Source organism: Niallia sp. 01092 (assembly GCF_052318935.1).
Taxonomy (GTDB): domain Bacteria; phylum Bacillota; class Bacilli; order Bacillales; family Cytobacillaceae; genus Niallia.
Genome location: NZ_JBQRKO010000007.1, coordinates 1 through 57,671 on the forward strand (window position 1 = coordinate 1; position 57,671 = coordinate 57,671).

General features: G+C 35.8%; 42 protein-coding genes, 1 pseudogene and 1 other annotated feature (1 of these 44 running past the window's edge). Of the genes and pseudogenes, 7 read left to right on the forward strand and 36 right to left on the reverse strand.

The window, feature by feature from the left end:
• Position 1: 1 nt before the first annotated feature.
• From ACTXGU_RS08070 to ACTXGU_RS08090, 5 genes are all read right to left on the reverse strand, one after another.
• On the reverse strand, positions 2–916 hold the full coding sequence (locus tag ACTXGU_RS08070) for a glycosyltransferase (protein WP_443480998.1): 915 nt from the start codon (positions 914–916) through the stop codon (positions 2–4).
• A 29-nt stretch (positions 917–945) separates the two neighbouring features.
• Positions 946–2,085 (reverse strand): glycosyltransferase family 61 protein, encoded by a 1,140-nt coding sequence (locus ACTXGU_RS08075; RefSeq protein WP_443480999.1) that lies wholly within the window; start codon positions 2,083–2,085, stop codon positions 946–948.
• A 13-nt stretch (positions 2,086–2,098) separates the two neighbouring features.
• Entirely contained in the window at positions 2,099–3,049 is a 951-nt protein-coding gene (locus ACTXGU_RS08080) for a putative nucleotide-diphospho-sugar transferase (protein ID WP_443481000.1), read from the reverse strand.
• Positions 3,034–3,798 (reverse strand): glucose-1-phosphate cytidylyltransferase, encoded by a 765-nt coding sequence (locus tag ACTXGU_RS08085; protein ID WP_443481001.1) that lies wholly within the window; start codon positions 3,796–3,798, stop codon positions 3,034–3,036. Before ACTXGU_RS08085 ends, ACTXGU_RS08080 begins: the two co-directional genes overlap by 16 nt.
• A gap of 270 nt (positions 3,799–4,068) precedes the next feature.
• Entirely contained in the window at positions 4,069–5,223 is a 1,155-nt protein-coding gene (locus tag ACTXGU_RS08090) for a glycosyltransferase family 4 protein (RefSeq protein ID WP_443481002.1), read from the reverse strand.
• A gap of 314 nt (positions 5,224–5,537) precedes the next feature.
• Between ACTXGU_RS08090 and ACTXGU_RS08095 the strand changes: the two genes are divergently transcribed.
• Positions 5,538–6,317 carry a glycosyltransferase family 8 protein gene (locus ACTXGU_RS08095; protein WP_443481003.1) on the forward strand — a complete coding sequence of 260 codons (780 nt, stop codon included), beginning with the start codon at positions 5,538–5,540 and terminating at the stop codon, positions 6,315–6,317.
• Positions 6,318–6,686: 369 nt separating this feature from the next.
• Here the strand turns inward: ACTXGU_RS08095 and ACTXGU_RS08100 are convergent, their stop codons facing one another.
• From ACTXGU_RS08100 to ACTXGU_RS08125, 6 genes are all read right to left on the reverse strand, one after another.
• A complete protein-coding gene (locus ACTXGU_RS08100) occupies positions 6,687–8,579 on the reverse strand; it encodes a metallophosphoesterase (RefSeq protein ID WP_443481004.1) in 1,893 nt (630 codons plus the stop codon).
• A gap of 9 nt (positions 8,580–8,588) precedes the next feature.
• Positions 8,589–9,668: a CDP-glucose 4,6-dehydratase gene (gene rfbG, locus ACTXGU_RS08105; RefSeq protein WP_443481005.1), complete on the reverse strand. Its 1,080-nt coding sequence runs from the start codon at positions 9,666–9,668 to the stop codon at positions 8,589–8,591.
• A gap of 73 nt (positions 9,669–9,741) precedes the next feature.
• Entirely contained in the window at positions 9,742–10,551 is an 810-nt protein-coding gene (locus ACTXGU_RS08110) for an alpha-1,2-fucosyltransferase (protein WP_443481006.1), read from the reverse strand.
• 400 nt (positions 10,552–10,951) lie between these two features.
• Positions 10,952–11,410, reverse strand: coding sequence for a CotY/CotZ family spore coat protein (locus ACTXGU_RS08115; protein ID WP_443481007.1), 459 nt, complete (start codon positions 11,408–11,410; stop codon positions 10,952–10,954).
• Between the two features lie 300 nt (positions 11,411–11,710).
• Complete coding sequence (locus ACTXGU_RS08120; protein WP_443481008.1) at positions 11,711–12,721, reverse strand: YheC/YheD family endospore coat-associated protein; 1,011 nt, start codon at positions 12,719–12,721, stop codon at positions 11,711–11,713.
• 105 nt (positions 12,722–12,826) lie between these two features.
• On the reverse strand, positions 12,827–14,047 hold the full coding sequence (locus tag ACTXGU_RS08125; RefSeq protein WP_443481009.1) for an ATP-grasp domain-containing protein: 1,221 nt from the start codon (positions 14,045–14,047) through the stop codon (positions 12,827–12,829).
• 473 nt (positions 14,048–14,520) lie between these two features.
• Here ACTXGU_RS08125 and ACTXGU_RS08130 point away from each other — a divergent pair, with 473 nt between their 5' ends.
• Positions 14,521–15,597, forward strand: a complete 1,077-nt coding sequence (locus ACTXGU_RS08130) for a YheC/YheD family endospore coat-associated protein (protein WP_443481010.1) — start codon at positions 14,521–14,523, stop codon at positions 15,595–15,597.
• 300 nt (positions 15,598–15,897) lie between these two features.
• On the opposite strand, the gene ACTXGU_RS08135 is transcribed toward ACTXGU_RS08130, so the two are convergent.
• Positions 15,898–16,704, reverse strand: coding sequence for an RQC-minor-1 family DNA-binding protein (locus ACTXGU_RS08135; RefSeq protein WP_443481011.1), 807 nt, complete (start codon positions 16,702–16,704; stop codon positions 15,898–15,900).
• 212 nt (positions 16,705–16,916) lie between these two features.
• On the opposite strand from ACTXGU_RS08135, the gene ACTXGU_RS08140 reads away from it, so the two are divergent.
• The gene (locus tag ACTXGU_RS08140) at positions 16,917–17,267 is read left to right on the forward strand and encodes a hypothetical protein (protein WP_443481012.1); all 351 of its coding nucleotides are present in this window, start codon (positions 16,917–16,919) and stop codon (positions 17,265–17,267) included.
• A 640-nt stretch (positions 17,268–17,907) separates the two neighbouring features.
• Here the strand turns inward: ACTXGU_RS08140 and ACTXGU_RS08145 are convergent.
• The 3 genes from ACTXGU_RS08145 to ACTXGU_RS08155 form a co-directional block, all read right to left on the reverse strand.
• Positions 17,908–18,660 carry an NAD-dependent epimerase/dehydratase family protein gene (locus ACTXGU_RS08145; RefSeq protein ID WP_443481013.1) on the reverse strand — a complete coding sequence of 251 codons (753 nt, stop codon included), beginning with the start codon at positions 18,658–18,660 and terminating at the stop codon, positions 17,908–17,910.
• 58 nt (positions 18,661–18,718) lie between these two features.
• Positions 18,719–19,375 carry a glycosyltransferase gene (locus ACTXGU_RS08150; protein ID WP_443481014.1) on the reverse strand — a complete coding sequence of 219 codons (657 nt, stop codon included), beginning with the start codon at positions 19,373–19,375 and terminating at the stop codon, positions 18,719–18,721.
• A gap of 746 nt (positions 19,376–20,121) precedes the next feature.
• Positions 20,122–21,360: a benzoate/H(+) symporter BenE family transporter gene (locus ACTXGU_RS08155; RefSeq protein ID WP_443481015.1), complete on the reverse strand. Its 1,239-nt coding sequence runs from the start codon at positions 21,358–21,360 to the stop codon at positions 20,122–20,124.
• Positions 21,361–21,410: 50 nt separating this feature from the next.
• Positions 21,411–21,686 (reverse strand) — a binding site (T-box leader).
• Between the two features lie 917 nt (positions 21,687–22,603).
• Between ACTXGU_RS08155 and ACTXGU_RS08160 the strand changes: the two genes are divergently transcribed.
• A complete protein-coding gene (locus tag ACTXGU_RS08160) occupies positions 22,604–23,434 on the forward strand; it encodes a metallophosphoesterase family protein (RefSeq protein WP_443481016.1) in 831 nt (276 codons plus the stop codon).
• Between the two features lie 65 nt (positions 23,435–23,499).
• On the opposite strand, the gene ACTXGU_RS08165 is transcribed toward ACTXGU_RS08160, so the two are convergent.
• The 13 genes and pseudogenes from ACTXGU_RS08165 to ACTXGU_RS08225 all read right to left on the reverse strand — a co-directional run bounded on the left by ACTXGU_RS08165 (position 23,500) and on the right by ACTXGU_RS08225 (position 42,330).
• The gene (locus ACTXGU_RS08165; protein ID WP_443481017.1) at positions 23,500–26,112 is read right to left on the reverse strand and encodes a YfhO family protein; all 2,613 of its coding nucleotides are present in this window, start codon (positions 26,110–26,112) and stop codon (positions 23,500–23,502) included.
• Complete coding sequence (locus ACTXGU_RS08170) at positions 26,087–27,052, reverse strand: glycosyltransferase family 2 protein (RefSeq protein ID WP_443481018.1); 966 nt, start codon at positions 27,050–27,052, stop codon at positions 26,087–26,089. Before ACTXGU_RS08170 ends, ACTXGU_RS08165 begins: the two co-directional genes overlap by 26 nt.
• A 30-nt stretch (positions 27,053–27,082) precedes the next feature.
• A pseudogene (locus ACTXGU_RS08175) lies at positions 27,083–27,820 on the reverse strand (glycerophosphodiester phosphodiesterase).
• A 501-nt stretch (positions 27,821–28,321) separates the two neighbouring features.
• Entirely contained in the window at positions 28,322–29,647 is a 1,326-nt protein-coding gene (locus ACTXGU_RS08180) for a gluconate:H+ symporter (RefSeq protein ID WP_443481019.1), read from the reverse strand.
• A gap of 150 nt (positions 29,648–29,797) precedes the next feature.
• The gene (locus ACTXGU_RS08185) at positions 29,798–30,688 is read right to left on the reverse strand and encodes a cation diffusion facilitator family transporter (RefSeq protein WP_443481157.1); all 891 of its coding nucleotides are present in this window, start codon (positions 30,686–30,688) and stop codon (positions 29,798–29,800) included.
• 857 nt (positions 30,689–31,545) lie between these two features.
• Positions 31,546–32,658, reverse strand: a complete 1,113-nt coding sequence (locus ACTXGU_RS08190) for an ABC transporter ATP-binding protein (RefSeq protein WP_443481020.1) — start codon at positions 32,656–32,658, stop codon at positions 31,546–31,548.
• The gene (locus tag ACTXGU_RS08195; RefSeq protein WP_443481021.1) at positions 32,655–34,379 is read right to left on the reverse strand and encodes an ABC transporter permease; all 1,725 of its coding nucleotides are present in this window, start codon (positions 34,377–34,379) and stop codon (positions 32,655–32,657) included. Before ACTXGU_RS08195 ends, ACTXGU_RS08190 begins: the two co-directional genes overlap by 4 nt.
• Positions 34,380–34,488: 109 nt before the next feature.
• The gene (locus ACTXGU_RS08200; RefSeq protein WP_443481022.1) at positions 34,489–35,532 is read right to left on the reverse strand and encodes an ABC transporter substrate-binding protein; all 1,044 of its coding nucleotides are present in this window, start codon (positions 35,530–35,532) and stop codon (positions 34,489–34,491) included.
• Between the two features lie 522 nt (positions 35,533–36,054).
• The gene (locus ACTXGU_RS08205; protein ID WP_443481023.1) at positions 36,055–37,038 is read right to left on the reverse strand and encodes an aromatic ring-hydroxylating dioxygenase subunit alpha; all 984 of its coding nucleotides are present in this window, start codon (positions 37,036–37,038) and stop codon (positions 36,055–36,057) included.
• A 15-nt stretch (positions 37,039–37,053) separates the two neighbouring features.
• Entirely contained in the window at positions 37,054–38,175 is a 1,122-nt protein-coding gene (locus ACTXGU_RS08210) for a BMP family ABC transporter substrate-binding protein (protein ID WP_443481024.1), read from the reverse strand.
• Positions 38,176–38,489: 314 nt separating this feature from the next.
• Entirely contained in the window at positions 38,490–39,419 is a 930-nt protein-coding gene (locus tag ACTXGU_RS08215; RefSeq protein WP_443481025.1) for an ABC transporter permease, read from the reverse strand.
• A 251-nt stretch (positions 39,420–39,670) separates the two neighbouring features.
• On the reverse strand, positions 39,671–40,795 hold the full coding sequence (locus tag ACTXGU_RS08220; protein WP_443481026.1) for an ABC transporter permease: 1,125 nt from the start codon (positions 40,793–40,795) through the stop codon (positions 39,671–39,673).
• Complete coding sequence (locus tag ACTXGU_RS08225) at positions 40,792–42,330, reverse strand: ABC transporter ATP-binding protein (protein WP_443481027.1); 1,539 nt, start codon at positions 42,328–42,330, stop codon at positions 40,792–40,794. Before ACTXGU_RS08225 ends, ACTXGU_RS08220 begins: the two co-directional genes overlap by 4 nt.
• Positions 42,331–43,122: 792 nt before the next feature.
• Between ACTXGU_RS08225 and ACTXGU_RS08230 the strand changes: the two genes are divergently transcribed.
• Complete coding sequence (locus ACTXGU_RS08230; RefSeq protein WP_443481028.1) at positions 43,123–44,361, forward strand: MFS transporter; 1,239 nt, start codon at positions 43,123–43,125, stop codon at positions 44,359–44,361.
• A 198-nt stretch (positions 44,362–44,559) separates the two neighbouring features.
• Positions 44,560–45,828: a M20 family metallo-hydrolase gene (locus tag ACTXGU_RS08235; RefSeq protein WP_443481029.1), complete on the forward strand. Its 1,269-nt coding sequence runs from the start codon at positions 44,560–44,562 to the stop codon at positions 45,826–45,828.
• 184 nt (positions 45,829–46,012) lie between these two features.
• On the opposite strand, the gene ACTXGU_RS08240 is transcribed toward ACTXGU_RS08235, so the two are convergent.
• The 8 genes from ACTXGU_RS08240 to ACTXGU_RS08275 form a co-directional block, all read right to left on the reverse strand.
• Positions 46,013–47,491 carry an Lsa family ABC-F type ribosomal protection protein gene (locus ACTXGU_RS08240; RefSeq protein WP_443481030.1) on the reverse strand — a complete coding sequence of 493 codons (1,479 nt, stop codon included), beginning with the start codon at positions 47,489–47,491 and terminating at the stop codon, positions 46,013–46,015.
• Between the two features lie 487 nt (positions 47,492–47,978).
• Positions 47,979–49,034 (reverse strand): Cfr family 23S rRNA (adenine(2503)-C(8))-methyltransferase, encoded by a 1,056-nt coding sequence (locus ACTXGU_RS08245; protein ID WP_443481031.1) that lies wholly within the window; start codon positions 49,032–49,034, stop codon positions 47,979–47,981.
• A 166-nt stretch (positions 49,035–49,200) separates the two neighbouring features.
• Positions 49,201–49,335 carry a hypothetical protein gene (locus tag ACTXGU_RS08250; RefSeq protein WP_443481032.1) on the reverse strand — a complete coding sequence of 45 codons (135 nt, stop codon included), beginning with the start codon at positions 49,333–49,335 and terminating at the stop codon, positions 49,201–49,203.
• Positions 49,336–49,664: 329 nt separating this feature from the next.
• Positions 49,665–50,465 (reverse strand): formate/nitrite transporter family protein, encoded by an 801-nt coding sequence (locus tag ACTXGU_RS08255; RefSeq protein ID WP_443481033.1) that lies wholly within the window; start codon positions 50,463–50,465, stop codon positions 49,665–49,667.
• A gap of 39 nt (positions 50,466–50,504) precedes the next feature.
• Positions 50,505–51,230: a sirohydrochlorin chelatase gene (locus ACTXGU_RS08260; RefSeq protein ID WP_443481034.1), complete on the reverse strand. Its 726-nt coding sequence runs from the start codon at positions 51,228–51,230 to the stop codon at positions 50,505–50,507.
• A 97-nt stretch (positions 51,231–51,327) separates the two neighbouring features.
• The gene (gene nirD, locus ACTXGU_RS08265; RefSeq protein WP_443481035.1) at positions 51,328–51,645 is read right to left on the reverse strand and encodes a nitrite reductase small subunit NirD; all 318 of its coding nucleotides are present in this window, start codon (positions 51,643–51,645) and stop codon (positions 51,328–51,330) included.
• Between the two features lie 42 nt (positions 51,646–51,687).
• A complete protein-coding gene (gene nirB, locus ACTXGU_RS08270; protein ID WP_443481036.1) occupies positions 51,688–54,093 on the reverse strand; it encodes a nitrite reductase large subunit NirB in 2,406 nt (801 codons plus the stop codon).
• A 729-nt stretch (positions 54,094–54,822) separates the two neighbouring features.
• Positions 54,823–56,496, reverse strand: a complete 1,674-nt coding sequence (locus tag ACTXGU_RS08275; protein ID WP_443481037.1) for an IS200/IS605 family accessory protein TnpB-related protein — start codon at positions 56,494–56,496, stop codon at positions 54,823–54,825.
• Positions 56,497–57,109: 613 nt separating this feature from the next.
• On the opposite strand from ACTXGU_RS08275, the gene rpiA reads away from it, so the two are divergent.
• Positions 57,110–57,671 carry the 5' portion of a ribose 5-phosphate isomerase A gene (gene rpiA / locus ACTXGU_RS08280; protein WP_443481038.1) on the forward strand. Its footprint extends 134 nt past the window's final position, so only the first 562 of its 696 coding nucleotides appear in the window; its start codon is at positions 57,110–57,112; the stop codon falls past the right edge of the window.

The following is a 57,671-nucleotide window of genomic DNA, read 5'->3' on the forward strand; positions in this document are numbered from 1 at the left end:
ACTACCAATAGCTTTTTAAGTCCTCTTCTGTTGCATAGCCGTCAAATTCAGAATCAATCATGCTAACCATTTTCACAACATCTTTCAGTACTTTTTTATACATTTTATAAATAAATGGTAAGTTGCTTTCACTGTTATGAACCAGCTTTACTTCGTTGTTTTCAAGTATTCTGACACCACTGAAATGATAGAAAATAAGCGGCGTTTTATCCAGCAGCACGATATCCTTTTGTTGAGAAAAGGAATATTTCAAATAATTCCATGGGCCTATATTAATTCCTGGGGTTGTAATATTACAAATGCCAGAAAAAAGTATCGGCATGTCATCCAAATATTTTTGGTCTCCAAATACCTGTTTCTTAAAAAGAATCGTACAACTTTCAATTGATTTCTCTTTCCACCATTTTAAACAAGCAAGACTATTTTGATCACGCTTAAAACTTATAAATCCTGAATTGTATTTCCCTGTGATTTTTGTAAGTGTTTTAATAAAACTTTTTTTCCATGCTGGATTATACTTTTCTTCTTTCGTCAGCAGCACAGAGCACGCTGGTTGTTTTTCAAAAATAACCTCTGGATTTCCCCAAAAGTAAAGATCAGAATCCATATATGTGACACGATTTATATCCCCGTGTTTTAAAAGCAATGTTTCTAGAAAAATAGATTTTAATGTCCAACAATATTCATGAATTTTCCGTTCTTTTTTTAACAATAGTATATGTTCCTCTAACTCTTCTTCAGGATATAAATGGACATTTTCCCAATTTATTTTTTTTAATAGATTGTAACTCTCTTCATCCACACAAAGAACATAAAAACGAAAATTGCCCTTTGTAACATTATTTAAGGAAATGATTAAGGCAAGAAATTGAAACAACCTTGTTTTAGACAAAATAGTACAGTAAGCACTATCCATTAAATAAACACCTCACTCATTACAAATTTTCAGGTTATATCGGCTAATTGCAGGGTTCTTTCTAATTTATCTAAATTAATATAAATGGGATCACTATGAAAACTACGATTATCATCAGCCTCTACTTGTTCTCCAATCAAGTAGTAATAATCAAGATTCATATAGTTGCTAATGATATAAAAACAAGGCAATAAATAAGTTGGTGTAAATAATTCAATGATTTTAGTGCCCGAGTTGCAAAAAACAATATTAGTTAGCGCTGCACCGTGCGAAGAGACAACTACTTCTGCTGACGTAAAAAGCTTGATTTTATCTGCTAAAGATAATTCTGTTAGTTTAACCAATTCAAAACCGTATTTCTCCAATACGCGGAATACTTTATCTTCGTTCAATAATTTTCGATGCATTGCGTCTTCACGACTAATAAAAATTCGTTTATTTCCTTTAGATTTACTTAAATTCAGCTTATTCAAAAATTCATATCTTATATATTGACAAACTTCTTTCGGTACATGAGCCGTATAACCTGCCAACGAGGTAACAATTAATTTTTTTGCTTGGATATATGTGTTATGATCGCATTCTATTATTTTTTCTTTCGGGATTCCCAAAATATCAAAACTTTCATCCTGATATTTACAGAATTCCGGCGTAAAGTATATCCCTCTGTTTATTACATACTTATCTATTTCTAAGGAAGCATCATTTAACATTCGCAATCGAGGCAATACGTCAAACATCCAGTGATAGTAGTTAAAACTGACCTGTGATGTAAGAACTGCCAATGTTTCAGATGTAAAGGAAATAGGAGGCAGCTCTTTTTCTTTAAAGATTCGATGTTTTTTTGGACTTTTATTGTACTCAAAAGAAACATCCCATAAAAGCTTATTATCTGGGGTAATGACACTGCCGTTATCCCCTAAAACTTTCCCCCAAGGAATCGTAGCTCTAAATTGCTTACAAGGCTGTGGCATAAAAGACCAGGAGATTTTTTCTATCCCCTTTGGCAACTGTGTAAACTCCGCTGTCGTTGAAGGAAAACTTTTATATAGTTTTGGTGCAGATTTGAATTTTTTTATCCAATCCTTTGTTGTATTGTGGTATCCTCTCGATGATTTTCCTTTATTAGATGCTTTATCCAATGATAGCACCTCGCAATCTTTTTTCATTCCTTCAAACACTTCATTTCCAGTACCTCTGTAAATCTTCTGTTGTAGCAAAGATGTTGAAATTTGGATCTGCTTTTTGAGCTAATTTTATGGCATTATTTAAAGCGTGTTTATACATCATATAGATAAAAGGGAGTTTTTTTGTTTTAACAGGATAAAGAATGGTAAATTTATTTTTCCCCTCTACTCTTAAACTGCTAAAATGATAAAAAATCAATTTATCCTCATCGATGAAAATAGAGCTATCTACTAGTGAAAAATGATATTTTAAGTAATTCCATGGCCCGATATTTACTCCGGGCGTTGTTATCATACAAACATTTGAAAACAAACGAGGAAGGTCATCTAAATATTTTTGATCACCAAATGTTCCTTCTTCAGGACTAATTTTACAACTGCTCACACATTGTTCTTTCCACCATTTAACAGCTAGCAGTGCATTTGCATTCTGTTTAAAACTAATGAAGCCTGAATTATAGAGCCCCGTTATTTGAATAAGCTTCCATTTTTTTGATTTTTTCCATGATGGCTTATACTTTTCTTCAATAGAAAGTAAAACCGAACAATCCGGCTGTTTTGCAAAAATGATCGTTGGATTTTGCCAAAAATATAAATCTGAATCGAGATAAGTAACTCGTTTCGTTAAAGGATACCGCATCATCAAATGCTCAATCAGAACTGGTTTTAATGTCCAGCAGTATTCATGAATCTTTCTATGTTTCTTTAAAGCGACGATTTCCTGCTCGAGTTCCTTTTCTTGGATTAAATAAAGATGTTTATTATTTATTTTTTTAAGAAGACTAAACGATTCTTCATCCGCACAAAGAACATATAAATAAAATGTATTCGGAATAACCTTTGTTAATGATTCTAGCAATGCTAAACCTTGATAGACTCTGCCTTTTGTTAATATCGTACAAAAAATATTTTCTGCTTCTAAGCTCATGTTCATTTTGGAATCCATAAATTCTTACCTTGATCCCAAAGCTCATTTATTTCTAAGACATTCTTATACGTATCAATCGCTTTCCAAAATCCTTCATGAATAAAGACAGATAATTGGCGATTCTGAGCTAAGTCTCTTAAAGGTTTTTCCTCCAAAATACAACCTGATTCTTCTTCTAAATATTGAAATATTTCAGGATTCAGTACAAAAAAGCCACCGTTTACTATGTTTCCTGTCTCTGTTTTTTCTGCAAATGATTCAGCTATTCCTTGATTAACCGTTAATGTGCCAAATTGACTTTTATTTCTAATACCAGTTAAAGTGGCAATTTTCCCTTTTTCTTGATGAAATTTTAGCAGTTCATGGATGTTTACATCCGATAATCCATCACCATATGTGAGCATAAAACTTTCATTGCCAATATATTTTTGTGCTCTTTTTATTCTGCTGCCAGTCATTGTATCTAATCCTGTATCAACAAACGTAATTTTCCACTTTTCCTGCTGGCCGATAATGTCAACTTCTCCTGTAGCAGCATTCATTGTAAAGCTATTATTCTTCCATTCATAATCCATAAAATATTCTTTGATTTTTTCTCCTTTATAGCCAAGCAATAAGATAAAATCATTAAAACCGTACTGTTGATATATTTTCATGATATGCCATACGATTGGTTTATCCCCAATTCTCGCAAGAGGTTTGGGAATATCATTTGTAACTTCACTCATTCTTGATCCTTTTCCTCCACATAATATAACGACTTTCACGATACCCCTCCATATTCATATTCTCTTTATCCTATTTTCTTTACTGCCATTCTCTTCTTACATGGTTTTTCTTTTTCGCTCTTTTCGTATAGATTGTTGTTATTTAACCCGCAACCTGAATACACTTCGTCCGTTTAACGAGCGTCGAGCCTCCTCGTCGCATACGCTCTTGTGGGGTCTCGTCTTTCTCGCATTCCCACAGGAGTCTACGTGTATTCAGTCTGCTGAGGACTTCTTCTCCCATTTTTTTACGTAAAAAACAAAAAACTTTTAGAAAACAGCCTTCTTTTTCAATTGATTAAATACGTGTAAATATCTTTCGGCTGTTTTCGACCACGAGAACTCTTTTGCACGGCGAAATGCATTTGCGGAAAGTGTTTCTCTTACCGCTGGAGAATCTAATAGAAAACGTAAATATAGCGGCAATTCTTTTTTATAATTTTCAACAGAAAAGATAATTCCTGTTTCCCCATGTTTAACTACCTCTGGAATTCCCCCTTTATTCGTGCTAATAACAGGCTTCTTTGCTGCCATTGCCTCTAAATTAACGAGCAGAAATGGTTCGTTCCATATGGATGGTGTCACAATAATATCAGCTAGCTGATAAATAGAAGGCATGAGTTCTGGTTTAATAAAATCTGTAAATACGACATGTTCCTTTAACTCTTCCGTTATCCACCTTATTTTATCCATGTATTTTGTGCTTACATTTTTTCCATACTTTGGACTTCCTGTAATAATCAACTTTATAGTAGGATACTTTTCTATCAATTGAGGCAATATTTCAAGAAGCAAATGAACGCCTTTTTTTTTCAATATTCTTCCTGCGAAAAGAATGACAGGATCTTCATTCTTTAACCCAAACTTTTTTCTTAATTCAGAAATTAATGCTTGATTCTGAAGAGCATTTTCATAGGGAAGCGTATCAATCCCTAAATGAATAGGAAAAGATTTTCCCTTAAATGCTGGATATTTAGCAATAAAGAATGTTTCAAGCGCTTTACTATTTGTTATTAATCCATCGACTATTTTAGATGCTTCTGTCATTTTCCCAGGCTTCATATAACGTCGGGAAGCAAAAACATCAGAGTGCATATTGAGTAGAACGGGTATTGTAGGGAATGCTTTTTTTATTTCAAAAACATAACTTGGGCGGTTTTCAATCACAATGACATCGGGCTGATGTTTATATAGGCTCCGAATGACTTTCTTTTGATAATTTCTAGCATGATTAAATTTAATACGTTTATAGATGAGATTTCCTTCCATTGAAGAATTTGGATATTCTTTACACTTCCTTGTATAAACAATTACTTTATTCCTCTCTTTTAACTGATTCGCTACTTGATTAATGACATGTTCCACTGATGTTCCTACAACTGGCGGAACAGAAAATCGTCCAGGACTAACAATGGCTATTTTCAAAGCAGAACACTCCTCTCTGTCGGAAAAGGGGACGGAGCTGCACGTACTTTAATAGAAAAAAAGTATAATAGTACTTTGTAGTTTATTTTTTACCTTATTAAGATTAGAGTGGCTTCGCTCGCGCCGCCTTTATGTCTATATCGCCCGTAACCAAGAATAAATTTCTGTCATATTAATGCCTATATATCAATCATTATATGTATGATTTATTTTGCCGTACTAGATAATTAACACATTTTCATGACTAGGATTAGACAATCGGTACAATCAACAAATCAGTTTTTTAGTATATATATTTTGGAGGTGTGATAAGAATGGAAGAGATTCATATTGTTACTTCAACAAGTAATAAATTTGCAAAGCATGCAGCTGTAATGATCTATTCTCTTTTAAAAAATATACGATTAGAAAATAAAATAAACATATATATCTTAACAAGTAATATGTCTCATAAAAAAAGACAAAAGCTCCATAGAGTTGCCGATTCCTTTAATGGGACATTACATTTCTTGAAAGTAGACAAAAAAAAATATGCTGAATGCAAAAAAGGCCGGAGAATAACGGATGAAGCCTATTTTAGACTTTCCATACCGGATTTATTAAATCAAACCATTGAAAAAGTTATCTATTTAGATAGTGACCTCATTGTTCAAGAGGACATCGCCAATCTCTGGAATACCCCGATAAATCATTATTTATTAGCTGCTGTTCAAGATCCTGGTGCCAAAAAATATGGACGTTATAAAGCACTTTCTATTCCCGTTCAAGCTGGATATTTTAACTCAGGTGTGATGGTGTTAAACGTAAAGAAATGGCGGGAATTAAATATTTCAGAAAAAGTGATAGCGTATATTAAAGATAACCCTGAAAAAATCCGTCTCCTCGACCAAGACGGCCTTAATGCCATTTTGTATAATAACTGGCTGCCATTGGATCCTAAATGGAATTATCAAACAGCACATATAGGAAAACTTCTCATTGAACCTTCTATCATCCACTACACAACTGGAAAAAAACCATGGAAGCATGAACATCCTTTAGGCCATTTCTATTATTACTATTCTTCTAAAACACAATGGGATGTTCCGATTTAATTTCACAGCCAACTACTGAAAAATTAATAAAGAATAACTCAAAAGTTTGTACAAAACTTTTGGGTCAGCTTTTTTCTTAGGCCTACCGGATGAAAGACGAAATCGGCCGGACAATCGGGCATTCTCGCCGAACAAGAGACGAAATCGGCCGGATAAGGAAAAGAAACTGTCTATTTCAAAATGAAGCAGCATTCATAAGAAAAACGGAACCTCTAAACATTGAAGGTTCCGTTTACTTTTGAGTCACTTTCTTTGTTATGCTACATGCCATGCTTTAACGGCGCTGCTCTTTCTAAAATGTCATTATAAAAATTAGCTGCTTCTTCTTTTCTTTTTTTATCAATTTTGCTCCGCCCACACCGCCTTATTTTATTTTCCCCATGCTATTAGCTCTAATTCAAAACTGACATCAGAGCTATACAACGATGCTTGATGGACTTCTACTGCGATGACGTTTTGGCCTTTTATTAAAAAAGTAGGACTAACCGTTTTTTTCATATTTTCGCCACTATTTTGAGCAATTGGTGAACTGGCAAAAGTAGTATAATTTATATTGCTATCGGGTAGATTTGTGCGGAAAACTTCTTTGCCATTTAAATACACAACGGCGCCATCATCATATAATAACTGAAGTATTAAACGATTAAATATGGAAGGATCGACTACTGTAAAAGATTTTCTAAAGTAATAAGTGATTGGTTTTTGCAAAGAGGCAGATCCAGCGTTTAAAACAGTTGCTTCATCCCCATTTCCATACCCTAATTTTGCTGGCCCTGATTTCCACGAGGAATCATTAAAAGAAAGGGACTTCCATCCTGTTCCTTGATCTGTAAACTCATCTTTGTACTTCCAAACAGATTTTAGTGGAATAAGCGGCTGTGTTTTTGGAGGATGCTTTTCGCCAATTAATTCAAGATTAAAAGAAAGGTCAGAACTAGTGGGATGTACTTGGTGAACTTCTACTGCAATTATATTCATGCCTTTTTGAAGCAGACTAGGACTAATTGGGGTTTCAGAAAGAATTAACTCATTATAATCATAGAGACCTGTTGATGCGAGTGTTTTGAAATCAATGGAACCATTAGGCATATTACTCCTTAAAACTTCTTTTCCATTAATATATACAATTGCTCCATCATCTTTCATCAATCTTAGTGTTAATTCTTGATAAGCTGCTGGATCTTCGACAGTAAAGGTCTTTCTGAAATAGGAAGTAATGTTTTTGGCATATGGGTCCTGACCGTAGCTAAGAATCGTTTGTACACTTCCAGCCCCATATCCTAATGTAGAAGGACCACTAAGCCAACTGGAATCATCATATAACAAGTTTCTCCAATCAACGCCCTGATCAGAACCATCATCTAAAAATTTCCAATCCGAATCCTTTTCAATTATATAATCAAGGAGAGTTGAAGGTGTCGGATAGGATCGATTAATAATAAAATAATCAATTACCTTATTATGAACATCATTTACAGTACATATTGCTGCATTATCAAAGACATCAACAATTAAATAACTTTGCTCCCCAATTGGACCTGCCACAACATTTCTTTTATCTATCACTTTCATATTATTGCTGGAACCACTTATGCCAACTAATAGTTGATAAATAGAGTTTTGATAGAGTCCATTATTATTACTATAGGAAGGATCAATGAGTCTGCGATTATAATTATGTTCATGTCCGACAATCGTTGCCGTTACATTGTATTTATCTAAAATGGACCAAAGAGCATCTCTTTCCTCTGGTTCTGCATCAAGCGACTCCTGGTAATGGTGTCCAATTGGATATGGTGGTACATGCACCATAACAAAATGATGTGTTTTATTGCTATTTTTTAATAATGTTTCCAGCCATTCTCTTTGCTTTGTATCTACAACGTAATGACCGTCTGAATTTTTCCGATTAGAGTTTAAAATAATGAAACGTGTATTATAAATATCAACATAATATGCTGTTCTTTGGTATCCAGCGAGCTGCTCATTCGGAAGATGCGGGAATGCTTTGCTAAATGCAGTTTCATCCTTATCATGGTTACCGAAAGCAGGAAGCACCTTTTCAAGTGGAAAATAATTCCCCACAATTCCTTTCCAAGTTTGAAGTTCAGCTTCAACGTTTTGTCCGTATATTAGATCCCCTGCAAATAAGATATAATTCGGCTGAACCGGAAGTTTTTTTATATTCGCTAATAGGGCATTAAATTCATTGACATTATTGCTAGAACGATCCCCCATTACAATAAATCGAAATGAACTCATTTTATCGCCTCACTCATTGATGTATTCTTTTATCTGTTTTAAACATACGGCTGATAAATCCTGATTCTTTTTGTAAGCTTCTGTCCATTCCACCACTTTTTCAAGTGCATGCCCAGCATCCCACTTCGGCAGCCAGCCTAATTGTTTTTTTGCTTTAGAGCAATCTAATCTTAGAAAATGTGCTTCATGAGGATGTTCGCCTTTTTCTACCTCATAATTCGCATCTGTCCCCCATTTTTTGCAAATGGTTTTAACGATCCATTCTACTTGTTTCCCATCATTGTCATCTGGTCCAAAATTCCAGCCTTCTGCATACATTGGACCATCCTTATATAGTTTTTCCGCTAAAGTTAAGTAGCCGCTTAAAGGATCTAACACATGCTGCCAAGGACGGATGGCATGAGGATTTCTAATTAATATCTTTTCTCCATTTAAAAGCGTTCTCACACAATCTGGAATTAAACGATCCTCGGCCCAATCACCACCGCCAATAACATTCCCAGCCCTGGCTGTTCCAATGGCAACACCATGGCTTTCATAGTTGCCGCTGTTAAAAAAGGAATTCCGGTAAGCATCTGTTACCAACTCTGAGCATGCTTTACTGTTCGAGTAAGGATCATAGCCTCCAAGTGTTTCATTTTCTCGATATGCCCAATGCCACTCCTTATTTTCATAACATTTATCTGTCGTTACATTCACAACGGCTTTTATTTTTATCCCGCGGTTTACCGCACTTCGTACCGCTTCCAGCAGGTTAACTGTTCCCATTACATTCGTTTCATACGTTTCAACTGGATTAAGATAGGATGCTCTTACAAGCGGCTGTGCTGCCATATGGATAATAATATCTGGTTTATCTGCAAATACTGTTTCCTCTACCTTTTTTTTATCTCTAATATCAGCAAAAGTAGTAGGAACCAGTTTGTTTATTTCGCAAAGTTCAAATAAGCTTGGTGATGTCGGCGGATGTAAGCTATATCCTGTAACTTTAGCACCTAATGAATGAAGCCATAAACTTAACCAGGAACCTTTAAAACCTGTGTTGCCAGTAATCAACACTTTTTTGTCTTTCCAGAAGTCAACATTCATAATTTTATCACCCTTTTCTAGCTCTTCTCTTTATTCATTCGAAAAAGTTTGAATTTTTTACTAATAGAAATCCTTAATAATAGGATCTTTTGAAGTGCAGGAGCGGATCACTTGACCAAGGATCAAAGGCTATTAGTTTTTCTTGTTTTATATCTGGACGCAAAAACATCTTTGCCCTTTTATTTAACATGCTTGCTGTAAATGAAAAAGTACTATTCGAAATAGCCAATATATCACTATTGCTTAACATATAATGATCTGGATAAAAAGGGGCCATTTGGATGTCTGTAAAAATATCCTTGCTAGTAATCGGATGATATTCTTGAAAATCATCTATTACACGATCTATTTCATCACTCGCGATAAATAAAACTGGATTGTCAAGCTGACTCCAAAATCTTTCCAGCCATTCCTTATACCATTTTGTGGGAGGACCATAAAATACTGGATTATTATATTGTAAATAATCCCCTCTTCGTAAATGCATTGCGACAATCGTCTTGCCTTTTGAACGTATTTTCGCTAATCCATTTTCAAGCATGTATTTATTCTTTCCAACCGGTTGAAATAAGGATTGAATATACTCTTTATAAGGAGCATAATGGGATGAATGAAATTGAAAGTATCCTCGAAAGTCTACATTCACATACTTTGGTTTTTGTTCTGTAAATATTTTTGATAAATTAGATTCGTTTTCCTCTAACAATAACGGAAATTTGCTGGAAACATATGAATCTTGAAAACCATATAAATACCTGCCAATCCAATACGGTGTTTCAACATGTAAATGATATTTTTTAGCATAAACTTTTAAAAAAGCATATTGAAATATTTGATTGCCAAAGCCGCCCCTAAACCTCGACATTGTGACATGCTCTTTCATCCCCGTCCTCCTTGCGGTTATTTTATAAATTTTCCATATATTATCATTCGATAAAAACCCGAACAACATTATCTTCCATTAGCTCTACACCAGCTTATAGTTTCTCTTATTTCTAGCTGATAACAGATTCATTGTTTCATGGAATCCTACTAATGATGAAAATCAATGCTTTTTTACCATTAATTATTCTATGTTGCAGTTAAACAGAGGGATTGGGCAAACAACTTATACTTTACATAATTGGCGTATTATTACTATGTAGTTGTACTTCATCAAAGCTCAAAAAACGAAGAGTGAACTATCTTTTAAGGCTTTAACGCGACCTCATTGACAGCTTTTTTTAAAGATAAAAAAGGAGGGATAGGAAGGGGAATAAAGCATCACAATAACCAAAGTATAATCACTTCGGCTCAATGATTATATCTCTTTTCATTAATTCAAAATCTAGCACTTGAATGGCACATATACAGGATAAATCAATAACGGCACATTGGTTTGTTCTTTTCAAGATAATTACATCTGATAAGGAATATTTTGATTCTCCTAATATATTTATAGGCAATAATAATGAAACGGTGGCACAGCAAGAGTGGACATCTGTCTCCTCTATCCGAAAAAAGCTTGTTTGAAAGCATTCTTCTTTTTGTAAACTTTTATTAAAATGAAAGCCACTCAAACTTAATGCTCCATTTTCAGTTAGAAGTATAAACGGTAATGTATCCACTTTTATTAGATTGGAAAGCAGCTTTCCAAAATATTTTGTTGAGGATCCCGTAATCATATCTTGAATTTCTTTTAATTCAGCCATTGCCTTACAAATACAATCTCTATGGCAAGATTCCTTATCATATCCATCCATATACGCTCTCCCCAATCCGCCTTTTTTCTTTATCTTATTGGAAAATAGGATAATTGTTCGGGCGAACCTTAATAATATGCGTTCAAAAAGGGATCAAATTAGAAGCAAGAAGGTCGAGGCGGCGTAGCTTTGAGCAACGGCATTCCACAGGATGTGGTGACTTCAACGTTGCTCACAGGGCGTGAGTGCTTTTAGTTGAAGATCCTCTCTGCCAGATACGTGAGTAGCGGAAAAGCAAGCCAACGAAGAGATTCGACGCTTATCATTTGGTGACTTTTTGAACATGCTCTAATTTAGAATTTAGTTATTTGCAAGATACATACAATAAGGTATAAGCAGCTTTGCTACAGCGAATTCACGATGCTTAGAACCTGGTCTCCAATTTACTTCATATATCCATAATGCCTTATTTTTATCCAAACCAACATCTATTCCAAGTTCGTCAAATGAATAGGGGTATAATAGATCAAAGTGTGAAGCAAATGACAAGGCAAAATGCTCGATTGTCTGTTTTATTTCTAAAAATCCTTCCTCATATTCTTCCATTAAAAAAGAAATGAAATCTCCTCGATAGCCGCCGCTGCTTACATTGCTTACAAGTTTTGCATTGCCGCTTATTCTTGGATAAATTAAATTGATTTCCCAGTCTCCTTCCCCATTTTTCTGGACATGAATCCGAAAATCATATGCTAATCCAGCTTTTGTTTTACTTTCAATGAATGGCTGCATTAAATATTTTTGTTCCTTTATAAGCTTTTGAAGGAGATATGTTAATTCCTCCTTTGTATAAAGATAATTTTTTTCCCCTTCTATTATTCTATGTGAATCTTCTGCTTCCTTTTGTATAAAATAAATGCCTTTCCCTTGATTGCCTGATAAAGGTTTCATTACTATTTTTATATATTTGCATAATAGGTCGAACACTTCTTCCTCATTACTCATTTCATAGGAGGGGATCAAGTTTTGTGTGTATTTCCCGTCTTCAAGAAGTTTCCTGTAAACCTTCATTTTGTTTCCAACCGGATAACTTGTAAAAATAGACATTTTTTTCAGACGTCTTTGAATCGTTTTTTGCGTCTTTGTTTTTGGTGAACTCGTATTAATAATTACTGCTGGAAATGGCAATTCCTTCTGTATCCACTTCCCACTCTCATAAATCCATCCGTTTATTTTGCCGTGTTCAAAATCAACCCCACTATAAGAAAAGTAAAAAAAATCAATTCCTTCCATTTTCGCCACTGCAGCAAAAGCATATGCTTTTGTTACTTGTTCAGGATGCTTCTGATAATGGAGCATTCCTATTAAACTCATTTAAAATCTCACACCCCTATATTAGGATGTTCAAAAAGTCACCAAACTAAAGCTGTGAATCTCTTCGGTTGCCTGCTTCTATTTTGTTCCCTTTTTGAACACGCATTACATTGGATTTATTAAAAACTTAATTTCATTTACAGCTGATTTAGCTATTCGTTTGACTTCCTCAGGATCTTCTGATACGGCAATCACATAAGCATACCGATCACCAAGGGATTGCGGCTTATTAATAACTGCTCCCTTTCGAGGTTTAACATATACTTCCTTTACTCCTGGATACTTCGAAGCTCTATTTCTCCCTGTAACTCTCAATAATGTTCCCCTCGTTTCTATAGTTGAAAATTGTGCAGAAACGTATAGTTTTTTCTTTTTTTCAAATGAAGGCTCTTTTCCTAAATATAACTTTATAATTTCATTGGTTAAATTAATTCCCGTAGCTTCTTTTATTATTCGATTCATCGCTCCTCCTGAAATCCTTGGATTAATCTCAATCAACTTCCATTTTCCATTTATGCTTCTCATTTCTAAATGACATGATCCATTTTGCAAGTTTAAATGACTTACAATCTTAGAAACACTTATTTGCAGGTTTTCATAATCCTCTTCATTCAGCAATGCTGGGAAGTTATATCCTGTAATAATAAATCTATCATGATGCGATATTTCCTGTTCTACAACTCCCACAATATGAACCGTACTTTCATAGCAAACTACTTCAATAATATACTGAGGTCCATTTATATATCCTTCCATTAATATGGGGGAATTAGAAAGTTTGTCTTTCAGAAACGTTAAACCATTTCGAAATTGATCAATGGTCTCTACAAGCAAAACATCTTTAGAACCATTAGAAACAGGAGGCTTTATTACGAGGGGTAGATGTTCCTTATAGTTCTCAACAAATTCATCAATTGATTCATTTTGATAAGAAATAAAAAAAGGATTTACATCGATGCTGCTTAACTCTTTTCTAACATCTATTTTATTTCCCATTAGTTTCAATGCTTCAACAGATAATGGCGCTAAATCAAGATCGGCTGTTATCTTTGCTGCAAGATAAACAAATGGGTCTATTAAACTGATACAAGCTTTTATTTCTTTACCTTGACTTTCTAAATAAGAGATCTTTTCCTTCACTTTATTTTCATCCAATAAGTCTTGCATTAAGATCATTAAGTCTACATCAGAAAATTCATCCCTTTGCTCGATAAACTTCTCTCTATCTGTTAGGAGTACAATAAAATAGCCTAAATTCGCTGCGGAAAATACAGCATCCCTGCTGCTGCCAGATTTATTGCTTCCTAGAAAAACAATTGTTTGCATACCTTCACGTCATCCCCTGTAAAATTCTAGATTTTAGGAAAACAAATAATTATATAGACTTTTAACCCTATATAACATATGAAATTTGCAAAGGGCTGACACTAACTAAATTCATCAGGGTAAAATACAGAGGAACTTCTTTCCAAAAACCTCATAATATTTATGGAAGAGCAATCCAATATAGAAAAGCGGAAGCGCCTTGCTCAGCCCCGAAGAAAAATGTTCATTTGACTCGAAAAGTGCTTTTTACTTTTAGAGGCAAAGGGTTATTTTTCACAGGGGCTAGGCGCTGGCCGGCTAAATACGCAAAAGAGGAAAATCGACTAACTACGCCACGTCCTGTGGCAACGTCGATTGACTCGCATCCTGCGAGCCTGTGGCAACGCCGGCACTAGTACATCCTATACGTCTGAGCTAGACAGTTATCTAACTTGAGACATATAAATTCTGATACTATAAGAAAGGATAAAATAATGGATGCAGATATTGGTGTGTTAATTAGTGAAACTCAACTTAAAAAAGCACTAAGAGGTAGGTTTGGATTTGAATTTCTGCCATTTTATACAGAAGCAGCACGCAATAAGGGAAAGACTGTTATTTTTTTCTCCGATCAGTTAATCATTTCTGAGAGTTCTGTTTATGGTTTTTATTGGAATCGTAAAAACTTTACTTTTTCAAAAGGTATTTTTAAACTACCTGCTGTTATTCATAATCGTCTCCGGTCAAAAAAGAAAATGAAAGAGGTACTCTCTAAAATTGATTCTACTAAGGTGATATTATTTAACAGCGCCACTAAATTTAATAAATGGAAAGTACACCGAAATCTTCTTCAACATAGCACTACAAAGGCATATCTTCCTGCAACAGAAAAATTAAAAACAAAAAAACAACTTTCCGAATGGTTAAACACCTACGGAACCATATATTTAAAACCCCGTTCTGGAAGTTTAGGAAAAGGGGTTATTAGGTTAAAAAAAGAGAAGGATTACATGGAATTGACTTCTACAAAAAACAGAAAACATGTAACCGAAAAAATAACCGTGAATTCTTTAACAGATGTTTTTCAAACTGTCTCAGCAAACTACTATATGATTCAGGAAGGCATCTCTATTATCTCCCTTGATGAAAGGCCTATTGACTTCAGAATTTCCGTTCAAAAAGGAGAAATGGGAACTTGGACGATTTCAGGAGTGGTAGCGAAAATGGGGAATAAAAAGTCACATGCAGCAAATTTAGCAGTTGGGGGGAAAGCTATTTCCGCGATGACTATTTTAAATACTATATTTGAACAAGATAATGCATTATCCATATACGAGGATTTAAAAAACACCGCACTGCAAATTGCGGCGAAAATAGAACAACTTGCTCCATTCACAGCAGATTTAGGGATGGATTTAGCAGTTACTACAGAAGGAAAAGTTAAATTTATTGAAGTAAATGGACGTGATCTTCGAATAGCATTTAAAAAAGCGAACGAACAACAAATGTGGAAGCAAACTTTTTATTCTCCAATCAACTATGGGGTTTTCTTACTCGGAAAGATTAAATAGTCCCTGGGATGGAGTGACTGGCAACTGCTTCAAGCAGGCAGCCCTCAGCTAGCAGAACAGCTGCCAGAAATAATAGTTGTATAAACGTCCACAACAGAAAAGAGGTCCAAATATGCCCTCAGAGTGTCGAAAAAGTAAGACTGCAAAATTTCAGGCTGAATGAAAACGTTTGTCTATCGAGGAACGACCCTTTTTGAGGAGCGGAGTTACCGTTTTTGGGTAATGAGCACCGCAAAAAACGGGGAGTGACGAAGAGAGCGAACGTTTTTCAACAGCCTGATGACCTCTTTACATCCAAAACTAGTCTATCACCCTTGCAACCTCATGACCGCAAATTTTACATTTACCTTGTAAAACGATGCCAAATTGTGCTTCTTTGACCATATATTTTTCAATTTGCACGACATCACCGCAAGTGGTGCACCATACATTTCGTTCCAATTCACTGCGAATATCCTTAGGAATGGAAAGCCATTTTTTATTAGCTGCAAAAGAGATCGCATCTTTATCCATATTCATTTGAATCTCTTCTTCCGCTTTCTCCAATACTTCGATGACTTCCTGGATTCTTGTTCTTACTTTGTTGTAATCGATCATTTTCCATGCTTTGAGGATGATGATTAACTCTTTGTTGTTTGATTCAGCTATCTTATCTAATAATAAAAGAATCATGCCGCGATTTCGATCTTTTAATGTTTCTACAAATTCGTATCGTTTGTTTTTCGCAGCTTCAATCAGTTTTTCCAGCAATTCTTCAGCATACGTATCCCGCTCAATTTCCCATCCTTTATCCGTAAAGACAAGCAAAGGAAGTCGAAAATCATATTCAATTTCTAAATAATGATTCAGAATCATCCAGTCGATTTTTGCAAGAATCTCTTTTTGGGTTGTCCCCTTAAAAGCTCCATAAACGGGGCAATGATTCAATTCAAGCTCCAATAATTTTTTATCTTTTGACCCAGCAAGAATTTTGGCGAGCATAGCACGGCCACCAGACAGGATTAATTCGTCTGCTCCGCGCAAAATGGTTTTAATTTCATCCATTGGCAAAGACTTTACTCCAGCAGAATCCAGCTCATATCGAACTCTATTGACCTTTTTCCCCATTTTTCTCCCCCGTTTATTATAAAATTAGGTATAGTACTGAAAGAATATAAATTAGTTTTCTTTCCATATACAAATCTCCGTTTATATATATCAATATTAACCCTAATTTCAAATTTTTATAACTATGAAAATCTTAAGTTACTTTAAAGATTTATTTTTGTGACATTTCAAAACTAGGTGAATATCATATGTATGGAAAGGAGAGGAACATTATGACGTATGGAAGAAATATGCAATATAGCGACTACGGTCAGTTCAGATCTTTATATGATCAATATAATCAACATACGGGATATCATGTTATGGTCACGTTGCAGGATGGGCAAACGGTCGATGGAATCATTGAAAATGTTGATAACAATGGAGTTTCTATGTTGGTTGGTGAAGATGTACATGAGGAAACGGATCAGCCGGATCGGCAATATGGTGGAGGAGCCCCTTACAGAAGAAGATTTCGCCGCTTTAGACGAAGATTTTTCCCACTTGCTGCGTTAACTGCTCTTGCCTTATTTCCTTATTATTATCCTCCATATCCATACCCTTATCCGTACTATCCATATTAATGTAATAACTTAACAAAGAGAAAAACGATGTGCAAACAATGGAATGATGACTTCCATTGTTTGTTTTTTTTATCGCTCATTTCGTATAAGTTGTTGTTATTTACCCCTCAGCCTGAATACACTTCGCTTTCTGCGGACGAGTGCCGAGCCTCCTCGCTCGTTCCTCAAGGTCACTGAAAAAGTGGATGCGTATGAAATATAGATAATGAAAATCCAAGCACTCAGAGGTGTTCGTTCGGTTTTCCGAGGCTTACCACACGCTTTCCGCCGAGCCTCCTCGTCGCTTTTTTCCTGTGGTCCTGTGGGGTCTCGCCTGTCTCGCTAATCCCGCAGGAGTCGTGCGGACGCCTCTCCTAACCAACATGATGGTCGTTTCCAAACTCTCTATACCATTTTTATCCTACTAAATATAAGAGTTTTACTTATAATTTATATAATAAAACACTTCTTCAGTGGCCTCCGTTCCTCCCTAGCTGGGTCTTGCCAGCCCGTTTTTCCGCAGGAGTCTCGAAGATTCCCTTCCTATAAACAACATGATCGTTTAACAAAGCCTTTCAAAAAAGTACTAGCTTTATGTGGATTTTGTCGTAATACCCTCAACAAAACCTAACAATCTTCGAGAGGTGCCAAGAAGCATCTTCTATATCATTTTATCTATTTCTAGCTGTTTCTTTTGCTCTATTAAGGTGGATTCAATACTTCGATAGACCATCCCTAATTCTTTTATGCTCTTATTGTTGTTAAGCTTAAAGTTATGCCCAACGTTTTTAGATACGAATTCTCTTGTTAGCCCTGGCATCGGGGCCATGATCCACATCAATGGTTTAGGCACCTCTCTCTTTGGAAGCGGATATTTATTTGGGAAATTTTTTTCAAAAATCTTTGCCATATCCAATAAGGTCGCTTCTTTGTTCGATATGATGTATCGTCCTGAAGCAGTTTCAGTAAAAGCTACAAGCAATTGCGCTTTCGCCACATCTCGTACATCAACAATTCCGAAAGTTAAATTTGGCACTCCCGTTTTATACGTACCTTTTAAGATGTCCAGTATTGTAGAAATACTAGTGGAATCTGTTCGTTTTGCTAAAGATGGTCCTAATACAAACCCTGGGTTAATCGTAACAAGGTCCCAGCTATTTTGTGCATTCGCTATTTTCCATGCTTCTTTTTCTGCGACTGTTTTCGAATAATTATAAGGCTGGTGCTTTAAGGAACTGGTCACATTCCAATCTGCTTCTGTTAAAAATTGCTTACCTTCCATATCACGATTATCACCGTTAACAGCTGCAACGCTGCTAGTTAATACAACCCGCTTTACTGAGCTGGCTTTATTAATTGAATGTAAGACATTTCTTGTTCCTTCTTGGGCAGGCTTTACTAACGTTGTAAGCATAAAAGTAAAAAGCTCTATTCATCTAAAAATAGAGCTTTTTAACTTTTTTATTCATTTTTTATTTAGTTGGAAATTTAGCTGGAAATTGTTTGATGATTCCATTAGCAAGTTCATCAGCCAACATAATAATATGATCTTCCCCTTTATCAAAAGCGATAATATCCGCATCCCAATCTTTTTGATTTCTTGCGACCACTTCATCTGTGACTAATTTTAAATGTTCATACATTAAATCCTTTATCACGGATAACTTCCAATTTGGATTAGCATCACTTAAAAATTTTGCAATATCATCAGCGTTTCGATGCCACTCTTTATTGTATTTTTTTATATCTGCTTCGTTATTTTGTTTTACCGCGTCTACTAATTTTCCTGCAAGCACAATATGTTCCTTTAATAGTTCTGTTAGTCTATCCCCTGCTTTATCCCCATAAAAAGGTTTAATAGCATTGCCAATATCCTCTTGATTTTTAAGCAGTCTTACCAATACCTTCTCTTGATCTTCCAACCCTGCTAAAGCACTGATAATATAATTTCTTGTCCATATCGTGTGGTCAATCCATAATCTTCTTAAATCTCCTTTTAAGGCTGCTGCTTGAGAAGAAACACAATGATTTGGTTCGTTCGAATTTCCTTGAGCTGCAATTCTCATTGGAGATGCAGTGATTACAAGTAAGCTAATAAATAGCAAAATCTTAAAAAATTGTTTACGCATCCTTATTCTCCTTTTATACAAATTTAATCGAATCGCTCCTTATTTTGATGTAAATCATCGTAATTTATTCAAAGGCTCTGTTAAATCTACCTGTTGATTGCCAGCGAAAGGCATTCGCTTTCCGAGGGCGGTCCGGGAGCATCCTCGGCACTGTGCGGAGGTCACTGAAAAAAAGTGGATGCTATGATATATAGATAGTGAAAATCCAAGCACTTAGAGGTTTTCGTTCGGTTTTCCGAGGCTTACCACACGCTTTCCGCGGGGCGAGCGCCGAGCCTCCTCGTCGCTTTGCTCCTGTGGGGTCTCGCCTGTCTCGCTAATCCCACAGGAGTCGTGCGGACGCCTCTCCTAACCAACATGATGGTCGTTTTCAAACTCTCTATATCATTTTTATCCTACTTAATATAAAGGTTTTACCTATAATTTATATAATAAATAAAACACTTCTTCAGTGGCCAGCTATCCGCCTGTGGGGTCTCCCTTTGACTCGTTTTTCCCGAAGCAGTCTCATGCCTTCCGCTTCAATCAATAAAGTATCAAAATCAACAATTAGCTTTAACACAGCCTATTCAAAAAAAACTCTCAAGTAAGATTTACTTGAGAACTTTTTTTGGAATAACTTAACCTGCACAAACTGAACTCGACATGCAAGCTTAATACCGTTGAATTCATTGAATGAAGTTGATTTTTTTCATTTAATAGTATTGCTGATAGCCTCTAGAGGCAAAAAATGTCCCGCCCTCTGTTTATCCTTTTATTTCTTCCTTTTGTTGTGTAAAACCAATAATCCGAAACCTTCCAAATAAAATCCAATCGACAAACAATCCTGCGATTAATCCCCAAAAGGCAGATCCTATTCCAAACATGGAAACTCCTGATGCTGTAACAAGAAAGGTAATTAAAGCAATTTCCTTTTTTTCACCTTGCATCGATACACTTAAACTGGAGCTTAGTGATCCAAAAAAAGCAATTCCGGCAATCCCTACAATTAGTTCTTGAGGAAAAGCATTAAATAGGGAAGCGATAGTGGCTCCAAACAAGCCAAAGATAAGATAAAACATTCCACAAGATATGCCAGCTATATAGCGTTTATCTGGATTAGCATGTGCTTCTTTTCCTGTACAGATCGCTGCTGTGATGGCTGCTAAGTTGATGCCATGAGAACCAAACGATGCAAAGAAAAGTGAGGATAAACCCGTTGCTGTAATGAGCGGACTTGCAGGCGTTTCATAACCGTCCGCCCTTAACACACTAATTCCAGGTGCATTTTGCGACGCCATTGTCACTATACATAATGGAATACCAATTCCAATTAAAGCATTTAAAGAAAAGGACGGTGCTGTAAAAATAGGACTCACCAACTGAAAATGAACGTGCTGAAAATGCAATTCATGTCCTAAATATGCAGTAAACAATCCTGCCATTAATGATACAATGACGGCATATCTAGGAATTAATCGTTTAGACAAGAGATAAAAAACGAGCATGGGAATAATGACAACAGGCAGTTTCCCTAAAGATGTAAATACACTAATACCAAAATGCAGTAATATCCCTGCCAACATAGCCGTTGTAATGGATGGCGGAATTTTTTTCATAATGGATGAGAAAAGACCCGTCATGCCTAAAATAGTCATTATAACAGCGGAAACGATAAACGCTCCAATTGCTTCAGAGTAGGAGTATGTACTCCAACTAGATACCAATAAAACAGCTCCCGGTGTAGAAAAAGCGGTAATAATCGGAGCTTTAAACCACAAGCTTAATAATATACATGTTAATCCACTTCCAAATGAAATAGCCCATATCCAAGAAGAAACTATATCTTCACTTAAGTGCGCTACTTTAGCTGCTTGAAAAACAATTAATAAAGGACCCGCATATGAAACTAAAGTTGCAATTAAACCGATTACGACTGCGGATGTAGAGTAATCTCTTTTAACATTTCTTAATGATGAAAATATAAAGCTATTTAATTTCCCCATCGAATCATCTCCTTTATATATAGAAAAAACCCCGCCCTTATCTAGTTATAGATAAGGACGAGGTTTGGATTCCCGTGGTACCACCTTTTTTTACTTTCGCACTCGCATGCAAAAGCCTCACTAAGTACAGAGTAAAGAACTCTTACTCTTATACTATGGTTTTGATAACAAGTACCAACTCTTGTCGCAGCCTACTAGTAAACCTAAATACGTTCAGTACGAAGCTTAGAGGCCATTGTTCAAAGGGAAATCTTTGCTTCTTTACAGCTACCGAAGCTCTCTGAAAAAGATAACACCCTTCTACTTTTCCTCTTCATTGCCTTTTCATTATTATTTAACCGAAATTATATCTAAAATTTGGTAAATTGTAAATAGTTATAACTCTAACTTCGCAGTTATAAATTCCTCTTCATGTATTGCTATAACTTGGTTTAGGGCAATTAAAAAAGGGTGATTGATTAGTCTTTTAGGGTGTTTTTTTGCAAACATTATTCCTTCCAAATAGGGGCTTGCTTTCCGTTTCAGGATGCTCGCTTTCCGTGGGGCGTGCGATGAGCCTCCTCGGCGCTTGCGCCTGCGGGGTCTCATCTAACCCGCTAATCCCACAGGAGTCTCGCACCTTCCACTCCAATCAAGCCGTTTGATGAATTAGTTGCTGTCGCTGAACTGGTGAAAACACCCACCTTTTAGAAATAGACTCAAGCGGCACATTTTGGTAGAACAACGTTGAATAATAACATGAAAAAAATCAACGCTACTATTGTTTAGCAATAATACCTTGTAATAAAATTCGAAAACAAGAACTTATTTTAAAACAACTTGCTTGTAACGGAGGGTGCGAAGACTCCTGCGGGAAATGTGGGAAGGCTGAGACCCCGCAAGGCAACGCCGAGGAGGCTCAGCTCCCACCCCGCGGAAAGCGAAGCAACCCGTAGTGGAAAGCAACCTCAACAATAAAAACAAGCCTTACTTTTTATTGTTCTAAACCAAGTCCTATCAAGATTTGCAAACGAATTTGAAGGTGCGAAGTTTGAGTTATAATATATAAACTTTACACATAATCTGAAATCCTAGTTCATAGAAAATTTTTTTCGATTAAGCGTATAAAGAACAATCACCCTACATATGGAAGACTTTACAAACTATTAATACGATTCCTAATAGCGATTAATAAACTTGCCTTAAAATGTATGTGTATGTAATCGTTCTGTATTCTAAAAAATGATGCAAAGGAGAATGTATAGTGAAGATTGTAGTAATGGGTGATTTGCATTATCCGGCAATCGATGAAAATATTTCAGGATTAATGGATGCACGAGCTAATTTTTATCGCGTATTTATTGAACGCTTTTTAGAGATTGACGCTGATTTACATGTTTCGCTTGGAGATTTAACGAATTTCGGTCTTTCCCTTGAGTTCGAAGGCATTTACAACCTTTTACGAAAAAAAGACAGAAACTTTTTCCATGTTTTAGGAAATCATGATGTGTACGGACAAACAAAAAAAGAAGTTCTTTCTATTACAGATCAGCCTCGTTATCATTCTATCACTACGGACTCTGCTGTTTTTGCTTTTTTAGATACGGCTAGAGAAATGGATTTTGAAGATTGGGGAGGCTGGATGGATGAGGAACAATTAGATTGGTTTCAGGAAGTTGTATGGACATCTGGAACTAAACCATTAATCGTTTTCGCCCACCACCCTGTATATAATACGACAAAAAATTCGGAGATTGACAAAGGCTCGATTCATCCAAGCATTGATATGTGGAATATATTAGAGCAAAAAGAAGGCATTGGGGTTTATGTAAATGGGCATACCCATGTTAACTCCATCGTGCAAAAGGAAAATTGGACGTTTGTGCAAACTTCAGCTTGTTTAGATGAACACGCATTTCGGATAATTGACATAAACAAAGACGAGATTCACATTTCTACTATTGATATTCTCGATAGCGAAGTAGTCGATAATGCTCCTACCATTTACAACCATATCAAATACTTTACTCATACCCCAGATGCCAGAGGCAATGATTCCGATCGCCAATGCCGTATTTCTTTTATCCCTGTTTAAAAAGAGCGGCACTGTGAATAATTGTAATTAAAAAAGGAGGTCATCCGCCTCCTTTTCCTTCTTCATTATTTCAACAAGCTTCTTCCTCTTCTCAAAAAAACGAAAACAATAAGCAGCGAACTAATCGTGATAAAAAGAGAACTTCTGAAGTATGGTGGATAATACACGAGCTTGATTTCATTTTTTCCTTTATTAAGCTCTATCCCAGTAAAAGCATAATTCGCTTGATGTACTTGCTGCTTTTTTCCATTTACATAGACATGCCAACCTTTTTCAAAAGGAACTGGTAATATCATATATTTTTGTTCAGTTATATTGTTATAGGAGATGTTTATATTATTTCCTGAAAAATTGACCGGTACATTCGGTTTCCTGTCTGTTTCTTTTTTGATTGATTCTAATAGGCGATAATCTTCTTCATATAACTCGAAGTTAGCCAATTTATACTTTCCTTTAGGAATACGGATGGAAATTTTGTTCGCTTTTTGTACTCGGATAGTGAGATCATTTACATTTGTTTTGTAAATGGAATGATTCGTTTTTCTTGTTGTCACATAGTCATTGACGGTTAATGTGAATTCATCCCTATCTTTGTCTTCCAAGCTTTTTAAGTAAAAAGAAATATAGTAATCTTTTGCAGTCGAGCTGCTGTTATTGATGATAAGATCTACTCCGCCTTTTTCATCCGTTACAGAAAGTACATCTCCTTGATAGGAAGCACCTGCAGCTTTTACTGTCACTTCGTTTATCTTATTGACACTCTCTGGAACATCCTTGTCCGTACCGTTCCCTTCCTTTAACATAATGCCTTCTAGCATGGCTCTTTCCTTTGCGACAGGGGACGCATGTACAAATTGATCCTCATAGAAGACTTTGTCAGTTGTCCGGACAAAAGGCAAACAATATTTATTTTTATAAGCAATATAGTTTCCACTCGTAAATATTTCTTCAAATCCGTATGGTATGCTTGTTTTTCCTTTTTTTTCTATATAATATTTACCTTCTAATATACTGTAAAGATTTGCTCGGTCTCCAAGTGATGCGTAACGGCTTACGCTCTCTCTTCCCATGTCTATCTCCAAATCGAATAAGTAAAAAAAAAGCAAGTGCTTGTTTAAAATACTGGAATATACACTAAAACCATTAAAATTTTGTACAATTGGTGTATTATTTCGTGTATCGAGCATCCAATCAATCCTGGCAAATGGATCACTTTCTTGTTCTTTTATCTTTTCAATTAACGCTCTTTGATCTTTACCATTGTATGCATCACTTAGCATAAGCGCTTTTGAAACTTCTTTTACATTCCCTTTGTTTGACAGCTTCTCTTCTTGGTATTGATTTGCGAGATAAATGCTAGAGATTAATATCCCTGCTGCCAGTCCAGCAAGCAGCTGTTTATTTTTTTTCCAGCTATAAAAACCAAACAGAATCACAATCGCAGCTGCCGCAAAAAGTTCAACTGATTTTTTTAGGAGTGCAAAAAAAGCACTAGTATCTAAATAAATCAAAAGAATATATAAGGAAACTGCTCCTATTATAGAAGCTCCCGCCTCTCGAATGTTGACTTTATCCATTTGCTGCAGTGCAGCAGCGACTGCTCCTCCCGCAACGAAAGATAATATATATTCCCAGCGATACTGTGGAGCTGAAAACCCATTAAAAGCACTTGCAACCATTGGGCTAAAATGCATAATAGATAATAAGATCGTTAAACAAGCAAATAACCGAAACAATCGTTCTTTATAAAAAGACAACACAAATAGACTTAGAACAACAAAAGCAGGCAAGATGATAATTTTTCCATTCCATAATAGATTGTCCGTAAACTCATAAAACGGGATCTTGTCTTCATACGGTGGACGAAAATTATGTAAATACCCGCTCACAACAGGAATAATCGCAACAGCACTTATGCTAAATGCAGCTAAGCCGCTTAAAATATACATTTTCACTTGTACGATTTTCCCTGCTTCATGATCGATTAATGGAATCAACCATCTAAAAACAATATAAAGGCCGATAAATAAAAAATTTATATAAGAAAAATAAAAATTATTAACTAAACTAATCGAAACGGCAAAGATGAACCATCCGACCTTTTTCTCTCTGATTATTTTTTCTACCCCAAACAATAACAGCGGCAGCCACAGCATCGCATCGACAAAAAATTCCCAAAACACAACATGGCGAAAATAAATTACACTAGTTCCATACAACGAAGCACCTATAAAAGCCGGAAGTACTCGAAAATGGATATATCGAAAAAATAATGAAGCAAACATAATAATCAACGTCATCCGGATGATACTGATAACAAGAATAATATCAGCCCAATAAAATAGATCAGGTTTATGGATGAGCTGCGCACTTTCCAAACAAAAGGTAATAAGAACGGTAAAAATAAACACCGTTGAAGTCGAAAAATAATAGCCTAATTGAGAATAAATTCCTCCACCTAAACCAAATGCAGTGGAATAAAAGAAATTTCCATTCGTATACTCCTCATAAAGCAACTGCTTAATAGGAAGTATTTGACCAATTCCATCACCTATCCCTGCCATATACCTTCCATGAAACCATTCTGATAAAAAAAATAAGTGACTAAAAAAAGCCACTACAAAACTAGCTGATAAAAGGTAGAAGAGCATACTAAAATCTTGATTTATAGACTTCATTTTCTTCACTCTTCTCTATATTTGTATGCTTAATTAAATAATGCGGACGTTTTTTTGTTTCATAATAGATGCGACCAATATATTCCCCGATAATCCCCATACAAACGAGTTGAATTCCTCCTAAAAAAAGAACGGCAGATATCGTCGTGAAATATCCTGGAACATCAATGCCATTTTGCAAAATTTGAAAAAAAGTAATGCCAATATAGATAAGTGATAACATTAAAATGATAGTTCCCATATAAAAACATAATCTTAATGGTTTATTATTAAAAGAAATAATTCCGTCAATTCCATAATTTAATAGTTTAGAAATAGACCACTTCGTTTCTCCCTTTTCTCTTGCAACGTTTTCATAACTAATAATTTTCTGGTCTAATCCAATCCATGAATACAACCCTTTTGAAAAACGATTGCCTTCACTTAAAGTTAATAATGCTTGAACGGCTTTCCTGCTCAATAATCGGAAATCTCCTTCTCCATCGGATAAACGAACATCCACCGCTTTGTTTACGATGCGATAATAAGCAGAAGAAATCGCTGAACGAAAACGAGAATCCCCTTTGCGATTCCGCTTGGCAATGACTTGATCATACCCTTCTTCAAACCCTTTAATAAAGTGGCCAACCATTGAAGCAGGATGCTGCAAATCAGCATCCATCATTATTACTGCTTCTCCCTTCGCGTGCTGCAGTCCAGCTAAAACAGCTGCTTCTTTTCCAAAATTCCTTGTAAAGGATAGATACTTTACAACCGGATAATCAAAAGCAAGCTGTTGAATCGTCTCCATTGTCCCATCGGTGCTTCCGTCATCTATAAATAGGATTTCAAATTGATAATGCTGCTGCTTCATTTCCTTAGTGATTGCGTTTAACACTCCTGCAATATTAGCTTCTTCATTATAGGAAGGAATAATAAAAGAAATCGTTAGTTGATTCATTATTTCACCCATTTTCCTTTTTGTCACTGATTAGACGTGTACTGATGTTTTTTTCTTTTCCATGATCAATTCTGGATGATTTGTTGTAATCAAAATATCTTTACTTATGCTTTTTATCCTTTCGGCTGATTTTAAATCATTAACGGTCCAAGTGCCGATTTGAACTCGATGATTTTTTAAGGATTCTACCAGTTCTTCTGTAATAAAACCGTGGTAAATAGACAAATGACTAGCACCAATATGGTCTATTTGCTCGGCTAGCATCATAGGACGACCATAAAATAGCAGACCTACTTCCACGCTCTTCTCGATTTCTTTCATTCTTTTAATAGATTGATGATCAAAAGATATAATGGTTACTTGATTCAGCATGCCATACTTGTTGATCAATTCTGCAACCTTTTCTTCCAATCCGCTATATAAGTTGCCCGTTTGCTTTAATTCAATCACAAGATGTTTTTTCCCCTTTGCTAAATGCAAGACTTCTTCTAATAAAGGGATTCTTTCCTCTTCAAATAGTGGACCTTACCATTTGCCTGCATCCAATACTTTCAACTGTTCGACTGTTCGTTCAATAACTGGACCTCTTCCATTAGTTGTACGATCCAATGAATGGTCATGAATCACAACAGGAACTCCATCTTTGGAAAGATGAACATCCAACTCCAATGCATAAATGTTTGGTTCTAATAAAGCAAGTTTAAACGCTGCAAGCGTATTTTCCGGTGCTCTCCCTGACCATCCACGATGTGCCACACATTTATTCATCTATCCATTCCCCATTTCATTTATTTTAATTACTCCCATATTCTGATACTTTTAAAGGTATAGCTTTCTATCCTTATTCTTTTTATGGTACAGATGAATTTTTAAGATAATGTTATCCTAAAGTAAATAAATATCTAGATTTAGCAAACTTTCTACTCTAAGAAAAGTTTGAATATGATAATTAGACGTGGAATTTGTAAAGTCTCTCAATCAAAAAAATCCAAGGTGAGATTTCTCCTTGGATTTTTTTGATTCTGTTTATTTTTTTATAAGACTGTTTTCTAAAAGTTTGTTGTTTTTGAATAAAACAATAAACATAGTTGAAGCACTGAGCAGCCTGAATACACGTAGACTCCTGCGGGAAAAGCGAGAAAGACGAGACCCCACAGGAGCATAGCGACGAGGAGGCTCGGCACTCGTCCGCGGAAAGCGAAGTGTATTCAGGCTACGGGTTAACTAACAACAATCTATAAGAAAAGAGCCTTTTATAAAATAGGAAGATCAATTAATAAAAAGACTTAACAATAGGATCATGCCAAGCGAAACTAATGAACTGATCAGTGTCATCATCGACCATGTTTTTATTGTTCGGCCAATAGATAAATTAAAGTATTCTTTAAAAATCCAAAAGCCTGGATCGTTGACGTGTGAAAAGGTCATACTGCCTGCGCCGATCGCCAATACCATCAACTCTGGACTAACATTAGAAGCAACGGTCAGTGGAAGCACAATGCCTGAAGCCGTGATTCCAGCTATCGTGGCAGCTCCTAAAGTAAGGCGCAATGCTGCTGCTATAAAGAAGCCAAGTAATAGAGGCGGAATGAAAACGTCTTTCATCAATGAAGCGATATAGTCACCCGTACCACTGTCGATGATTACTTGCTTCAGCGCACCGCCTCCACCATTTATTAATAAGATCATCGCAATCGATAGAACAGATGTCTCTAGACTTTTCATAATGGAACCAATGGAAAGCCCTCTTTTCAAACCTAATGTATAAATAGCAATAATCAAGGTAATTAATAACGCTACAGCAGGATCACCTACAAAATGAAAGAATACCAATACTTTCGAGTTTGTAATGGTCAACTCCAAAATAGAACGAATCCCCATAAGGACAACAGGCAGTAACGCCATCAGCAAACTGACTCCGAAGCCCGGCAATTGCTCATCTGGCAATATTTTTGCATGAAACAACTGCTTTGGCACTGTAACTTCCATTTCTTTTTGTTTAAGAAAAAAATTCGGATAGATGATTCCAGAAACGATAATGGATGGAATCACAACGATCATTCCAATTAATAAAATCATGCCAACTTGGGCATTAAAAATATCCGCTATCGCAGTTGGTCCTGGATGAGGAGGAAACAATCCGTGAACGGTTATTAATGCTGCTGAAACCGGCATTCCTATGTAAAGAACAGGCAATTTCGCTTGAAGAGCAATTGTAAAAACAAGCGGTATTAAAAGGATAAATCCTGTATCAAAAAACAGTGCAATACCGACAATAAACCCTGTTAAAAGACCTGCCCACTGAATGTTTTTACGTCCAAATCGATCAATTAATGTCGTTGCGATGCGTTGAGCTGCTCCAGAGTCTTCCATGAGCTTTCCAAGCATCGCTCCAAATCCTAATATTAAAGCAAGTGAACCTAACATGCCGCCGATGCCAGACTCAACAGATTTAATCGTTTCAACAGGATTCATGCCCATCAGCAAGCCGATAACAAGCGATACAATAATTAAAGAAACAAATGCATTACACTTCAAACGGATAATTAAGAGCAGCAATAAGATAATGCCTAATGCAATTATAATGAGTGGCATAATTCCCCTCCCTTCCTGTCACATTTTTGTCAAATGTTTATTATACCGATTTACCCTCAAAATTTCGAACGATTTGAATTGTGGTTCCTAGCCTCACCGATCTTAACTATCGTCAAAAAAAACAATCATCTTCGGGCGGTGCCAGTGCACCTAATCAAAGTAAGGATTCAAGTGAATCAGCACTTCTTCGATATTATCGTATTTTTTCATTAGCATTTGCTTAATTTCTCTAGAAAGATCATGTCCTTCTTTAATTGTTTTGTAATGGTCAATGGAGATTCTAAGATCGACTAATACGTAGTGACCGTGTTCTCTTGCTCTGATTCTGTCAATTCTTTTCACTTCAGGAAAAGATGAAATAATGGCACGATAATCAAGCAATATGTCTGAATCAACATTACGCTCCAGCAAAATATCAAATGCTTCTTGAAGCATTTCTTTCGCTATTTTAAAGATTAAGTAGGCAACGACCATACTGGCTACTTTATCTCCGTAAAGCAAAAATCCGATGTTCCATTTATCTCCTAAAATCGATAAAATAACCCCTATTGCTGCAGCGATTGATGCTACAATATCTGCTTTATGGTCATATGCAATGGCTTCAATCGCCTTGCTGTTTTGTTCTTTCGAAATTTTCAGCGAATATCTATAAAGAAATTCTTTAGCTCCATAAGAAATAACAGCTATCCACATGGCAAGAATATTTGGTGTTGCAATTGGATGAAAGAAACCGGTAACAGCTTCATAAACTACATATAATGAAACAATAAACAATACGATTCCAACAATTCCTGACACAATAATTTCTGCTTTGCCGTGTCCATACGGATGCTCTTTATCAGCCGGTTTATTTGCTAACTTTATAACTAAAAGGACAATAATGGACGCAAAAACATCTGCCGCTGAATGAATACCGTCAGCAAACACAGCATCACTATTTCCAAACCAACCGACTACTAATTTACCCACTGTTAACAAAATATTGCTTATCACACTTATCCAAGCTACTTTTTTTGCTATAGACTCTCTTGTCGACACAATAAACCTTCCCCCTCATAAGAAAAGCACAGACGCCTTGTTCAGCCCCGAAGAAAAATGTTCTCTTGGCTCAAAAAGTGTTTTTTACTTTTAGAGGGAAAGGGTTATTTTTCACAAGGGCCAGACGCTATCCGATTAAAAACGCGAGATTATATGGCAGCATCAGCACTAGTACATCCAGTACTGCATGTTAGATCTCCATCTAGCTTCAATAGTTTTATGCTTTCTTATCTTTTAAAAAAAATTCACTTAAGTATCTTATCAAAATAAAATCGGTTGGGTCTAGAGAAAAAAAGTTGTCACCTTGCATACTTAAAGCTAGAAGAAAACAGTTTAAGTTTGCACCGAAAAAGTTGCCATAAGGAAAAATTCGCACTTTTGAATGAACAAGACTCCAAATAAAAAGGGCAGTTTATTAGAATGCCTAATAAACCACCCCTAGCTAAAAACATATACAAATTTGCAACCCAACTCACCTTTTTTATCTTTTAGGCTCTTTTAAACTACAATGTTGATATTCGCGAAAATCCGCTCCCTTTCCGCGGATTCTCTGTCTAATCAATTTATCTAAAAAACAACACTAAAATATAAGAGAGCTATCTTTTAAAAAGGCTCCTTTTCTCAAAGTTTGTTGTTTTATACGTAAAAAAATGGGAGAAGAAGTACTCAGCAGACTGAATACACGTAGACTCCTGTGGGAATGCGAGAAAGACGAGACCCCACAGGAGCGTATGCGACGAGGAGGCTCGACGCTCGCCCACGGAAAGCGAAGTGTATTCGGGCTGCGGGTTTAAAAGCAATATCTATATGAAAACAGCCTTTAAAAAATTCACTTCAGAAAAAAGAAGTTCATTCCTACTTTAATTTGTATGAACGGATTTTCTTCTATTTATCATTTCACTTCCTAACTCATTTACCGGTAGATCATTCTGTATTGTGTGCTGTTTTATTTGAATGAAAACTTGGTCCCCCAATGTAAAACGATTAGCAATACTGCCATGCACATGTATAAGAATACCTTTTACCTCTACTGTATAATGCATCTCTCTACCTTGAAACAAAACATTACGAATAACCCCTTCTACTCCTGTTCCATTCTTCGATAAAAATAATTGTTCAGGCCGAATCGGACAAAGATTCTGTTTATATAAATTCTCTGACACATAAGGCACTGTCCATTGAAGACTCCTATCCCCAAATGGATGAAAAATGTTATCATTCCATTCCCCTTTCAAAATATTTGCCTTTCCTACAAACGACGCCACAAAAGTGGTTTTTGGCATCATATAGATTTCTTCTGGGGTGCCAACTTGTTCTACCTGCCCCTCTTTCATTACGACAATTCGATCCGCCATCGCTAACGCTTCTGACTGATCATGTGTTACATATACAATCGATGTGTTTGTTTTTTGATGAATCATTTGAATTTCATTTCGTAAATCCATTCTTAATTCGGCATCAAGGCTGCTTAAAGGTTCATCCATCAATAATAATGATGGCTTTGGGGCAAGAGCACGAGCAATCGCAACACGCTGCTTCTGCCCCCCTGATAAGTCATTTGGCATCCTATCTCCAAATTGCTTTAATCCTACAAGAGACAACATTTCATCAACACGCTCATTTGCCTTTTTCTTAAGGGATTTTTCTACAAAATGATGGTGTTTTAAAGGAAAGTGAATTTGTTCTTTTACTTTCAAATGAGGCCAAAGAGCAAATGATTGAAAGACCATTCCGATATTACGTTGTTCAGGTGGCACCCTTTTGCCCTTCTGAGCTACAAGCTTTCCATTCATTAAAATTTCCCCATCAGTGGGTGAGTCGAATCCTGCTAATAATCGTAATAAAGTGGATTTTCCACAGCCAGAAGGTCCTAAAATAGCAACAAACTCTCCATCATTTATCGTTAGGTCGATAGATGATAATGCATATGATTGGTCAAATTTTTTACTGACATTGTGAACTACAGTGCTCATACAGGCTTCACCTTCTTCTGACTTAACTTCTGAATTATAATTACTATAATGCTCAACAACAGCATCGTTCCAATTATACAAACGGAAAAAGCAGTGGAATATGTTGTATAACCTGCTTGCTCAAAATTAAAAATAATCAATCCAATCGTTTCTGAACCACTTGACCATAATAATGAGGAAACGGTTAACTCCGTCAATGTTGTCACCAATACTAGAAATGCACCGCTTACTACACCAGGCATCAGTAATGGCAGCATAATATTTCGCCATTTATTGATACCACTCGCACCGGATACATGTGCTGCTTCTTCCATGTCTAGAGATACTTGTGACATTGCAGTCATACTGCCACGGATTTGCAAAATCATAAATCGTGTCACGTAGGCAATGATCAGTATCCATATAGATCCATATATACCTGGGTTCCATCCTGGAATCGGCTGAGTCCATGCAAAGATCATTGAAAGAGCTAACACCATGCCGGGCAAAGCATAAGGAATTCCAATGATAATTTCCATCCATTTCGTTGTGAAATTATTCTTACGCACTCGATAATACGCCACTGCAGTTCCAATAATTAAACAGATGATCATAGTAAAAACAGACAGCTTTAAACTATTAAAAATAGCCTGCTGAGCTTTATCATATTTAAATAAAACATATCGATAATGATCCAATGTGATATTGTCCAGATTAAAAGGCAAACCATATGCTTTTATTAAAGAAGAGGCAAGCATCGATAAAATCGGTACTATACTAATAAAAATTAAAAATACCCAGATGATAATCTCCACAGTTAATCGATACTTTCCAAAAGAAAATCGGGGATTCATATCTAAAACAGTAGTTTCACCTTGTTTCGATCTCCTTAATAATATCCATTGCAGAAACGTTCCTAATAAAGCAACAATACCTAAAATGACTGATAATGTTGCTGCACGAGCAAATGAATTCGGACCAAAACCTACTATTTCCTGATAAATAGCTGTACTTAACACGTTAATATTTGCTGGAATTCCAAGAAAAGCAGGAATCCCAAAATTATCTAAATTTGTTAAAAATGCAAGCAACCCACCACTAACAATACCTGGAAAAGCAAGTGGTAAGGTCACCTTACGAAAAATGGTGCTGCTTGATCCACCTGATGATCGAACAGCATACTCTAAATCTCTAGGAATGCGGCGCAGCACATTTGCAGTAAATAAAAAAACAAGCGGATAATGGGAAATGGCAAGAACTAAAATGATCCCCTCATAACTATATAAGTTAATAGATTCCATACTCCACGGCAATAAGGACAGCAGTTTCATTAAAAAACCATTTTCCTTTGTAAATTGTGTCCATGATAATGTGACAATGTAAGATGGGATAACAAAGGGCAGGATAATTAAAAACTGCAAGCCTTTTTTAAAACGAATATCGCTGTATGCTACAATCCATGCCATTACTACACCGAGCAATAGTGCAATCAATGTAGCTCCACTTACAATAAAAAATGTGTTTCCTAACATACTCCAAGTCGCTTTTTCTGATAAAATATTCACATAATTTACAAATGAAATACTATTTTCACATAAAAAACTCATCCATAGCAAACGAATAATTGGAACCATAAAAAAAATAGCCAATAATACAAGGACAAACGCCTTTATGGCATGTAAGCCTATGCTTCGTTTCGTAACAAAAGATGTCGACTTAACATCTACAAAAGGCTCTGACATTTTGATTACACCTCATTTTTCTTACTAAGAGGCTCAAACCGATATACATATTACTTTCAGTTTGAGCTCTCAAAACACGACACATATTAAAAACCTACTAAAAATAGTATTATTTTTCTCCCATCAATTGTTTAAATTGCTGTTTATCTTCATCACGTGTTTTTAATAAATCTTCTGTTGGTGCAGATAGTACATCGATTTCATCAAGTGTTTTTAATCCTTCAGGAGCTTCCATTCCTTTTCGGATTGGTGTATATCCAAGTTCTTTTGCTAAAGATTGGCCATCTTCTGATAAAACATAATCTACAAAGGCTTTTGCTGCAGCTTCATTTTTTGCTTCTTTCATGATGCCAACTGGTTCTGTAATTACTGGAACACCTTCTTTTGGATACACTACCTCAAGAGGAGAACCTTCTTTTTTAGAACGTGCTGCAATAAAATCAACTACCATGCCATATTGTTTTTCCCCACTAGCAACTGATTTTAATACTGCGCCATTACCTTGAACCACTGTTATCTTGTTATCATGTAACTTTTTAAAGTAATCCCAGCCAAAGTCAGTATCACGTCTCATAACGCCAACATTATAAGCAGCTGCTCCTGAATATAGAGGACTTGGCATAATCGCTTTTTCTTGCGCAGCTGATTCGGTTAAAACATTCCAGGAAGTTGGAAGTTCTTTTACTTTTTGAGTATTTACAGCGAGTACAGTGGACATAACTTTTGTCCCTGTATACATATGATCTTGATCAACAAAATCAGCAGGAATTTCGGATAATTCCTTTGATTCATAAGGCATTAATAAGTCCTGACTCTTTAAATTTTCAAAAGTTACATTATCAGCAACTAATAGTACATCCGCTTGTACACTTCCTGCTTGTTTTTCCGCTAACAATTTTCCAATTACTTCCTCTGTCCCCGAACGAAAAACTTTGACGTTTACATCTGGATATTTTTTATTAAATCCATTAACAAGTTCTGTTACATCTGTATCTGGCTGTGAAGTATAAAATTGAAGGGTACCTGAAACTGCTTCTGTAGAATCTTTTGCATTTTTATCTTTATCTGCCTCTGCATCCGTTTCCTCTGTTTTCCCACATGCGCTAACAATTAGAATAAAAGAAAGCAATAAAAAGATTAGTGATTTTTTCATGATAAAAAATTCCTCCTCGATATTACTTCTAATAATGCCTTGAATAAAAGTTCCATTTGCTCTTGTAAACAATTTTCCATTGTATTCCTTATCCAAGCTGTTGAAGCTATTCTACAATTTTTTACTCCATGCTCTTCTCTCTTCGTTACGACACGTTATGTACTTTTTTAAAAGAACTTTTTCTCCCTCGTAATTAATCTCCGTCTGTACAAGAAGTCTCTATATGTAAATCTATCTCATCCTAAACCTCCTTCCTAAATGTTAAAGCTCGTTTATAAAGTTCATATTTAGGAGAATTATAGAAATTTTAAAGGTATGTAAATCGTACTGCTGTTTATATTTACTTAAAAAAGAGTTTAAAAAATGAAAATGCCTTTCTTTCAATGGTTTAGAGGTTTATATAAGGATTCTTTTTGTAAAGTACAGGTAAGTTATTTACACTTACTTTACAAAACTGGGGATTAAAGAAACTCAAAAAAAACGCAGGAAAGGTAATAAAATATCCTTTCCTGCGTTTTTTTGTTATGCTGTTCCAAATGTTATGCCGACTTCTTGCAGCATTTTTCGATAAGCGATGCTGAGTCTGTCGCATGTAAGATGCAATTCCTCTTGTAGGTCTAATGGAAGCAGCTCTGGCTTTTGATTTTCCACAATGATTCGATCTTGTTCAAGGACCATATCTTGAAAATCGATAAAGAGCTTTGCATCCTCGTCTAAAGCGTAATTTCGCTCCATTATCATAAATGCTGTACTTTTTTGTTCATTATTTGGCAAGACCATTAGAAATAAATGAAAGTAATCATTTGAATCATCAATTCTTTTCTTAAAAGATACTAAAAGTGGATGAAAAACTTTATACGTATACCGTGAATTAACACCGTAGCCTCTTCCATCAGGATCAGGCTGGTACACTTCAATTTCATCTGTAACAAGCACTCCATCTTTTTGATGAACACGATAATCATTGATTTCTGAAAATTGACTATCTCCTAATAATCCTTCATGAATATACATCAAATGGGATACATCTAAAAAGTTTTCCACTACTCTTGGACCTGCAGCTTCTAATTCATATGGTCCCATTGGAACTCTTACTAAGGCTGGGTCATTTAATGGTTCATCACCAATTGTTGGTCTTTCTTGAATTGGCTCGCCAAGGCAAACCCAAATGAATCCATATTCTTCTGCACAAGCATAAGTAGTTGTTTTTGCTTTTGCTGGAATCGCCCTATTTTCAGGTAATGATGGAATACGTGTACATGTTCCACAATGATTGTATGTCCATCCATGATATGGACATACAATTTCATCATTTACTACTTTTCCAAGAGATAATGGCACTCCCCGGTGAATACATAAATCTTTAAAGGCATGAACGCCGTAGGTTGTCCGAAATACAACTACTTTCTTACCAAGTACTTCGACTGCTTTTGGTAGCCCCGTCAAATCTGTCGAAAGCATTACTGGATGCCATTGCTGAAGTAAAGCCCGATCTTGTACTAACATATTGAACATCCTCTCCTACTTTGTGGAAGGGATTTTCCCTTTGATCCCTTCTACAAACCAATTCATACTCAGAATATCTTCGTCCGATATATCTTTACCATCTGCGACTTTTTCTTTTCCGCTTTGATCTTTAATTGGACCTTGGAATACTGTAAGTTTTCCGTCTATGATATCTTGTTTTTTCGTATTAACTAAATCTTGAACATCCTTTGGCACATTTTTTCCGAATGGTGCAATATCAACCATTCCTTCTTTCAAACCATCAAAAGTTGCTCCTGATTTCCATGTACCATCCATCACACTTTGTACAACACTTACATAGTACGTTCCCCAATGTAAAGTAGGGTTAGTTATATAAGTATCAGGAGCATAGCGATTCATATCGGAATCATTTCCCATTCCCCAAACTTTACGTTCTGCTGCTGCTTGAATACCTGCAGGGGAATCTTGATAGTTTGCTAACACATCTACCCCTTGATCTAATAAACTAACCGCTGCTTGTCTTTCTGTCGCAGGGTCGAACCATGTGTTGCTCCATACTACTGATACTTCGATATCAGGATTTACACTTTGAGCTCCTAAAGTGAAAGCATTAATAGTGTAGATTACCTCTGGAATTGGAAATGCTCCTACGTAACCGATTTTATTGTTTTTCGATAATTTTCCTGCTGCAATTCCTGCTAGATAGCCAGATTCATAGCCTCGTCCTTGGTATGTGCCCATATTTTTTGCTTGTTTATATCCTGTTGCATGCATAAAAACTACATCTGGATATTTTTGTGCAACATTATAAGTAGGATCCATGTATCCAAAACTTGTGGTGAAAATAATGTCATTTTTTTGTGCCAATTCTTCAATCACTCGTTCAGCATCTGGTCCTTCTGGAACGTTTTCAACCACAGTTGATTTTATGCCAAACTTTTCATCCACCATTTTTCTTCCTTCATCATGCTGAAATGTCCAACCGCCATCTCCTGGAACACCTATGTATACAAATGCAACTTTAGGCTTATCCTTTTTCTCTGTCTGTCCACTATTATTTTCTTTTTTAGAATCATTTGTCGTAGATGCCTGAGAACAGCCCGTTATTAAAGCAGCTACAAGTAAAAATACGAATAATTGAAATAACTTTTTCAAGTTATGTCCCCCTTTTTTAATAATAAAATTGTTTTTTACTAACGCTTTTTCGTATAGATTGGTGTTATTTAACCCGCAGCCTGAATACACTTCGCTTTCCGCAGACGAGCGCCGAGCCTCCTCGTCGCTATGCTCTGCTTAAGTCTCGTCTTTCTCGATTTTCTAAGCAGGAGTCTACGTGTATTCAGGCTGCTCCGTGCTTCAACCAAGTTTATTGTTTTATTCAAAAACAATAAACTTTTAGAAAACAGCCTTTACTAAATAGAAATGATTTAGCTAGTGTTAATATTTTGCATCACATCCCTTACAAACTATTAAAATCTTTGTTCACGGAAATAAGGAACACCTAATGATTTAGGCTCTAATCGCGGTTTTTTTCTATTTTTCCAACCAATAAACATAAGCACTAAAATGGTTGCAATATATGGGATCATTTTAAGGAAATAAGATGGAATTCCAATATTAAACAGTTGAACGCGGAATCCTAAAGCATCAAGCCCCCCGAAGAAATACGCACAGACAATTGCAAGAAGCGGGTTCCAACGGGCAAAGATAATAAGTGCAATCGCGATCCAGCCTCTCCCAGCTGTCATTCCTTCAATCCAGTTTGGCGAGTACACCATAATTAAATAAAATCCGGCAAACCCCATTAACATTGAACCAGCTATAACATGGAGGTAACGAGTTTTTATAACGGAAATTCCCATTACATCTGAAGTCGATGGACTATCGCCAACTGCCTTTAAATGCAGGCCCCATGATGTTTTGAACATATATAAATATAAAAGAACACTTAAAGCGATGCTGATCCAAATAAATATATCCAAATGAGAAAAGATCTTGCCGATAAATGGAATTGGTTCAAGCCAAGATAAATGCACTTTTGGCACAGAAACAGATAAAGGAGCACCAGCTACCGATTTTCCTAAATAAGCACTAAATCCTGTACCAAACAACGTAATAGCGAGCCCAGAAACTATTTGGTTAGCACGCAATGTGATACATAGAATGGCATGAATCAATCCAAGTACTCCAGAAGCCAATAAAGCAGCCAAAAGTGTCAGGAACAAGCTGTCTGTTTTTATAAAAGTAATGCAGGAAATAACTGCTCCAATAAGCATAATTCCTTCTGTTCCTAAATGGATTACACCAGCTTTTTCACTTAAAATCCCGCCTAATATAGCAAATAATAAGGAGGATCCCGAAGAGATGGCTGCTGCAATGATTAAAATCGTTATTTCCATGGAAATTCCCTCCGTTCTTTGCTTTACTGCTTTATATAAGCTCTTTTCATATAGATTGTTGTTTTTTAACCCGCAGCCTGAATACACTTCGCTTTCCGCGGACGAGTGCCGAGCCTCCTCGTCGCTATGCTCCTGCACAAGTCTCGTCTTTCTCGCTTTTTCCGCAGGAGTCTACGTGTATTCAAGCTGCTCAGTACTTCAACCATGTTTATTATTTTTTTCAAAAACAATAAACTTTTAGAAAACAGCCTTTATATATTATTTTTCCTCCATTTAACACGATACTTACTGAGCATCTCACCACCGATTAAGCAGAAAAGGATGGATCCTTGGAGCATTAATGACATTGAGGAAGGCAGCCCAATGGTTTGGACACTAAATCCGCCAACCGTTAATCCCCCAATAAAGATAGAACTAACAATCATTGCCCAAGGGTTCAGTTTTGCCAGCCATGCGACAATAATTGCCGTATATCCATAACCAGGAGAAATCCCATACATGAGACGATGAGCTACTCCCGACACTTCCAGCATTCCTGCCAACCCTGCTAACCCACCACTTATCATCATCACAATAAGTATATGTTTATTAATCCGAATTCCTGAAGATGCTGCTGCTGACGGATTTGCCCCAAGCAATCGCAGTTCATATCCCCAACGAGTTTTTGCTGTTACAAAGGCAAAGAGCAGTACGATAATCAGCGCTATAATAACCCCAATATGCAGTCTTGTCCCCCCTATGTTCGCCAGCATTTGAAATGGAGTAAAGATGGCTGTTCCAGGAAAGTTAAACCCTTTTGGATCTTTCCACGGGTCAAATACAAAATAATCCAATAGCAATAACGCAACATAGTTTAACATAAGGGAAGTAATCAATTCATTGACTTGAAAATATGTACGTGGTATTGCCGTAAACAACCCCCATACCGCTCCAAATAATACTCCGGCTATCACCATTAATGGGATATATACTGGTCCCGGTAAATTTGGAAAATAAATTGTTACTGCAGTAGCACCAATTGCGCCTACAATAAATTGTCCTTCTGCGCCAATATTCCAAATTGATATTCTGTAAGCTATAGCAACACCAAGTCCACATAATAGAAGCGGGATTGCTTTTACTAAAGTTTCACTAATTCCAAAACTGGACCCAAATGCTCCATTTACCATTTTTCCATAAATAGTGATTGGATTCATTCCATTTAGTAGTATAAACAATGCACAAATTAGGAGAGCGACGACAATCGATACGATTGGCACCCAAAATCCCCCTGACTTTTTTAACGGATCATATTCTAGAGTGAACGGAAGGAAGGATAATTTATTCCTTTCTTTTATGTTCACACTTTGTTGTTCAAGAGATGCTTTTTGACTCATACAACGGCTCCTTCCTGCTCACTTAATCCAGCCATTAACTGTCCGATGTACTCCTTATCTGCTTCTCCTCTTGCCAGCACTCCACTGATTTTGCCGTTATATAATACAAGAATTTTATCCGACAATTGCATAACTTCGTCCAAATCTTCTGAAATTAATAGAACTCCGCTTCCAGCATTACGTAAATCTACGAGCATATGATGAACAGCTTCTGTCGCTCCCACATCTAATCCTTGGGTAGGATGAACAGCAATCATCAATTTTGGATTTTGATCTATTTCTCTTGCAAACAATAATTTTTGCTGGTTTCCACCTGACAGCTGCCTCACTGGACTATGCAAGTCTGGTGTACGCACATCAAATTTTTTAATAAGCTCAGATGCCCATTCTTCGTTTTGTTTCTTTTGGAGCAAGCCGTATTTTGTTCGTTTGTTTGTCCGATATGTTTTTGCAAGCAAATTGTCGATTGATCCAAGGCTGCCAGCAAGTCCACTTTTCATGCGGTCTTCAGGAATATGAGCAATTCCTTTATCAATTAATGTTTGTACAGAAGGAGACTGTAAATTTTCTCCACAAAATACTACCTTTCCATTCTCCCAAGGCATCAAACCTGTTAACGCTTCAGCTAACTCTTTTTGCCCATTTCCAGCAACACCGGCAACACCAACAATTTCATGTTCATGAATCGTAAAACTGGCACCATTTATCGCATTTATACCATGCTCAGCTTTTACTATTAATCCTTCTACTTCAAGAATTGGATTTCCTATTTGTTTTGTTTGGACAGAAATACCATTAGTCATTTCACGTCCCACCATTAATTGTGCCAGCTCTTCTACCGAGGTATCCTTCTTATTCATTTCGGCAATCATTTTTCCTTTTCTCATTACGGAAATGCGATCAGAAATTGCCATTACTTCTTTTAATTTATGTGTCGTAATAATCATTGTTTTTCCGTTATTTTTCAGTTCTTGCATCGTTTGAAACAGCTGATCTGCTTCACCAGGCGTTAATACAGATGTTGGTTCATCAAAAATAATGATGTCCGCCCCACGATAAAGGGTTTTAATGATTTCTACACGCTGTTGTTCTCCAACCGACAGCTGCCATATTGGGACATTCGTTGGAAACGGCAGTCCATATTTTTCAGCAATTGCTTCTATTTCCTTTTTCTTTTTATTCCGCCAAGAAGCCCCTCGCCAAATATTGCTTTTTTCTCCTAAAATAATATTTTCAATGGCTGTTAATGTTTCAACTAGCCGAAAATTTTGATGAACCATGCCGATGCCCAATTCCATTGATTCCTTCGGAGATCGAATGCGAACCGTATTTCCATGTAAAGCAATGGAACCGCTGTCTGCTTTATAAATTCCGGAAAGCATACTCATAATGGTACTTTTCCCAGCTCCATTTTCACCTAATAATGCATGAATTTCCCCTCTATTGACAAAGAAGTTGACATGATCACTGGCTACTACTTCACCAAATTTCTTTACTATGTCCTTCATCTCAACTGCGTATTGTGATCGTGGCATTAACTCACCTCATCTTTTCATAAGAAAGCCTCATCAAACATTGTATGAATATTCTAAATTATGAACCAATTAGACTAGAAAGTCCATAAACGTGTAAGATAATCTTACAAAACTAGTTTTAGAACAAGCTTCCTTTAAGAAAAAAATCATTTTAAAATAGCATATTTTTTCAAACTCTTCGGAAAATCCCCTACGAAACAAAGGACTTTTATAGAAAAAAAAGGCTGTTTTCGTATAGATTGTTGTTAGTTAACCCGCAGCCTGAATACACTTCGCTTTCCGCGGACGAGCGTCGAGCCTCCTCGTCGCTATGCTCCTGTGGGGTCTCGTCTTTCTCGCTTTTCCCGCAGGAGTCTACATGTATTCAGGCTGCTTAGTGCTTCAACTATGTTTATTGTCTTATTCAAAAACAACAAACTTTTAGAAAACAGCCAAAAAAAACCAATAATAAACTCCTATAAATATATGGAATCTATTTTTCTATAGAAAATGCTTATTTACATTACAGAAAACTGTACAAATAATTTTCTTACAAAACTTTTTCTTTCCACTTTTAAAAGATCAAGAGATTTTCTGCGAAACGTATAGACAACTATAAAGATGACTAGTAACATAACTTAAGGCAATTTTATTCAAAACTGTCTTCCCGCTTTGCGGAACAAATAAAAAGCCCATTAAAAAAATTTTAAAACTATTTAGGACTTATTCGTCATCCTAATATAGTACGACGGGAGGTATTAAGAAATTATATAAGTACAAAAAAATAACTTTCAACTTAATTGGAGGAAAAATATGAACGGAAATACAACGAATAGTTCAAGTATGAACAAATCAGAAAAAATTACCCCTTATCAATGGAAAACTCTTTGGTCATCCACCGTTGGCTATGCAATGGATGGATTGGACATGATGATTTTAGCTTTTACCATGCCATTAATTATGGCATACTTTGCAATCAACCAAGCTCAGGCAGGAAGCATTTCTACTGTTACACTTTTAGGAGCAGTAGTCGGTGGAATTGTTTTTGGCATTTTAGCCGATAAATTTGGACGTGTTCGTGTTTTTACATGGACGATCTTAATTTTTTCCGTATTTACAGGTCTATGTGCTATCGCACCAAATTTAGAAACATTCTCTGTTTTCCGATTCCTTGCTGGTCTTGGACTTGGCGGCGAATTTGGAATTGGAATGACGCTTGTAACAGAAACCTGGCCTAAAAAATATCGTTCTCGTGCAACATCTATTGTTGCGGTTGGATTCCAGCTTGGAATTGTGCTGGCTACTTTAACAGTAATGTATATTTCACCAGTGTTTGGATGGCAAGGGGTGTTTGTAGCTGGTGTGCTGCCTGCTCTCTTCGCTTTTTGGTCGCGTAAAAATTTAGAAGAACCCGAAATTTGGACAAAGCTTAAAAACGAAAATAAAAATAAAATTGCCATTGGTCAATTGTTTTCTTCACCTAGTACAACAAAAACAACTATAGGATTAATTATTGCAACAAGTGTACAAAACTTTGGTTTTTTTGGAATAATGACATGGATGCCTACTATGCTGGCAAATGAACTTGGCTACAGCTTTAATAAAACGACCATGTGGACAGTTGCTACCATTTCAGGGATGATTATTGGAATTCTTGTTTTTGGCTATCTTGCTGACAAAATTGGAAGAAAGCCTTCCTATTTAATTTATTTATTTGCTGCATCTATCATCGTCTGGATTTATTTCCAACAAACATCTACAACTGCCCTTTTACTTCTTGGAGCAGTGCTTGGATTTTTTGTAAATGGAATGATGGGTGGCTATGGAGCACTATTAGCGGAGCATTATTCAACAGAAGCAAGGTCAACAGCGGAGAATGTTATCTTTAACCTTGGTAGAGCCATCGCTGGTTTTGCTCCGTTTATAATCGGATATATTTCGTTAAACCATTCTTTAAGCTATGCGCTTAGCTTATTATCTGGAATCTATGTATTATCAGCTTTAGCCTTTATTTTTTTAATTCCTGAAACAAAGGGCAAAGAACTTCGTTAATTAAGTAACTTCCCTTCAACTTTTATATGAAGGGAAGTTATTTTTTTTAAAGCAACCATTTAAGAATTTTAACAAATAAGTGTGAACTTTATTTGCTATAATAATAGAAGAAATAATTAATATCAGAAAATTCAGGAATACATAATCCCGGATGCTAATGCTCTTGCACAAAATTTCCAAACAAATAGGAGACATTTTATGGAACTGAAGAAACGATATGAAGCTCTTTTAAATAACATTAATCAATATAATTCAGGACAAGTGGGCATAACTAGAGTTGCTTATTCGAATGAAGAGCAAGCTTGCACCCATGCATTTATGCGATTGTGCAAAGATGAAGGCCTTGATATTCGTTTAGATAGCTGTGGCAATCTTATTGCTAGAAGGGAAGGAAAACAAAACGATTTGCCTCCTGTTGTGATGGGATCCCATTTAGACACTGTATATCAAGGTGGAAAATATGATGGAGCTGTTGGAGTTACTGCTGCTCTGGAAGTAATTAAAAGATTAAATGAAAAAAATATTGTTACCGATCATCCAATTGAAATCATTTCATTTGCTTGTGAAGAATCATCTCGCTTTGGCGTTTCAACTGTTGGAAGCAAAGCAATGGCTGGATTAATCGAAAAGGAAAAATACCGTTTCTTAAAGGATCGAGATGGAATTACAATGGAAAAAGCCTTTTCCCATTGTGCCCTCCACTTTAATCAAATTGACACTGCAAGCAGAAAAGGTGAAAAGTTCAAATTATTTTTAGAGCTTCATATTGAGCAAGGTCCCGTTCTTATAAATGAAAACAAAAAAATCGGCATTGTTACAGGCATCGCAGCACCAGCGAGATTTATTGTTAAAATAAAGGGAAAAGCATCCCACTCAGGCACAACACCGATGAATATGCGACAAGATGCCTTGCTTGGAGCATCTGAAATTGCCCTTGAATTGGAAAAAGCAGCAAATCAAGAACATCATTACGAGACAGTCGCAACTGTGGGTGTGTTGGATCTACCTTTAGGGGCGATGAATGTAGTTCCAGGAAAAGTGGAAATAAAGGTAGATATCCGGTCTTCCTCTACTGAATCAAGACAACGAGTAATAGATTATCTCTTCCAGACTATCTCTATGATTGAAAAAAATCGACAATTAGTGATAGACTGCGAGGAAATCAGTATGGAAAATCCTGTATTGCTATCATCTGAGATTGTACATGATTTAAAAACAATTTGTGAAGACCATAGTTTACCTTATAAAATAATGCAAAGCGGTGCAGGGCATGATGCAATGAACATGACGATATTCGGACCAGTTGGCCTTATTTTTATCCCATCTGTTGATGGATTAAGCCATCATCCAGATGAGCATACTGACCTTGATGATATTTTAGTAGGAATTGATTTGTTGGAAATGATTGTACTGCAGCATGCAAGTATAGGTCCTGTTCTGACAAATCTGGGAAATGACTATATGTAAATAGCAAGATTATATCCACGTTCAATCAAAAACCACCCAATATGGGTGGTCAGGCTGCCCGCAAAACGTTCGCTCTCTTCTTCAACTTTAAGCCCTAAAATACAAATGAACGCCGATTCCTCAAGAATGGCGCCCTATAGTTTAATACTAATTTACTGATTATATCTTCAATTCTTCCTATTTACTACATAGATATAGTTTTTGTTGCAACTATTTGCTGAAATGCCTGATCATGCTCAACAATAACCATTGTGGGATTAAATCTTTGAATAAGCTCTTCAATCTGCATACGCGAATAAATATCAATAAAATTTAACGGTTCATCCCAAATATATAAATGAGCTTTTTCACATAAACTTTTGGCTATAAGCAGCTTTTTCTTTTGTCCACCAGAATAATGAGATATATCTTTCTCAAATTGAATTCGGTCAAAATCCATCTTACGTAGGATGGATTTAAATAATGTTTCATCAATCTCATGCTCTTCAATAAAGTCCGATAACAGTCCCTTCAAATGAGAAGTATCTTGTTGGACATAGGAAATAATGAGGCCTGAACCTAAATTCATTGAGCCTGTATACTGTATCGGATTTCCTAGAATTAGTTTTAGGATACTACTTTTTCCGCTTCCATTCTTTCCATCAAGTACAATACGGTCACCTTGTTCAACTTTAAAGCTAATTGGCTTATTCACTATTTTGTCATCGTACTTAATAGACACATCAGACAAAACAATCAATTCATTTGACTGAAATTCCAATGGTTCTAATTTTAATGACTCGGTTTTTTCCACATTCTTTAGCAGTTTAGACTTTTCCTCAATAGCTTTTTGTTGCCTTAATTCAAGGTTCTTTGCTCTCTTCATCATCTTTGCCGCTTTATGTCCTACAAAACCCTTATCCAATTTAGAACCCGAATTTGTTGTCCCGTTTTTGGAAGCTTCCACTTGACTAGACCAACCTGCTGAACGCTTTGAAGACTGTTTTAATCTCCCGATGTCTTTTTGTAGACGCTGATTTGTTGCTTCTTCGTGTTCCTGCTGTCTATCAAAATTTAACTTCCAGGAAGAATAGTTACCACTTTGCACTTCAATATTTGCTCTATTTATAGATAAGATATGGTCAACGCATCCATCTAAAAAAATTCTGTCATGTGAAATTAAAATAAACCCTTTTTTCTTCCTTAGATAATTAGAGACCATCTTTCGTGCATCAGTATCTAGATGATTGGTTGGCTCATCAATTAATAGAAATTGACCCTCAGTCAAAAAAAGTGCAGCAAGCAACACCTTTGTTTGTTCTCCATTTGATAATGTTTTAAATGGTCGGTACATGACCTCGGCATCAACATTTAGATAGGATATTTCACGAAGAATTTCCCAATCTTCTGCTTGGGGGCAAATTTCTTCAATAATTTCATGAGTATACTTGTTTTTATCCGAAACTGGATAAGGGAAATAATTAAATTCTACCGAAGAAATGATTTTCCCACTATACTCATAATTCCCTAATAATAAATTAAAGAATGTTGTTTTACCTCGTCCATTTCTACCGATAAACCCAAGTTTCCAATCCGTATCTATTTGAAAGTTTACACCTTCAAAAATATTGTCAAAGCTACCTGGATAAGAAAAAGTTAAGTCTTGAACTTGTATCATTGACATGATAATTCCTCCTTTGTATATAAACACTTTTTACTTTTTATACAAAGTCGGCACATCCATCTATTCTAAATTTCTCCGTATAAGTTTGATGGATATTAACGACTTATACGGAGTATTACATGCGTAACAATAGTGTCTGAATTGCTCATTTCTCTCTCTCCTTTATTTATTAGATTAAAGTTACAGATTAAAAAATATTATTCTTAACTATAAGAGAATAAAAAATCCTCCCAATTTGCAATTGGAAGGATTAGTCTTTCACTTATATAAAATAAGTTCTTTTTTGCCATTGGAATCATGACAAATAAAGTGTAAACTGATTTATAAAAATGGATAGACTAACCCTATATTTTGTAGTTTGAAGTTATTCATTTCAAATAAAAATATAGATTAGTTAATCATTGTCCATCCATCAGTCCTCTCATAATTATATTTTTATATTAACAAATTTTTTTATGGAATACAATTCAATCATCTTCACCTCAAATTACTGCTTGTTGCTCTTTTGATAATTTCCATACAATTGACCACAAGCAGCATCTATTTCAATTCCAAATTGACTTCTAATGGTCACTTTGAGCCCTGATGATTTTAATTCTTTATAAAAATTAACAACACGACTTTCGTCCACTTCATCAAAACTTAAAGGTGAACTAACGGTTGGGTTATATCTGATTAAATTTACATGATATAGACTCCCTGCTTTATATCGACCTTTTAAAAGACTTACTAATTCTTTAGCATGGTCAATTGAATCATTTACACCAGGTAACATAATATAAGCAATGTAAACTTTTCTGGAAGTTACTCGTATATGCTCATCTAATGTATCCAACACATCTAAAAATGGATATCGAATATTAATCGGCATCAACTTACTTCGTTGCTCATTAAAAGGAGAATGTAACGAGAACGTCAAGTTAACTTGCGGATAATTCTGAGTCATTTTTTTGATGCTTGGTATAATACCAATAGTTGAAATAGATAACCTACGAGGGCTTAAAGCAAACAGTGTAGGATCAGTGAGTACATCTAAGGCATCAAAAATTTGTACATTGGCTAATGCTTCTCCCATCCCCATAAAAGAAATACTATCAATTGAATGACCTTGTAAGTGAAAATGGAGAATTTGGTCAGTAATTTCATCCGAAGTCAAATTCCTTTTTAATCCAATGTCACCTGTTGCACAAAATTTACACCCAAAATTACATCCGCACTGAGAAGATATACAAAATGATTCCCACCCAGCTTTATATTTCATATTAACCGTTTCTACTTTTTCATTTCCAGAAATTTCAAATAAGACTTTAGTGACTTGCTCAGAATGTTTTTCCTTTAAAGGAAAAACATCTAAAATAGACTCTCCAAATTCTTTAACTAAAATTTCTCTTAACGATTTTGGAAGTACATTAATTTCATTGAATTTATCTATTCTTTCTTTAAAAATAGCATTCAATATTTGTTTCATTCTAAAATTAGGGTAATTATGTTCCCTTAAGAATTCTTTTATTTTTCTATATTTATTAATTTTTCTTAATTGCATGTTTCTCACCTTCCATAAGACTCTCTAATTTTTTGTGAGTAAATAGAAGGGAGTTTATCTATCCTTTAAGATAAAAAAGAACATAAAAAGCACCGATAAAATTATCGGTGCTAGACATTAATATCAAAATATGCACAAATAAATAAAGTCATTCATTTGTATTTTGTCATAGATGCAAAGCTCCGATAACTGTTTTTATATGGTTGTATAGCATAAAAAAGGACAGACTACTCCCTTTGTCCGCTAAATCATTACCGATTTTTGTATTTTTTCCAAATAAAATTCTATAAACAGTTAACATCGCTTACACCTCCCTTAGTCAAATTTATCATTGAGTAATCTAACATAAAAGTGAATATATGTAAAGTGTAATCCTAGAATTATTGCAAAACTAACCCAATTAGTTTAAGTGGATTTCCTCACAATCTTCACTATACAAGTTACCTTTTTATTCAACAATCAGACCGATTGCGGAACAAAAAAATCCTGCATATTATACAGGACTTTAATCAAACTTTATTATAAATTATCGAACTTTATTTTAAATTAACAAAAGTATAGCTGGAGTATCTTTCGTCACAATATCAACCTTCTTATCATCACTCCACAATTAAGGTTCACTATTTACATTTACGCTTGCTTCCTAATTGACCTTACCTTTCCTTTGTTCCTTTCTGAAATGTTGTACCAATATGCTGCGCCTACGAACACTGCTCCTCCAATAATATTACCAATGGTTGCCGGTACTAGATTGGCAAACATACCGGCAATAGAAATCGTTTCTGGATGTGGAATAATAAGTGCAATGGTTAAAAGTGTCATGTTGGCAACACTATGCTCGAACCCAGATGTAATAAAGGCAAATAAGCACCAGAAAATCATCATTAATTTTGCCGTTTCTTCTTTGAGCTTTACAGAGCACCAAACTGCTAAACATACTAAAATATTACATAAAATTCCACGAATCAATAATTCCACAAATGGCGCATTCATCTTTGCCGCTGCAGCATTTGTAATAAAGTCTGCAACACCTTCTATTGCTAAGCCAGAATAACTAAATAAAAGTGCAACTAAAATAGAACCAAGAAAATTGCCAACATAACTGTATAACCAAACCTTCCCAGTATCTTGCCAAGTTGTTTTCTTTTCTAATACACCGATTGTCATTACCATATTATTTCCTGTAAACAAGTCAGCACCAGCCATAATAACAAGACTTAACGCAACCCCAAATGAAACACCCATAAGGATTTTGGTACCGGCAAATGCGCTTGGAGCCAGTATTCCTCCAATAGAAAAAATAAGAATAATTCCCAACCCTACAAAAAAACCGGCTAACATTGCACCTATCAAATATTTACTCTTACTTGTTTGTAAAGATGTAATTTTTGCAGCTGCTGTATTACTAATGGCAGTTATGACCTCTCTCATTTTTTCTTCCTTCCTCCTTTTTTAAATATTATTAATCACTCAAACTACTACTAATTTATCGTATTGCTCTTGCATTCTCTCTAACAGGATTTCTTTCATTAACAAATCGTATTGCAAATGCCCGCATAATGTAACATCTTTCGTACATGCTGCTATTTTGCTTTCCATTCTTTTCAGCAACAATCCTGAAAACAATAAATATGGCATCACATATATTGTTTCAAATTGTTCCTCTAATTTGATCAGCTCCGCATCAAAACTGGGAGTTCCTACTGCTAAAAAAGCAGTCGCAACCGGCATATTTATTTTTTTTACAATTAAATTCGCTATTTCTAATAGTTTCAAACCCGGCTCTGGATCACTGCTTCCTCTGCCAACCAAAAGAATAATACCATCACTGTTTTTTCTACAAGCATTAATTCTTTTTACTACTAAATCCACCATTTTTTCATGAATATCAAATGGAGTTGTAATAGTGAAGCAAACGGTTGGATATTTTGCTTGTATTCGATTCAGCACTTCTGGAATATCTTTTTTAAAATGAGCAGCACTAAATAAGAGAACCGGCACAACAAGAATATCTTTAGCACCATTTTGAATTACTTTTTCCATCGTTTCTTCAATTGAAGGAGAAGCTAGTTCTAAAAAGGCAACTTCCTGAACAGGCATCGAAACACTTTCCATCATATTTTCAATAAATGTGTAAAAGTTTTGTATTCCTTCTTGTAAACGGCTGCCATGGCCAATATATACAACAGCATCCATTAGTTATCACACTTCCATTCTTTAATTTCTAATACATGTTGCACTTGAAAGGCCCTGCCCCAACAAATGCAACAAATCCACTGTCCATTTCCATTTGTTAAACCGTTAAATAAATATAGCCATCGATTATTTTTGTTTCGAACGTTTCTACACAGCCATTATCCGGCTTTTGCACTTCTCCTGTCATCAATGAAATTTTCCAATCATGGAGGGGGCAAAACACAAACTCTCCTGATACAATTCCTTCTGCCAAAGGTCCATTTTTATGTGGACAACGGTTGCTGATAGCCCGGACATTTCCTTCTGATAAATGAAATAATGCAATTGACTGTCCTTTTACCTGTACGTCTTTTCCAATTTGTTTTGGTAAATCTACTAGTTTCATAAGTTTAATCGATTCTTTCGTTGTAGTCATTTCCATTCCCCCAAACAGATGATTTCATTCTATTCCTCATTATTATCCTTTTACTACTTCGTACATCTCTTTTTTCTCTTTATTATTCAGAACCAATGACCATGCTTCTGTATAAGTGTTTTTTGCTTTATTAAAACGCTCAACAAGCATTGAAATATTTTCTTCTTTTAATAAAGTTTCTTTCACAAATGCTGTTCCCATACGTTCCACCCATGGTGCTGTACGTTCTCCGTAATTTGCATGTTCCCTGTACAATTGCACGTACGCTTTTGCTATTGTGATTACTTCTTCTTCTGTTTGCACCGTAATCAGCTCATCACATTCTCGTACTTCTGTACCGCCGTTTCCTCCAAAATATAGTTTGTAGCCGTTTTCCACACACACTACACCAAAATCTTTTGTCAGCACTTCTGCACAGTTTCTTGGACAACCAGTAACACCCATTTTCATTTTATGTGGTGTATCAACCATCTCAATTGCTTTCTCCAATTTAATCCCCAAGCCCAATGAATCTTTTGTACCAAAACGGCAGAACTGGGAACCAACACATGATTTCACATTGCGAAGTGATTTAGAATAAGCATAACCGGAACGCATTCCCAACTCTTCCCATACCTGTGGTACATTTTCTTTTTTCACTCCATACAAACCGATGCGGCTTGCTCCTGTTATTTTCACTAATGGCACATTGTATTTTTTTGCAACTTCTCCAAGGCGAATTAACTCTTCTGCTGTTGTTGTACCTCCATACATGCGTGGAATAACAGAAAATGTTCCATCTTTTTGAATATTCCCTTCCATCTTTTCATTTACAAAACGGGAAGCTTTATCATCTTCATATTCTTCTGGGAAAAGCATACGCATGTAGTAATTTAACGCAGGACGACATTTAGAACATCCTTCTTCATGAGCAAACTCTAATACATTTCGCACTTCTTTCGGAGATTTCAAGCCTTTTGCAATAATGTAAGAAACAACTTCATCTCGTGTTAACGGTGTACAGCCGCACATGCCAGTTTTTTGAGCAGATGCATCAAAGCTGTCTCCCAATGTATGCGCTAAAAGACTTTCTACCATTGGTTTACATTTTCCACAAGAGTCACCAGCTTTTGTACAGCCTTTTACTTCTTCAAATGTTGATAAACCTTGCTCTAAAATTGTTTGTACGATTGTTCCTTTTGTGACACCATTACAGCCGCAAACTGTGTCTTCTGCACTCATTGAAGCAACCAAATCTTCCTCACTGTCCTGACCTGGTTTGCTTAAAACAGATGTACTTGTATATTCACTAATATCTGCCTGTTTTTTCAGCAAATTAAATAAGCGGTTCCCATCTGATGCATCTCCATATAGAACAATTCCGACGATTTTATTATCTGTTACAAGAATTTTTTTGTATTTTTTTGCAAATTGATCATGAACGATAATAGCTTCTGTTTCGGCATCTTCATGAATTTTACCACCTGAAAACAAGTCACATCCGGCTACTTTTAACTGTGTTGATAAAATACTTCCTTGATATCCATTACTATCTCTGCCAGTAATACGATCGGCTAATGCTATTCCTTGTTCATAAAGTGGTGCAACTAATCCGTACACGATGCTATTATGCTCAGCACATTCACCAACAGCATAAATAGCAGGATCAGAAGTACCCATATAATCATTTACTATGATTGCTCTATTTACATCAAGCCCAGCTTCTCTTGCAATCGCAACATTGGGACGTATTCCTACCGCCATCACTACTAAATCACATTCAACTGACGTCCCATCTGTAAATTTTATGCCCTGCACTCGATCTTCTCCGTAAATTTCCATTGTTTGTTTTTCCATTAAAAACTTCATGCCTTGTGCTTCTAAATCTTTTTTTAACAATTCAGCTGCAGCTGTATCTAATTGCTGTTCCATTAATGTCGGCATAATATGGACTATATGTACATCCATTCCTCTGTCAATTAATCCTCTTGCAGCTTCTAAACCAAGAAGACCGCCGCCAATTACAACTGCTTTTTTAAATTTTTTAGCTGTTTCCATCATTTTCTCAGTATCATCAATAGTACGGAATCCAATAACGCCTTCTAAATCACTGCCTGGTATAGGTAATATAAAGGCGTTGGATCCTGTTGCAATAATTAATTCATCATAATTAATATTATTTGCTTTATCTGTTACAACTTTTTTATGTTCTCGATCAATTTTTATTACACTTTCTCCCGTTAATAAGGTAATATTATTATCTTTGTACCAATCCCAATCATTAATATTAATATCCTTAACGGTGGTTTTCCCTTGTAAAATATTTGAAAGCATGATGCGATTGTAATTAGGATAAGGTTCTTGTCCAATGATGGTAATGTCAAAAATTTGTGAATCTCTTTTTAAAATCTCCTCGATAGTTCGTACACCAGCCATCCCATTTCCAATCATAACCAATTTCTTTTTCATCTTGATACCTCCAAAGATAGTTTGGGTCTTTTGCTAATTTTCATTAATCATATAATTCAGATAACTTTGTTTTTTAGTAATTTCTTTTGTATTTATATAAAGGCTCTTTTCGTATAGATTGTTGTTATTTAATCCGCAGCCTGAATACACTTCGCTTTCCGCGGACGAGTGCCGAGCCTCCTCGTCGCTATGCTCCTGTGGGGTCTCGTCTTTCTCGCTTTTCCCGCAGGAGTCTACGTGTATTCAGGCTGCTCAGTACTTCAACCATGTTTATTATTTTATTTAAAAACAACAAACTTTTAGAAAACAGCCTATGCAAAAGAGTATTTTAAATACATCTTTTATGTTTTTATTATAACGGGAAATTCAGAAAAAAAAGTTTCTATTTATTACAATATTATGAACGATGTGCATTGAACTATCCCCACTTAGCAAGCTTGAAGTGGAGGATTCCTAAATTCAAAAAGCCAAAGGAACCTTATCCGCTCAACGAGATAAGTTAGCCATACAAGATGTTAGAAGAGTCCCTTTCAGGACAACCTGGCATACAGTTCTTTCTATGTAAGCAAATGCTTGTAGCTGGTACATCGACTTTCATTTGTATGGAATCGTTTGACACTCCTGTAATGCACCCAAACCTAGACACGACATATATGCACGCATATATGCTTTTATATCTGCTCCGGTATCGTGAGTAAGTATTTGGTACAAGAGGTTCAAGTTATTTATTTAAGCGAAAACTTTCTTTAATTGTTTTGTTTCTATTTCAGTTAATCGTTGGTGTGTAAAGTCAATACCATTAAAAGGTTTATTTACATTAAATAATTGATAGAGCATGGTTGTTCGAACATTTAATTTCTTATTTAAGGCAGACCACTGCTTCCAATAAGGTTGTTGATGACGGACGATATGATGACGAAGTACCTGTGGTGCTTTTTCTTTATGACCTAAACCTTTTCGGCCAATGGTATAACTGGCGGCTTGATGAATAGAAATACCAAATTTACGCATATACTTGAGTTTTCCTATAATGGATGTATAAGCTGGATTCACTTTTAAAACTGCCACTCCCATCTTTTCCGCACGACTTTCAATCGCTTGCGCCATTTTACGATAAGCGAATACACTTTTTAAACGGTTGGTGCTCTTATTTCCGTATACATTACCCGTTTTAGATAGCGTGGTATCAATGTCTTCCATTACAATTGGTTTATTTTTACGAACAGCAATATCTACTAAAGCAATAGCTTCTGCTTCAATAGTTTTAATAGTTTGACCAGTTGTTTTTCGATGTAATGAAAACGCCAATTTACCACTTTCTAAAAAGTTTCCATCCTTTGATACATTTGTCCACGCAAAGTGATCAACATTACAATCAACTCCAATGACACCATCAGAAGTAGAGAAGTTAACAAATGTCTCTTCTTCTACATCGATTAGGCACTTAATGATGTAATAATTACCGTGATCTTCGATGGACCACGAAATAGGTTTACCGTTGGCCTTTTTGTCTTTGCAATTTCTTTGTTGCAGAACAGCTTTGTTGACTTGTTCTTGACCGTAAGGGAACGCTGCTTTTGGAAACGTTACTACTTTTCCTCCTAAGGAGGTCATATACAAGTCCTTTGTTCCCGGATTATAGTTAAACACAAAGTTACCAGCCGCAGAATCTTTACGTCCTGAAATCAATACTTGCTTGTTTCGTGCAGCTAAAAAGAGCGCTCTCCAAGACTCGTGATCTTGGACAAACGCTTCTTTCGTAAATTGGTGTTTAAACAGCTTTTTGGTTCCAAATACAACGCTAGAAATGTGTTTCTTTAGCTTTTCTTTTTTACCCTCTAAACGGAAAAGGCGATGTTGTAAGCGTCCAATTTTCGCTTTTATTCGTTTAATCGTTACATCAAGATACTGATGTTCAAACAGATATGTATTCATCCAAATGAAGGACTGATTCTTACACTCTAGCGAAACGATTCCACTAGGATGTAGAGCGTATTTTCTGTTTTTAGGAAACTGTAGGTTTCCTTTCATACAACTTTCTTTCATCTTTCGAAAGATTGTTAAAAAAGAACGTTCTGTTTTTAACTTCTTCTTGATTTTTTTAATCTTTTCATCGGTTTGTTTTATATACAATGCGTTTAGTTCGTTTTGAGATTTAAGAAGAGCTTGCGATTCACGAATAATACTATTTGCAACATAATCATTTACACCAAACTTTTTCTTTACCACTAAATGAATGCTGTCTTCGTACAAGTCGCGCTTCAAACGCTTTTGGCGGATCAGCGTTTGAAACGTAAATCTCTTCGCACGGTTAAATAACTCATTTAAAGTGGTCGTTTCGGCTAGCGTTATAGGATCTAATTCCTTTTTTAATATGTGTTTTGAAAAGTACGCTTTCTTCATCTTTTCTCCCTCCTACCGAACTGACGTTCTATCTGTTACTAAATAGTTTATAACAAGAGAGGGAATTTTTGCAACTAGAAGTCAATAAAACGAAAAAAATACCGATTCATCCCCTACCTACTCACTTGACTTCGCCCTTAACGTTCCTTGAGGTAGGGGTCTTCTCGGTTAAAATAATAAAAACCAGCCGTTTACAATCCTACATTGTCCTTTTTACCTATGGCTTTTTTTGTATAGATTGTTGCTTTTTAACCCGCAGTCTGAATACACTTCGTCCGTTTAGCGAGCGTCAAGCCTCCTCGTCGCATACGCTCCTGTGGGGTCTCGTCTTTCTCGTATTCCCACAGGAGTCTACGTGTATTTAGTCTGCTGAGTACTTCTTTTCTCCCATTTTTTTACGTAATAAACAAAAAACTTTAAGAAAACAGCCTTACCTATAAAGAGATATTTTTTAAAAATAACCGTAACTCTAAAACATCATTCTGCAATATTTGTATTTAGTGAAAAACAATAAACACCTTTAAAATTCTTCTACTATCTCCCTAATAATTGACAGAAAAAAACAGGAGGCGTACACTATAGATGCAATTAAAATACTTGCTGGAGGTGGATGATGAGTACTGATAATATTAAAAAACGATGTGCAAAGGAAGCGCTGCAATTTATTCATCCAAACACAATAATTGGGTTGGGCGGCGGCAGCACCATTGCTTATTTAATAAACTATATCCAATCTACTAATCTTGCTGTTAAAATTGTAACCCCTTCCACAAAAACTAGGATGCTTTGTATAAACAATGGATTAGAAGTTCTTCCTACAAGCAGTGTAGAGAAAGTGTCCGTTGCCTTTGACGGCTGTGATGAAGTAGATGAACAGCTTTTCGCTTTAAAAAGCGGCGGTGGGATTCATACAAAGGAAAAATTAATTGCAAATATGGCAGAAGAATATATCCTTCTCATTGATGAAAGTAAATTCGTTCCTTCTTTAACATGTAAACATCCAATTGTATTGGAAATTTTAGAAGACAGCTTAACCTATGTAGAGAAAAAGATACATGAAATCGGAGGAAAATGCAGCATTCGTCATTCCGCTGAAAAAGATGGGTACACAATAAGCGACAACGGCAATTTATTAATGGATGTACATTTTGAAAAAGTAGATGATTTTACTACTC

What these genes read in the sequence shown, in the direction of transcription:
- ACTXGU_RS08070 (WP_443480998.1), bottom strand. Translation starts at nt 916, where the DNA reads ATGGATAGTGCTTACTGTACTATTTTGTCTAAAACAAGGTTGTTTCAA.
- ACTXGU_RS08075 (WP_443480999.1), bottom strand. Translation starts at nt 2,085, where the DNA reads ATGAAAAAAGATTGCGAGGTGCTATCATTGGATAAAGCATCTAATAAA.
- ACTXGU_RS08080 (WP_443481000.1), bottom strand. Translation starts at nt 3,049, where the DNA reads ATGGATTCCAAAATGAACATGAGCTTAGAAGCAGAAAATATTTTTTGT.
- ACTXGU_RS08095 (WP_443481003.1), top strand. Translation starts at nt 5,538, where the DNA reads ATGGAAGAGATTCATATTGTTACTTCAACAAGTAATAAATTTGCAAAG.
- ACTXGU_RS08100 (WP_443481004.1), bottom strand. Translation starts at nt 8,579, where the DNA reads ATGAGTTCATTTCGATTTATTGTAATGGGGGATCGTTCTAGCAATAAT.
- rfbG (WP_443481005.1), bottom strand. Translation starts at nt 9,668, where the DNA reads ATGAATGTTGACTTCTGGAAAGACAAAAAAGTGTTGATTACTGGCAAC.
- ACTXGU_RS08110 (WP_443481006.1), bottom strand. Translation starts at nt 10,551, where the DNA reads ATGAAAGAGCATGTCACAATGTCGAGGTTTAGGGGCGGCTTTGGCAAT.
- ACTXGU_RS08115 (WP_443481007.1), bottom strand. Translation starts at nt 11,410, where the DNA reads ATGGATGGATATGATAAGGAATCTTGCCATAGAGATTGTATTTGTAAG.
- ACTXGU_RS08120 (WP_443481008.1), bottom strand. Translation starts at nt 12,721, where the DNA reads ATGAGTTTAATAGGAATGCTCCATTATCAGAAGCATCCTGAACAAGTA.
- ACTXGU_RS08125 (WP_443481009.1), bottom strand. Translation starts at nt 14,047, where the DNA reads ATGCAAACAATTGTTTTTCTAGGAAGCAATAAATCTGGCAGCAGCAGG.
- ACTXGU_RS08130 (WP_443481010.1), top strand. Translation starts at nt 14,521, where the DNA reads ATGGATGCAGATATTGGTGTGTTAATTAGTGAAACTCAACTTAAAAAA.
- ACTXGU_RS08135 (WP_443481011.1), bottom strand. Translation starts at nt 16,704, where the DNA reads ATGGGGAAAAAGGTCAATAGAGTTCGATATGAGCTGGATTCTGCTGGA.
- ACTXGU_RS08140 (WP_443481012.1), top strand. Translation starts at nt 16,917, where the DNA reads ATGACGTATGGAAGAAATATGCAATATAGCGACTACGGTCAGTTCAGA.
- ACTXGU_RS08145 (WP_443481013.1), bottom strand. Translation starts at nt 18,660, where the DNA reads ATGCTTACAACGTTAGTAAAGCCTGCCCAAGAAGGAACAAGAAATGTC.
- ACTXGU_RS08150 (WP_443481014.1), bottom strand. Translation starts at nt 19,375, where the DNA reads ATGCGTAAACAATTTTTTAAGATTTTGCTATTTATTAGCTTACTTGTA.
- ACTXGU_RS08155 (WP_443481015.1), bottom strand. Translation starts at nt 21,360, where the DNA reads ATGGGGAAATTAAATAGCTTTATATTTTCATCATTAAGAAATGTTAAA.
- ACTXGU_RS08165 (WP_443481017.1), bottom strand. Translation starts at nt 26,112, where the DNA reads ATGAAGTCTATAAATCAAGATTTTAGTATGCTCTTCTACCTTTTATCA.
- ACTXGU_RS08170 (WP_443481018.1), bottom strand. Translation starts at nt 27,052, where the DNA reads ATGAATCAACTAACGATTTCTTTTATTATTCCTTCCTATAATGAAGAA.
- ACTXGU_RS08180 (WP_443481019.1), bottom strand. Translation starts at nt 29,647, where the DNA reads ATGCCACTCATTATAATTGCATTAGGCATTATCTTATTGCTGCTCTTA.
- ACTXGU_RS08190 (WP_443481020.1), bottom strand. Translation starts at nt 32,658, where the DNA reads ATGAGCACTGTAGTTCACAATGTCAGTAAAAAATTTGACCAATCATAT.
- ACTXGU_RS08195 (WP_443481021.1), bottom strand. Translation starts at nt 34,379, where the DNA reads ATGTCAGAGCCTTTTGTAGATGTTAAGTCGACATCTTTTGTTACGAAA.
- ACTXGU_RS08200 (WP_443481022.1), bottom strand. Translation starts at nt 35,532, where the DNA reads ATGAAAAAATCACTAATCTTTTTATTGCTTTCTTTTATTCTAATTGTT.
- ACTXGU_RS08205 (WP_443481023.1), bottom strand. Translation starts at nt 37,038, where the DNA reads ATGTTAGTACAAGATCGGGCTTTACTTCAGCAATGGCATCCAGTAATG.
- ACTXGU_RS08215 (WP_443481025.1), bottom strand. Translation starts at nt 39,419, where the DNA reads ATGGAAATAACGATTTTAATCATTGCAGCAGCCATCTCTTCGGGATCC.
- ACTXGU_RS08220 (WP_443481026.1), bottom strand. Translation starts at nt 40,795, where the DNA reads ATGAGTCAAAAAGCATCTCTTGAACAACAAAGTGTGAACATAAAAGAA.
- ACTXGU_RS08225 (WP_443481027.1), bottom strand. Translation starts at nt 42,330, where the DNA reads ATGCCACGATCACAATACGCAGTTGAGATGAAGGACATAGTAAAGAAA.
- ACTXGU_RS08230 (WP_443481028.1), top strand. Translation starts at nt 43,123, where the DNA reads ATGAACGGAAATACAACGAATAGTTCAAGTATGAACAAATCAGAAAAA.
- ACTXGU_RS08235 (WP_443481029.1), top strand. Translation starts at nt 44,560, where the DNA reads ATGGAACTGAAGAAACGATATGAAGCTCTTTTAAATAACATTAATCAA.
- ACTXGU_RS08240 (WP_443481030.1), bottom strand. Translation starts at nt 47,491, where the DNA reads ATGTCAATGATACAAGTTCAAGACTTAACTTTTTCTTATCCAGGTAGC.
- ACTXGU_RS08245 (WP_443481031.1), bottom strand. Translation starts at nt 49,034, where the DNA reads ATGCAATTAAGAAAAATTAATAAATATAGAAAAATAAAAGAATTCTTA.
- ACTXGU_RS08250 (WP_443481032.1), bottom strand. Translation starts at nt 49,335, where the DNA reads ATGTTAACTGTTTATAGAATTTTATTTGGAAAAAATACAAAAATCGGT.
- ACTXGU_RS08255 (WP_443481033.1), bottom strand. Translation starts at nt 50,465, where the DNA reads ATGAGAGAGGTCATAACTGCCATTAGTAATACAGCAGCTGCAAAAATT.
- ACTXGU_RS08260 (WP_443481034.1), bottom strand. Translation starts at nt 51,230, where the DNA reads ATGGATGCTGTTGTATATATTGGCCATGGCAGCCGTTTACAAGAAGGA.
- nirD (WP_443481035.1), bottom strand. Translation starts at nt 51,645, where the DNA reads ATGACTACAACGAAAGAATCGATTAAACTTATGAAACTAGTAGATTTA.
- nirB (WP_443481036.1), bottom strand. Translation starts at nt 54,093, where the DNA reads ATGAAAAAGAAATTGGTTATGATTGGAAATGGGATGGCTGGTGTACGA.
- ACTXGU_RS08275 (WP_443481037.1), bottom strand. Translation starts at nt 56,496, where the DNA reads ATGAAGAAAGCGTACTTTTCAAAACACATATTAAAAAAGGAATTAGAT.